This window comes from Cohnella sp. LGH (assembly GCF_017671885.1).
GTDB classification, from domain to species: Bacteria; Bacillota; Bacilli; order Paenibacillales; family Paenibacillaceae; genus Cohnella; species Cohnella phaseoli.
Window position 1 is genome coordinate 8297728 of record NZ_CP072117.1, and the last position, 57517, is coordinate 8355244.

General features: G+C 54.9%; 55 protein-coding genes (2 of these 55 running past the window's edge). 17 read left to right on the forward strand and 38 right to left on the reverse strand.

Features of this window, described 5'->3' with window-relative positions; translation table 11 throughout:
* Both J4772_RS34195 and J4772_RS34200 read left to right on the forward strand, forming a co-directional pair.
* Positions 1-259, forward strand: the 3' end of a protein-coding gene (locus J4772_RS34195) for an HAD-IIA family hydrolase (protein WP_116064843.1). The gene continues 551 nt to the left of window position 1, outside the view; the window shows 259 of its 810 coding nt (coding positions 552-810); the start codon falls outside the window, past its left edge; the stop codon is at positions 257-259.
* Complete coding sequence (locus J4772_RS34200) at positions 256-1350, forward strand: sn-glycerol-1-phosphate dehydrogenase (protein WP_209073280.1); 1095 nt, start codon at positions 256-258, stop codon at positions 1348-1350. The genes J4772_RS34195 and J4772_RS34200 overlap by 4 nt, the downstream gene beginning before the upstream one ends.
* A 65-nt stretch (positions 1351-1415) precedes the next feature.
* On the opposite strand, the gene htpX is transcribed toward J4772_RS34200, so the two are convergent.
* The 12 genes from htpX to J4772_RS34260 form a co-directional block, all read right to left on the reverse strand.
* On the reverse strand, positions 1416-2294 hold the full coding sequence (gene htpX / locus J4772_RS34205) for a protease HtpX (RefSeq protein ID WP_209073281.1): 879 nt from the start codon (positions 2292-2294) through the stop codon (positions 1416-1418).
* 160 nt (positions 2295-2454) lie between these two features.
* Positions 2455-3051 carry a Uma2 family endonuclease gene (locus J4772_RS34210; RefSeq protein WP_209073282.1) on the reverse strand — a complete coding sequence of 199 codons (597 nt, stop codon included), beginning with the start codon at positions 3049-3051 and terminating at the stop codon, positions 2455-2457.
* A gap of 63 nt (positions 3052-3114) precedes the next feature.
* Positions 3115-3711, reverse strand: a complete 597-nt coding sequence (locus J4772_RS34215) for a Uma2 family endonuclease (RefSeq protein WP_209073283.1) — start codon at positions 3709-3711, stop codon at positions 3115-3117.
* A gap of 125 nt (positions 3712-3836) precedes the next feature.
* Positions 3837-4334, reverse strand: a complete 498-nt coding sequence (locus tag J4772_RS34220; protein WP_209073284.1) for a hypothetical protein — start codon at positions 4332-4334, stop codon at positions 3837-3839.
* Between the two features lie 42 nt (positions 4335-4376).
* The gene (locus J4772_RS34225) at positions 4377-5021 is read right to left on the reverse strand and encodes a TVP38/TMEM64 family protein (protein WP_209073285.1); all 645 of its coding nucleotides are present in this window, start codon (positions 5019-5021) and stop codon (positions 4377-4379) included.
* A 141-nt stretch (positions 5022-5162) separates the two neighbouring features.
* Entirely contained in the window at positions 5163-7028 is a 1866-nt protein-coding gene (locus J4772_RS34230; protein ID WP_209073286.1) for an LTA synthase family protein, read from the reverse strand.
* A 585-nt stretch (positions 7029-7613) separates the two neighbouring features.
* Positions 7614-7895, reverse strand: coding sequence for an alpha/beta-type small acid-soluble spore protein (locus J4772_RS34235; protein ID WP_209073287.1), 282 nt, complete (start codon positions 7893-7895; stop codon positions 7614-7616).
* A gap of 74 nt (positions 7896-7969) precedes the next feature.
* On the reverse strand, positions 7970-9910 hold the full coding sequence (abc-f, locus tag J4772_RS34240; RefSeq protein WP_209073288.1) for a ribosomal protection-like ABC-F family protein: 1941 nt from the start codon (positions 9908-9910) through the stop codon (positions 7970-7972).
* A 100-nt stretch (positions 9911-10010) separates the two neighbouring features.
* Positions 10011-10154: a hypothetical protein gene (locus tag J4772_RS34245; RefSeq protein WP_209073289.1), complete on the reverse strand. Its 144-nt coding sequence runs from the start codon at positions 10152-10154 to the stop codon at positions 10011-10013.
* Positions 10155-10300: 146 nt separating this feature from the next.
* Complete coding sequence (locus J4772_RS34250; RefSeq protein WP_209073290.1) at positions 10301-11074, reverse strand: ABC transporter permease; 774 nt, start codon at positions 11072-11074, stop codon at positions 10301-10303.
* Between the two features lie 28 nt (positions 11075-11102).
* A complete protein-coding gene (locus J4772_RS34255) occupies positions 11103-11873 on the reverse strand; it encodes an ABC transporter ATP-binding protein (RefSeq protein WP_209073291.1) in 771 nt (256 codons plus the stop codon).
* Positions 11874-11997: 124 nt separating this feature from the next.
* Positions 11998-12903 (reverse strand): LysR family transcriptional regulator, encoded by a 906-nt coding sequence (locus J4772_RS34260; protein WP_116064831.1) that lies wholly within the window; start codon positions 12901-12903, stop codon positions 11998-12000.
* A gap of 124 nt (positions 12904-13027) precedes the next feature.
* On the opposite strand from J4772_RS34260, the gene J4772_RS34265 reads away from it, so the two are divergent.
* From J4772_RS34265 to J4772_RS34275, 3 genes are read left to right on the forward strand one after another with little or no spacing between them, the layout of a single operon-like run.
* Positions 13028-14041 (forward strand): aliphatic sulfonate ABC transporter substrate-binding protein, encoded by a 1014-nt coding sequence (locus J4772_RS34265; protein ID WP_209073292.1) that lies wholly within the window; start codon positions 13028-13030, stop codon positions 14039-14041.
* Between the two features lie 37 nt (positions 14042-14078).
* The gene (locus tag J4772_RS34270) at positions 14079-14555 is read left to right on the forward strand and encodes a DinB family protein (protein WP_116064829.1); all 477 of its coding nucleotides are present in this window, start codon (positions 14079-14081) and stop codon (positions 14553-14555) included.
* A 12-nt stretch (positions 14556-14567) separates the two neighbouring features.
* A complete protein-coding gene (locus tag J4772_RS34275; RefSeq protein WP_209073293.1) occupies positions 14568-15740 on the forward strand; it encodes an amidohydrolase in 1173 nt (390 codons plus the stop codon).
* A gap of 55 nt (positions 15741-15795) precedes the next feature.
* Here J4772_RS34275 and J4772_RS34280 read toward each other — a convergent pair whose 3' ends face one another.
* The 8 genes from J4772_RS34280 to J4772_RS34315 form a co-directional block, all read right to left on the reverse strand.
* Entirely contained in the window at positions 15796-16146 is a 351-nt protein-coding gene (locus tag J4772_RS34280; protein WP_209073294.1) for an ArsR/SmtB family transcription factor, read from the reverse strand.
* Positions 16133-16561, reverse strand: coding sequence for an SRPBCC family protein (locus J4772_RS34285; protein WP_209073295.1), 429 nt, complete (start codon positions 16559-16561; stop codon positions 16133-16135). Before J4772_RS34285 ends, J4772_RS34280 begins: the two co-directional genes overlap by 14 nt.
* A gap of 72 nt (positions 16562-16633) precedes the next feature.
* Positions 16634-17869: an MFS transporter gene (locus tag J4772_RS34290; RefSeq protein ID WP_209073296.1), complete on the reverse strand. Its 1236-nt coding sequence runs from the start codon at positions 17867-17869 to the stop codon at positions 16634-16636.
* Between the two features lie 130 nt (positions 17870-17999).
* Positions 18000-18611 carry a flavin reductase family protein gene (locus J4772_RS34295; RefSeq protein WP_209073297.1) on the reverse strand — a complete coding sequence of 204 codons (612 nt, stop codon included), beginning with the start codon at positions 18609-18611 and terminating at the stop codon, positions 18000-18002.
* Complete coding sequence (locus tag J4772_RS34300) at positions 18608-19234, reverse strand: alpha/beta hydrolase (RefSeq protein ID WP_209073298.1); 627 nt, start codon at positions 19232-19234, stop codon at positions 18608-18610. Before J4772_RS34300 ends, J4772_RS34295 begins: the two co-directional genes overlap by 4 nt.
* Positions 19231-20181: a ring-cleaving dioxygenase gene (locus J4772_RS34305; protein ID WP_209073299.1), complete on the reverse strand. Its 951-nt coding sequence runs from the start codon at positions 20179-20181 to the stop codon at positions 19231-19233. The genes J4772_RS34300 and J4772_RS34305 overlap by 4 nt, the downstream gene beginning before the upstream one ends.
* A 31-nt stretch (positions 20182-20212) precedes the next feature.
* The gene (locus J4772_RS34310) at positions 20213-20839 is read right to left on the reverse strand and encodes a nitroreductase family protein (protein WP_116064821.1); all 627 of its coding nucleotides are present in this window, start codon (positions 20837-20839) and stop codon (positions 20213-20215) included.
* Positions 20840-20974: 135 nt separating this feature from the next.
* A complete protein-coding gene (locus tag J4772_RS34315; protein WP_116064820.1) occupies positions 20975-21421 on the reverse strand; it encodes a MarR family winged helix-turn-helix transcriptional regulator in 447 nt (148 codons plus the stop codon).
* Between the two features lie 272 nt (positions 21422-21693).
* Between J4772_RS34315 and J4772_RS34320 the strand changes: the two genes are divergently transcribed.
* Positions 21694-21942: a hypothetical protein gene (locus J4772_RS34320; protein WP_209073300.1), complete on the forward strand. Its 249-nt coding sequence runs from the start codon at positions 21694-21696 to the stop codon at positions 21940-21942.
* A 52-nt stretch (positions 21943-21994) separates the two neighbouring features.
* Complete coding sequence (locus J4772_RS34325; RefSeq protein WP_209073301.1) at positions 21995-22435, forward strand: hypothetical protein; 441 nt, start codon at positions 21995-21997, stop codon at positions 22433-22435.
* Positions 22436-23177: 742 nt separating this feature from the next.
* On the opposite strand, the gene J4772_RS34330 is transcribed toward J4772_RS34325, so the two are convergent.
* The 3 genes from J4772_RS34330 to J4772_RS34340 form a co-directional block, all read right to left on the reverse strand.
* Entirely contained in the window at positions 23178-23615 is a 438-nt protein-coding gene (locus tag J4772_RS34330; RefSeq protein ID WP_209073302.1) for an RrF2 family transcriptional regulator, read from the reverse strand.
* A 64-nt stretch (positions 23616-23679) separates the two neighbouring features.
* Positions 23680-24138 carry a Dps family protein gene (locus J4772_RS34335; RefSeq protein WP_209073303.1) on the reverse strand — a complete coding sequence of 153 codons (459 nt, stop codon included), beginning with the start codon at positions 24136-24138 and terminating at the stop codon, positions 23680-23682.
* A 133-nt stretch (positions 24139-24271) separates the two neighbouring features.
* Positions 24272-25660, reverse strand: coding sequence for an MATE family efflux transporter (locus J4772_RS34340; RefSeq protein WP_209073304.1), 1389 nt, complete (start codon positions 25658-25660; stop codon positions 24272-24274).
* Positions 25661-25814: 154 nt separating this feature from the next.
* On the opposite strand from J4772_RS34340, the gene J4772_RS34345 reads away from it, so the two are divergent.
* Positions 25815-26690, forward strand: a complete 876-nt coding sequence (locus tag J4772_RS34345) for a helix-turn-helix transcriptional regulator (RefSeq protein ID WP_116064817.1) — start codon at positions 25815-25817, stop codon at positions 26688-26690.
* A gap of 21 nt (positions 26691-26711) precedes the next feature.
* Here the strand turns inward: J4772_RS34345 and J4772_RS34350 are convergent, their stop codons facing one another.
* The 8 genes from J4772_RS34350 to J4772_RS34385 all read right to left on the reverse strand — a co-directional run bounded on the left by J4772_RS34350 (position 26712) and on the right by J4772_RS34385 (position 36022).
* Entirely contained in the window at positions 26712-27884 is a 1173-nt protein-coding gene (locus tag J4772_RS34350) for a M24 family metallopeptidase (protein ID WP_209073305.1), read from the reverse strand.
* A gap of 15 nt (positions 27885-27899) precedes the next feature.
* The gene (locus tag J4772_RS34355; RefSeq protein ID WP_181918179.1) at positions 27900-28874 is read right to left on the reverse strand and encodes an ABC transporter permease; all 975 of its coding nucleotides are present in this window, start codon (positions 28872-28874) and stop codon (positions 27900-27902) included.
* A 2-nt stretch (positions 28875-28876) separates the two neighbouring features.
* Positions 28877-30376, reverse strand: a complete 1500-nt coding sequence (locus J4772_RS34360) for a sugar ABC transporter ATP-binding protein (protein WP_209073306.1) — start codon at positions 30374-30376, stop codon at positions 28877-28879.
* Positions 30376-31287: a polysaccharide deacetylase family protein gene (locus tag J4772_RS34365; RefSeq protein ID WP_116065729.1), complete on the reverse strand. Its 912-nt coding sequence runs from the start codon at positions 31285-31287 to the stop codon at positions 30376-30378. Before J4772_RS34365 ends, J4772_RS34360 begins: the two co-directional genes overlap by 1 nt.
* Positions 31288-31303: 16 nt before the next feature.
* Positions 31304-33415 carry a glycoside hydrolase family 20 zincin-like fold domain-containing protein gene (locus J4772_RS34370; protein WP_209073307.1) on the reverse strand — a complete coding sequence of 704 codons (2112 nt, stop codon included), beginning with the start codon at positions 33413-33415 and terminating at the stop codon, positions 31304-31306.
* Positions 33416-33491: 76 nt separating this feature from the next.
* Positions 33492-34538: a sugar ABC transporter substrate-binding protein gene (locus J4772_RS34375; protein ID WP_209073308.1), complete on the reverse strand. Its 1047-nt coding sequence runs from the start codon at positions 34536-34538 to the stop codon at positions 33492-33494.
* Positions 34539-34635: 97 nt separating this feature from the next.
* Entirely contained in the window at positions 34636-35007 is a 372-nt protein-coding gene (locus J4772_RS34380) for a sensory rhodopsin transducer (RefSeq protein ID WP_209073309.1), read from the reverse strand.
* Positions 35008-35011: 4 nt separating this feature from the next.
* Positions 35012-36022 (reverse strand): LacI family DNA-binding transcriptional regulator, encoded by a 1011-nt coding sequence (locus tag J4772_RS34385; protein WP_247741255.1) that lies wholly within the window; start codon positions 36020-36022, stop codon positions 35012-35014.
* 607 nt (positions 36023-36629) lie between these two features.
* On the opposite strand from J4772_RS34385, the gene J4772_RS34390 reads away from it, so the two are divergent.
* The 9 genes from J4772_RS34390 (at position 36630) to pepT (ending at position 49639) form a co-directional block, all read left to right on the forward strand.
* Positions 36630-38936: a helix-turn-helix domain-containing protein gene (locus tag J4772_RS34390; protein WP_209073311.1), complete on the forward strand. Its 2307-nt coding sequence runs from the start codon at positions 36630-36632 to the stop codon at positions 38934-38936.
* A 203-nt stretch (positions 38937-39139) separates the two neighbouring features.
* Positions 39140-40012 carry an ABC transporter permease gene (locus tag J4772_RS34395; RefSeq protein WP_116065753.1) on the forward strand — a complete coding sequence of 291 codons (873 nt, stop codon included), beginning with the start codon at positions 39140-39142 and terminating at the stop codon, positions 40010-40012.
* Entirely contained in the window at positions 40006-40923 is a 918-nt protein-coding gene (locus tag J4772_RS34400) for a carbohydrate ABC transporter permease (protein ID WP_116065739.1), read from the forward strand. Before J4772_RS34395 ends, J4772_RS34400 begins: the two co-directional genes overlap by 7 nt.
* Positions 40924-40959: 36 nt before the next feature.
* A complete protein-coding gene (locus J4772_RS34405; RefSeq protein ID WP_371822803.1) occupies positions 40960-42651 on the forward strand; it encodes an ABC transporter substrate-binding protein in 1692 nt (563 codons plus the stop codon).
* 280 nt (positions 42652-42931) lie between these two features.
* The gene (locus tag J4772_RS34410; protein ID WP_209073312.1) at positions 42932-44209 is read left to right on the forward strand and encodes an alpha-L-fucosidase; all 1278 of its coding nucleotides are present in this window, start codon (positions 42932-42934) and stop codon (positions 44207-44209) included.
* 15 nt (positions 44210-44224) lie between these two features.
* Positions 44225-45280 (forward strand): asparaginase, encoded by a 1056-nt coding sequence (locus tag J4772_RS34415; protein WP_209073313.1) that lies wholly within the window; start codon positions 44225-44227, stop codon positions 45278-45280.
* A complete protein-coding gene (gene pepV, locus J4772_RS34420; protein ID WP_209073314.1) occupies positions 45277-46761 on the forward strand; it encodes a dipeptidase PepV in 1485 nt (494 codons plus the stop codon). The genes J4772_RS34415 and pepV overlap by 4 nt, the downstream gene beginning before the upstream one ends.
* A 3-nt stretch (positions 46762-46764) precedes the next feature.
* Positions 46765-48288, forward strand: coding sequence for a leucyl aminopeptidase family protein (locus tag J4772_RS34425; protein ID WP_209073315.1), 1524 nt, complete (start codon positions 46765-46767; stop codon positions 48286-48288).
* 112 nt (positions 48289-48400) lie between these two features.
* The gene (pepT, locus tag J4772_RS34430; protein WP_209073316.1) at positions 48401-49639 is read left to right on the forward strand and encodes a peptidase T; all 1239 of its coding nucleotides are present in this window, start codon (positions 48401-48403) and stop codon (positions 49637-49639) included.
* A gap of 445 nt (positions 49640-50084) precedes the next feature.
* On the opposite strand, the gene J4772_RS34435 is transcribed toward pepT, so the two are convergent.
* The 7 genes from J4772_RS34435 to J4772_RS34465 all read right to left on the reverse strand — a co-directional run.
* The gene (locus J4772_RS34435; protein WP_209073317.1) at positions 50085-50420 is read right to left on the reverse strand and encodes an MGMT family protein; all 336 of its coding nucleotides are present in this window, start codon (positions 50418-50420) and stop codon (positions 50085-50087) included.
* 87 nt (positions 50421-50507) lie between these two features.
* Positions 50508-51614 (reverse strand): MBL fold metallo-hydrolase, encoded by a 1107-nt coding sequence (locus J4772_RS34440; protein ID WP_209073318.1) that lies wholly within the window; start codon positions 51612-51614, stop codon positions 50508-50510.
* Between the two features lie 211 nt (positions 51615-51825).
* A complete protein-coding gene (locus tag J4772_RS34445) occupies positions 51826-53064 on the reverse strand; it encodes a hypothetical protein (RefSeq protein ID WP_209073319.1) in 1239 nt (412 codons plus the stop codon).
* Between the two features lie 153 nt (positions 53065-53217).
* Positions 53218-54135, reverse strand: a complete 918-nt coding sequence (locus J4772_RS34450) for a polysaccharide deacetylase family protein (protein ID WP_209073320.1) — start codon at positions 54133-54135, stop codon at positions 53218-53220.
* Positions 54125-55411 (reverse strand): MFS transporter, encoded by a 1287-nt coding sequence (locus tag J4772_RS34455; protein ID WP_209073321.1) that lies wholly within the window; start codon positions 55409-55411, stop codon positions 54125-54127. The genes J4772_RS34450 and J4772_RS34455 overlap by 11 nt, the downstream gene beginning before the upstream one ends.
* A 162-nt stretch (positions 55412-55573) precedes the next feature.
* The gene (locus J4772_RS34460; protein WP_209073322.1) at positions 55574-56686 is read right to left on the reverse strand and encodes a Ger(x)C family spore germination protein; all 1113 of its coding nucleotides are present in this window, start codon (positions 56684-56686) and stop codon (positions 55574-55576) included.
* On the reverse strand, positions 56683-57517 hold the 3' portion of the coding sequence (locus tag J4772_RS34465) for a GerAB/ArcD/ProY family transporter (RefSeq protein WP_209073323.1). 269 nt of this gene lie beyond the right edge of the window; the window shows 835 of its 1104 coding nt (coding positions 270-1104); the start codon falls outside the window, past its right edge; the stop codon is at positions 56683-56685. Before J4772_RS34465 ends, J4772_RS34460 begins: the two co-directional genes overlap by 4 nt.

Below are 57517 nucleotides of genomic sequence, written 5' to 3' on the forward strand. Positions count from 1 at the left end.
CGGCAAGCCTTCGGCCTATATGGCCAATGCGGCTCTTCGTGCTTTGGATCTGCCGCCCGAACGCTGTCTCGTCATCGGGGATAGCCTCCATTCCGATATCGCCCTGGGCAAGCGCGCCGGTATCCGCACGGCGCTCGTGCTCAGCGGATCGACAACGCGTGAACGGGGCGAAGCCGCCGAGGAGCGCCCCGATTTTATCTGGGATTCCATCTCGGACATTCGCACGCTGCTGCAGTCCGACAAGGAGGAGCGTCAATGACCTTTCCCGTAAAAATCGAAGCCGGCGCGCTTAACGCGGTTGCCCCGTACTTGAAAGAGCAAGGATATCGCCAAGTCGCCATCGCGGTCGACGAAATGACGTATAAAGTGGCGGGGGAGAGACTGGAACGGGAGATTGAGCGTGCAGGAATTCAAGTTGGAACAACGCGGATTGAGCCTGATCGCCAAGGCGATGTGATCGCGGACGAGGCTTCCATAGTCCAACTGATTCTGGCGCTGCGCCAGGAGGCCGCGGAAGTTGCGATCGCCGTCGGCTCGGGGACGCTGCACGACATCTCGCGCTTTGCGGCATACGCTGTCGGTATCCCCTTCGTATCGGTGCCTACAGCGCCTTCTGTCGACGGCTTTAATTCCGTCGGGGCGCCGCTCATTCTGCGCGGCGAGAAAAAAACGATCGGAGCCATCGGACCTTCCGCTATTTTCGCGGATCTGGACATTCTGACGCAGGCTCCGGACGCGATGGTTGCCGCAGGCTTCGGCGATATGCTGGGCAAATATACTTCTCTATTCGACTGGACGTTCGGCCATCTAGCAGGGGCGGAGCCGTTCTCGCGCGAGGTGTACGAGCGAACGGAGCGAGCGCTGCTGGCGTGCGTGGAACATAGCGAGGAGATCGGACGCCGCACGCCGCATGGTATCGAGACGCTGACTCGGGCGCTTATCGAGTCCGGCTTCGCGATGCTGCAATTCGGCCAGTCTCACTCGGCCTCCGGCGCCGAGCATCATCTCTCCCACTACTGGGAGATGGAGCTGCTTCGACTCGGTCGTAAGCAGGTACTGCATGGCGCGAAGGTCGGGATCGCCTGCGCGATCATTTCGGACCTGTACCGCGAGTTGGCTTCGGAGCGCCCGGAGCTGTTTCCTGCGGAGTATCGCGAGGCGCTGACCGAGGCGATCGCCCGCATTCCAAGCGGCGAGGAAATCCGCCGACTGCTTGCGCTGGCAGGAGGGCCGACCGCCCCCGAAGCGCTCGGCATCGGCCAAGAGCTGCTCGAGCGAAGCTTGCGCGAGGCGCACCGTATTCGCCCCAACCGCTACTCCCTGCTTAGAACGTACAACGAATCGAATTAAGCGACGATGAAGGCCGCCCCACAGCAGCAGCTGACGGGACGGCCTTGATTTTTCCCCGAAGGGGATTAACCGGCTTGCAAACGACGGATTCTCTCTTCGAGGTCCGGGTGCGTCGAGAACAAAGCGCTTCTCTTCTTGCCGCTGATTTGCAGAGTGGAGATCGCGGTTTGCTGACTGTCCTGCATACGATCCTGATAGGCTTTGAGCCCGCGCAGCGCGTGAATCATTTTGTCGCGGCCCGCCAGATGGGCGCCGCCGGCATCGGCATGGAACTCGCGATGTCTGGAATAAGCCAGAACGACAAGGCTGCCCAGAATGGAGAAGGCGATCTGGAAGACGATAACGGCGATAAAGTGAACAAGCCCGGCCAATTCTTCCTTCACGAGCCGCGATACGGCCCAAGCGGCGATACGCGACAGGAAGACGACAAACGTGTTGACGACTCCCTGCAGCAGCGTCATCGTGACCATGTCTCCGTTAGCAACGTGGGCGACTTCGTGGGCGATGATGGCTTCCACTGCATTTTCGTCAAGCTCGTGCAGGAGTCCGCTCGATACGGCGACGAGGGAGCGCTTCTTCGAAGGGCCGGTGGCGAACGCATTCACCTCATTCGATTCGTAGATGCCGACCTCGGGCATATGCGTGAGCCCCGCGGCGCGGGACAGACGGTGAACCATATCGACGACTTGACGCTCGCCGTAGCTCAAATTGTCCTCCGGCTTGAGGACCTGGACTTTCATCATCATTTTGGCCATCCAGCGGGACATCGCCAGAGAGATAAACGCTCCGGTAAAGCCGACGATGGCGCTGAATACGAGCAACGAGCCAAAATCGATTCCGCCCGATTCATTCAAATACGAGCTAACTCCGAACACGGACAAGATGATGCCGATCGTGATCATGACGAGCAAGTTGGTTAGAATAAATAGCAAAATTCGCTTCATGAGTTCCTCCTGATTTCCTGCTATATGTGTTGAACCGAAGCATGGGAAGATCCTTATATTCCAAAAAGGATGACTTGCCGGCTTCAGATAAGCTCGACACATATAGGATAAGATTTTCTTAATCTTTATGTACGGATGAACCCCCTAATGCGTTTCAGTATCAGTCAAGCAAATCCGGATGAACAGGCAAACTCCGCACAATCTCGTTCATGCTGAACGAGGCGCATAAAGCTGCCTTGGAGCTGATCTTATCGTCTTCAGCATATACGTCGATCAGTTCGTAACGATCACCATCCAGCACATATTGTTCCAACGTTAAGTTGGAGAGGTCGACGATCCAATATTCCGGAACGCCGTATTTGGCATATACGATGCGTTTCTGCACCTTGTCCCGTCTGCGCGAATGCTCGGAGGAGATCTCGACGACCAAGTCGGGGGCGCCGTTGATGCCTCTCTTTTCAATAATATCCATTCTAATGCGATGGATCATGATGAGGTCCGGCTGCCGGACTTCCGTATCGGACAAAATAACGTCTATTGGCGACGAGTAGATGATGTATTCGTTGCGGCAGCTCTCATTAAGCTTATACTGCAACTCATAAACAAACGACTGATGTGTTGTCGTCGGAGCAGGACTCATTAGCTCCAGCACGCCGTCGGAAATTTCATAGCGTCTGCCGTCGTCTTCCATATCTGCGTACATGTCGTAAGTAACCGGCGTCTCTTTGATCAGCTCTTCGTATGTTTTCTTTTTCATGCCTATGGCGCCCCTTTCCTTGTTATAATGACTCACACACACAGCGCAGGAAAACTAATTTAACTAATTTATCTTATCCGGCTGTATGGGCAAATTCCGCACAATCTCGCCCATGCTGAACGACGCGCACGAGGCTGCCTTGGAGCTGATCTTATCGTCTTCGGCGTATACGTCGATCAGTTCGTAACGTTCACCATCCAGCACATACTGTTCCAACGTAAAGTTGGAGAGATCGACGATCCAATATTCCGGCACGTCGTATTTGGCGTAGACGATGCGTTTCTGCACCTTGTCCCGTCTGCGCGAATGCTTGGAGGAGATTTCAACGACTAAATCCGGCGCACCATTGATGCCCTTGCCGCCAATAATCTCCATTCTGCTGCGATGGATCATGATCAGGTCCGGCTGGCGGACTTCCGTAGCGGACAAAATGACGTCGATTGGCGATGAGTAGATAATGTAATCGTTGCGGCAGCTGACATTAAACTTGTACTGCAGCTCGTTCACCACCGACTGATGCGTAGGCGTCGGTGCAGGACTCATCAGCTCCAATACGCCGTCGGAAATTTCATAGCGTCTGCCGTCGTCTTCCATATTCGCATACATGTCGTAAGTAACCGGCGACTCCTTGATCAGCTCTTCGTACGTTTTCTTTTTCATGTTCCTTCCTGCTCCCTCCGCATCAACAAAAATAGCACCCCAGCAAAGAAACACATCTGTGTTTATCTTTGTGAGGTGCTTCCTCGACATTATTTCCTTCATTATGCCGCTATTCCCGCAAGCTGTCAATTTCCTGCAATAACGAACCCTTCGTCGGCCAAGTACTCCTCGGCTTCTTCGCGCGTTTCGAACGCCATTTCGAGATTCAGTCCCGCAAACAGATACCACATATCGTCCTCAAACTGCAAAGACAGCTCGTCGCCGTCTTCGTTGCGCCATTTCTCGCTTTCGGCTTCCGCGTCCAACGTTCCTGCCGTTCCAGAATCCGACTTCCCGGATGACGCGCTTCCTCCTAACAGCCGGATCGACCGGGCAACCAGCTCTCTTAGCTGCGGTTCATCGTAATCGCGAACGTTGGCAAAGCCTTTCCCGTCCGTCTCAACGCCGTCCAACCCGACTGCATACACGTAGCCGTTGCCGTTCGGATGAAAATGATAGCCCACGTTTTTCTTATCCGTCAGACTGGCGTCATAATGAAAGTTCACTCTTCCCAGGGAAACGTCTTTGCGCTGCAATTCAGGAAACGACTGCATAATCGCCAGCTTCTCTTCAAAACTCAACATATTGATTCACCCTCCCTTTCCAAATACATTATTACACACCCATTACGACCCTACGCGCTCCGGGGAGCCCTCCGGGTCTCCTCCATTCTCGTCATCCCTCGTAAACCGCCGCTCGATCCTTTTGCTGATCCACAGCGACAGACCCACGAACAGCACGACGTAGACGAGTTCAAACGGCCGCTCGACGAACCGCATCAGATCGTGGCCGATGATCGATACCGACATGACCATGATCGCCTTGCCGAACAGAATCGCGATGAGGAACGAGCGAATCCGCATCTGCGCGATAGCCGCGGCGATATTGATAACGACAAACGGCCCGACCGGGAAAATGCTAAGCAGAAACACATAACTGAACGCGTTGCGGCGCACCCACTTCAAGCTCTTCTGGACCTTGGGCTTTTGCGCCATTCGAACGAAATAAGGATGTCCGGCAATTTTGCGCACTACGAGAAATGTCGTCAGACAGCCCGCAACGATTCCGATCCAGGAGTAGAGAAAACCAAGCCACAAGCCATAGACGGCCGCATTCACTCCGACGATCAGAATCGTCGGCAGAGGCGGGATAAACGATTTCATGAACGTAAGCGCTATACCCGGCAAAGGCCCGAAATTGCGATATTGTTCCAATATATGGGTCAAATTCTCTTTGGTAATGTTGGAGAGAATGTCCGACACGAGACTCATCCGGGGCCAACACCTTTTCCGCTACGCAGTAATGTGCCTATTATACCACTTGTCCGTTCCCGATACTTCAACGCATTTCCGACAATCCTCGGAACTTCGCCGAGGCAACGGTCAGTCGTTTTGCCCGGAGAGGAGCTTTTTCTATGGCTGAGGACTTCTGTCCGGCAATTGCTCTACGAAGCTGTCGGACAGATTAAGCAGCTCCAGCGCTCGCTCGTATTCGGACCGCGAAGCGCCGCTGCCTTCAGACAGCTCTTCACCGTCGAAAGGATAGTTCGCGCCGTCCTCGTAGTCGTTGCCGGTAATGAACACTCCGGTATCCGACACGATGGAGCCGGTCGGCAGGAAGTGCCGCATCGGGAGCACATTGGAGTCCGAGTTCAATAGATCCTGCCCGAAATAAAGCTGATTCCCGAGAGAAGCCCCTACCAGATTAGCTACGGTCGGCAACAGATCGATTTGTCCCCCCGTACGCTCAATGACCGCAGGATAGGTCGCATCCGGAACGTGCATAATGAGCGGTACGTTGAACATTTCCGCATAACCGTACTCATGGCCGACCAATTCCTTCATGAGCTCGCGCTCTTCGTCATTCATCGAGTATACGGGCAAGCCTTGATGGTCGCCGTAGAAAAGCACAACGCTATCTTCCCACAGCCCGCTGCTTTTCAGATCGTCGATGAAGGCGCCTATCGCATAGTCGGCGTAATTTTGCGCCTGAATGTACCGCCCGATCATCGAATCCTCCATCTCCTCGGGAAGGGCCAAACGGCGCTTCGATTCCGGCAGATTGTAAGGGTGATGAGCGCTCATGCTCAGCACCTGCGCGTAGAAGGGACGATCGCTTTCGTTCATTTTCTTCAACTCTTCGATCGTCTTCTCGTACAGAACTTCGTCGGACGAGCCGAACGCGATATGATCCGTATCCCCGAAAAAGCTTTTGTCGTAATACCGGTCGAACCCAAGTGCCGGATATAGCTCGGTCCGGTTCCAGAACTGAACGTCGTTCGTGTGGAACGTAGCCGTATCGTAGCCGTAGCTCTTCAGCAGTTTAGGCAGGCTCGGCAGCTCCTTTTTCGCGTTGTTTTTCGTCGCCGGCTCGTGCTTAGGTACATATAAAGACGTATTCACCACGTATTCGGCATCCGCCGTCGTCCCCTGCCCAACCATCGCATAGAAACGATCGAAATGGAAATTCTCCCGGGCGAGCTTAGATAAATTCGGCATCGCCTCCCGGCCGTTCACCCGAAGGCCGATCAGGAAGTTCTGCATCGATTCCATCTGAACGATAATGACGTTTTTTCCCTCTGCTGCACCGTAATAGAGCGGTTGCTCCCGGGACGTCTTTCCTTTCAGCTCGTCGATTCGGGCTTGGGTAATTTCCTTCATGTCTACCCTTTCCTCATCGACCTTGTCATCCGCGAATATCGTGTAAAACTCGTAATTCAGAATGCCCATTTCCTCCGCTTGCATATTCTCGTTCATGCTGGCGCGGTTAGGCCAGATGCTGATAAAGCAAAGCATGACGGACACGACAAGCAGAACGGACAGCGCCTTGCGGCTAATCGGCCTCAATTGCAGCTGGAATCCCTTCGTTCGGCTCCTCAGCCACAGAGGGATGGCTACCAGAACGAGGATATCGACGAACACTAGCAAATAGTACGGGTCCATCAGCGAGTAGGTGCTGTCTCCGACCTGAGCGACTTTATTGGCTTGATTGAGCGCATGATAGGTTACGATAACGCCGTAATATTTGTAATACATCAGCACCGTAAAATAAAGCAGCGTAAACAGCAGGTTGGCGATCGTGTAATAAAGCAGCTTGCGCTTAGTCGCGAACCATTCGATCAGGCAGAAAACGACCCAGAAAAACGGAATTTCCGTCAGCATCGTCGTCACCGAAGGACCGTCTTCGAACACCACGAACCAGGCGAGACAGCACTTCAGCAGCAATATCAAAGTAAAAAGCACGAATCTCCGGTTGCCCAGCTTGATCAACAGATTCATGTCCATATCCTCTCCCTTGCGAATCGCGGAGAACCTTTTTTCTATTATTCTACCGTATACCCCAGCCTGAGGTTTCTTAAAGTTTCCTTAGATTCACGACCCCTTAACGATAACCTTGAAAAACAGCTCAAAAAACCCGCCGTCTTACACGCAGGTCGGTTAGTTGGGGTAGGAGCGACGATTGTTAGCCTTAAGCGGAAATCCCGCCTTAAATGTGCATCCTCACCCTTTCGGGGTCGCATAAAGCGGATAATCCGCTTTAATTTTGCAAATTCGGCCATTTCGGAAAAATAAAGAGAGTTTTCCACTTTAAATCGTCCATTTTCACCTATTACGGGAAAATAACGCGGATTTTCCGTTTTAACGTTTCCTCCAAGTTGAAAATAGAGGAGGGGTCCCACAAAATCAGAGTCCCTGAGATAAATAGAATATGTAAGGGAGGGGTAAGCACCCCGCCCCCTCCCTGAGGAGCCTCGCACGCCCCTGAAATGACCTCTTAACGGGTTTACCCTTTCCATTTCAGGAGCATCTTCCGAGGCATAAGCCAGCAATCGAACTTGGCTATGGGATAGCCCCTTCTTGCTCTTACCTTTTATGCCTCAATTGCTCCTGAGCCATCCGGATCATCTCCCGCACCATTGCGCCGCCGATTCTTCCTCCAACCTGCCCGGCTTCCTCCGTCGTCAGTTTCCCGTTGTCGCCCGGCTCCAGCGGCACGCCGATTTCCTTGGCAACCTCGTACTTCACCGCGTCCGGCCGCTGCGGATCGACCGAGTAGCCCTCCTTGCGCATCACGTCCGCTTTGAGGACGCTAACGCCCTCTTCCGCTCCGGGCACCGCCAGCCTCCGTCTTCTACTTCTGCCCATCTGTTCGATCGCCTCCGTTCAGTTCGGGAACGCCAAGTCTAATGTCGATGCTAGCCTTCCCGGACAAAAACGAATTATTCGTCAGCCGCTTCCATCCATTGCTCGTACAGACGATCCAGACGTCCCCGCACATCCTCTCTTGCCTCCCAATCCTTCTCCAATTCGGGGGGACTGATCGGCGTTCCGTCGTGCGTCCGGGCATCCAGCTCGGCCAGTCGCCGCTCTAGCTCGGCGATCTCCGTTTCCAGGCGCTCGCGAATAAGATCGGGCTGCCCAACGGAGCCCTGCCGCTTGATCGCCCCCGGACGCTCGAAGGCCGCTCTCGGCCGAACGCCGCGCGATGGCAAGGATTCAGCTTCTTCGGAAAACTCTAAGGCAGCCGCTCTGCGCCTGCTCTCCGCCTTGTAATCGTCGAAATCCCCCAAATAAACCGCCAGGCGTCCCTCATCCAGCTCCCAAACCTTTTGCGCCAGCCGATTGATCAAATAACGATCGTGAGTCACCGCCAGAATGGTCCCCGGATACTCGATCAGCGCTTCCTCGAGCGCCTCCCTCGACGCGATATCCATATGGTTCGTCGGTTCGTCCAGTACGAGCAGATTGGGCTTGCGCAGCACAAGCAGCGCCAACCTCAGCCTCGTCCATTCCCCGCCGGACAGCAGACCAACCGGCTTAAACACGTCGGCTCCGTAGAACAGATAGGCCGCCAGACGCGATCTGGCTTCCCCTTCTTCCATGCCGGCCTCACGGCGAAAATAATCCAACACCGACTCCTTCGGTTCTTCCGGCTGCTGCTGTTGGGCCAAATACCCGATCTCTACGCGCGAACCGAGCTTAAGCTCGCCTCCGTCCGCTTGCTCCTCGCCGAGGATCAGCCGGAGCAGCGTCGACTTGCCCGCGCCGTTGCGGCCGATGAGCGTCACCTTTTCTCCGTATTCCAGCTGCGCCGAAGCGCTCCTCAGAATGTCCTTATTCCCGTATCGCTTAGCCACGCTGTCCAGCGCGATCACCTGCTTGCCGGAACGATCGGTCGGCCGAAGCTCGAACTCCGCCTCCTTGCGATCAAGCGCCGGACGCTTCACCTTCTCCATTCGATCCAACGCCTTCTGCATGGAAGCGGCCCTGCGGAAAAACTTGCCGTTGTCGCCGATTCTGCCCCATTCCATCAGCTGTTTGATCGTTTCGCGCATCTTTTTGATTTTTTTCTGCTGCTCCTGGTAATCGGCGAACTGCTGAAGCAGAAGCTCTTCCTTCTCCTTCATATATTTCGTGTAATTGGCATGGAAAACGAGCGATTCCCCATCCTCCAGCTCAACGATCTTCGTTACGACCCGGTCCAGAAAATAACGGTCGTGCGAGACGATCAAGCACGCGCCTTCATACTTCAGCAGAAACTCCTCCAGCCACTCAACGCCTTTCATGTCCAGATGGTTCGTCGGTTCGTCGAGCAGCAGCAGATCCGGCTTGCGGATCAATTGCGAGGCCAGCCCTACCTTCGTCCTCTCTCCTCCTGACAACGAGCCGTAGTCCCGCTCGTACCACGTCTTATCGATCCGCAACCCCCCAGCGATCTGATCGATACGCGCGTCCATCTCATAGCCGTCCTCCCGCTCGAACCGTTCCTGAAGCAAGGCATAGCGCTGCAGCAGCTCCTCCAGGCGGACCGGATCGTCCGCGGCTGCCGGTTCCGACATCCGCTTCTCCAAATCGGCCATCTGAGCCCGGCACTCCAACAGTCCGCTATATCCGAGAGCTAGCACATCGTATACAGAACGATGCGCCATATTGGCGGGAATTTGCTCCAAGTAACCGATTCCGGCGTCTTTGCGCACGGTAAGCAGCCCCTCGTCGGGCGTATCCAGCTTGGCGATCAGACGCATCAGCGTCGTTTTGCCGCTGCCGTTGCGGCCCACGAGACCGGCCTTCTCTCCGTGATGAAGCTCAAAGGTCACATTGTCCAGCACTAGCTGCGCTGCATTATATTTACGTACGTTTTGGCAATTTATCGTTAACATGTCGGTTCCTCCTGAAATATCGGAGGCTCCTGCCCGGCAAATACAAAAAGGGCGCAGGGAAAATTCCCTACGCCCGTTCGGATACGTTAATCCGCTTCGGTCAAGGCAGGAACCTTCTCGAGAGTTGTGAAATCGTATGGCCGAAAATGGACGCATTTCTCCCGTATTCGCGCGCGCCATGAACGATGCCAGCCATCGCAATCGGCAATCGGCTGACTTGGTTGTTCACAAACTCTCGATTCATCCTGCCTTCACCTCCCGTCAAAAATCGTTATTCCGAGAATACCATGGACTCCGCCGACAGCGCAAGCATTCTCCATCCAACGCTGCCCAAATATGCACTAATCATTATATAATTATTTTATGATACATTATACTATTAATAACTGCTCAACCCCGATAGCTGTCCTGCCACTTGAGCAGGCGGGCCTCCAAAATCCGGACCAGAGAATCGGTCAGCTTGCCGACGATGGCAAAGATGAAGATGCCCACAAAGACGACGCCGGTACGCAGATAAGCTCGCGCGTCTTGGATCAGATAGCCGACGCCCTCATCCGCCCCCATCAGTTCCGCGACGACGAGGCAAAGCCAGGATACGCTGAGAGAAAGTCGAATGCCCAGCAGAATGTTGGGCATCGCGCCGGGAAGAATGACTTTGACGATCTGCTGGTATCTGCTGAACTCCAGCACGCGGGCGACGTCGAACAGCTTGGCGTCGACGTTGCGCACGCCGAGGAACGAATTGACGTACACGGGGAAAAACGCGCCCATCGAGATGAGCAATATTTTCGACAGCTCGCCGAATCCGAACCACAGAATAAACAGCGGAGTAACGGCCAACAACGGCACCGTCCGCAGCATCTGAATCGTCGGATCAAGCGTGTGCTCCGCCCTCCGAAACAGACCTACGGAAATGCCGATAACGAGCCCCGCGACCGCTCCAATCAGAAATCCGCTCATCGCTCGAACGACGCTGACTCCGAGATGATGAACCAGTTCCCCGGACAAAATCATGTCGTAAAAATCGCCGAAGATGGAGATCGGACCCGGAAACAGCATCGGATTCAACAGCCCAAGCTCGACCGCAATCTGCCAGACGACAAGCACGGCAACGGGAATGGAGCTGCCCAGCGCAATGCGGATGACCCTTTCTTTTCTGAACATGGATTTAGACAACCTTTCGTTAAAGTCGTTAGATATGCCAGCTGACGGTGTCTTCCTCGACATGGTTCAGCGCCGACAGCACTTCCGTCCGCAGCGCCTGAAAAGCGGAGCTTACCCGGTTTCGCGGATAGGGCAGATCAACGGGAACGACCGCTTTGATTTTGCCGGGACGGGCATCCATCACGACGACTCGATTGGACAGGAAAATCGCTTCGTCGATATCGTGCGTAACCAACAGCATAGACGTGCGGTTCTCCCGCCAAATGTCCAACAGAGACTCCTGCATATGATTCCGCGTGAAAGCGTCCAATGCTCCGAATGGCTCGTCCAGCAGCAGCACCTTAGGGTTCCGAAGCAGCGCCCTGGCGATCGCCACCCGTTGGGACATCCCGCCCGACAGCTGCTTCGGATAAGCTTTCTCAAAGCCCTGCAGCCGTACCAGTCCGATCATCTCATCCACCCGACGCCGTACGTCGGGGTCCTTCAAGGACAAATCCGCAGCAATATTTCTTTCCACAGTCAACCACGGAAACAAACGATGCTCCTGAAAAATAAACCCTTTCTCCTTGCTCGGCCCCGTTACATCGGCGTCATCCAGACGAACCGTTCCCTCGTAATCGACGTCCAACCCGGCGACGATTTTGAGCAGTGTACTTTTACCGCATCCGCTCGGGCCGATCACCGAGACGAACTCCTCTCGCCCCAGCGTAAAGTCGATCCGGTCCAGCGCATGGGTTATGGCGTCACCGGACCGGAACGTTTTGTTCAAGTTGCGTATTTCCAAAGCTGCCGTAGTCATTGCGAAGCCTCCCGCGCGTGATCATGCTGACCTTCATGAATTTACGGAGAATCTTATCAGACGCCGAAAATCATTGTCAATACGCCTTCTTCGTCATTCCCTTCACATACTGACGATCGATTTCTTATTTAAAATTGTCGTACTCCCGAATCAAATATTTCAGAAATTCCCTCTGCGCGATCGAAAAATGTTTATTCGTCAGTCTGGCCCATCCAAGCGGCACCGTATTAGGTTCGTGATCGACAAGCGGGATTCCGACGATGTCTCCTCCGGTCACCAGAGGGTCGTTCTTCATGCTCAGCTCGATGAAAATACCGATGGCGACATTCTCGGCAATCGTTCTTTTCAGAATATCCACGTTGTTGGAGGTGAAAATAATATTGACCGATCCGTATTTGCCTATAAAATCCTGCATAAACCAGTTCGAGTAATTGTTGTCCGCGTTCACGAACGTCTGATCGAGCAGATCGCCAGGCGTTACGCTCACCCTCCCCGCTAGAGGCGAACGCTTGCCGACGTATACGATGATGCGGGAATCCAGCATTTTGTGCAGCGTTAAATCCTTAAGATCCTCTTGTCTGTGGCGATCGAAGTAGATCAGACCCAGATCAGTGCGGTCCTCCCTCAAATCCTGAACGATCGCCTCGGAATTCTTGCCCGTAATCGCCAGTCGCACGTTAGGGTGATCCCTCTTGAACGAGATGATCGATTGAGAGAGGATCGCCACGATGTTCGGCCCGATCGAGAATCGGACTTCGCCTTCGATCAGCGCGCTTTGGATTTGCGATTCTTCCTTGATCTCCTCGATCAGCGTCAGAATCTCGTCGATCTTGCGGAGGATGATTTTGCCCCGGTCGGTCGGCTCGGTGCCCAGCCGCGAACGCTTGAAGAGCTTAATGCCCAGCTCCTCCTCGAATTTCGCTAACGATTTGCTGATCCCCGCCTGACTGACATGCAACTGCTCGGCCGCAATCGAGATAGAGCCGGTCTTGGCAATCGCGGCCGCATGTTCGAATTGCTCGATGTTCATACAAAGGACCCCTTTACATAACTTCTGGTTATATAAATATAAAGCATAGTTATTTTACTAGATTACTCGGAAATAATACAATGCAAATATCGAAATTGATTTCACATCCGAAGGAGAATGCAACATGACTGCTTCCTCATTACGAATCCGCGCACTCAGAAAAACGGGCCTGTGGCTGCTATCCGCATCGTTAGCCCTCTTTGCCTTGACCGCTTGCGGCAAAAGCGAGAGCGCAGAGTCCTCGAAAGATACAACAACCGTCAACATCGCGATCAACGGCGGCTTGAACCTGCTGACCATCGCCAAGAAAAAAGGCTGGTTCGAGGAAGCCTTCGAGAAAGCAAACGCCAAGGTCCAGTGGAACGAGTTCCAGAGCAGCGTTCCCTTGCTGGAAGGACTCGTCTCCGATCGCGTAGATTTCTCGTTCATCGGGGACGGCACGGTCGTTACCGGCAAAGCCGCGAACAGCCCGTTTACCGTCATCTCCGTTACTGGCGTTCAAGGCAATCAGAACAGCGTCATCGTCAAGCCGGACAGCCCGATTCAATCGATCGCCGACTTGAAAGGCAAACAGATCGCAGTTGCGAAAGGCTCCTCCGGCCATATCTTCCTGATCAAGGCGCTGCAGAAGAACGGGTTGAGCGAATCCGACGTGAAAATCGTGCAGCTTCAGCCGGACGAAGCGAACCCGGCTTTCCAGGCCGGCCAGGTCGACGCCTGGGGAATCTGGGACCCGTTCGTAACGACGGAAGTGGCCGCAGGCCGGGCCCGTATCGTAGAGAGCGTGCAGACGATGGGCTTCGTCGCTCCGGCCGTTATGATCGGCCGCGATAAATTCCTGAAGGAGCATCCCGATCTGACCGCTCTGTACTTGAAAGTATATCAGCAAGCGGTGGATTGGGTCGCTCAGAATCCGGACGAAGCGGCCGACATTCTCGCAACCGAGAAGAAGATGGACAAGGCGCTCGTCAAGACGCTGATCGAAAATACGCAATACATCAACGATCCGATTACCGCCGAGACGGCGGAAGCCATCCAGTCGACGGCCGACATCCTGCTGGAGTCCGGCACAATCAAAGAAAAGCTGGATGTAAGCAAAGTATACGACAATTCCTATTTCGAAGCATCTAAGAAATAACGGCGCATAGCCGGATAATCATCGGGAGGATTACGCCATGACCGCAGTACGGGAAGCATCGATCGCCAACTATGAGTTGACCGCGGACAAAATCCGGGCCAGCGTGGAACATTTGCCCAAGGAGCTGCTGCTATGGCAGCCCGGCCTGGGCAAGTGGAGCATCAACGAAATTGTAGGCCATCTGGTCGATTCCAATATCGTCAACTCGTACCGCATTCGCAAAATCGTCTCCGAGCCGGTCGAAGCTCTGGCGAGCTTCGCTCACGAAGAATGGGTTGACCGGCAACGGTTTAACGAGACGGATTTATCCGAACTGCTCGCCGTTTACGACGCAATCACTCGCTACAACGCCATTCTGCTTCGCAAGCTGAGCGAAGAGCAATGGGCGTTGATCGGGAAGAAGCTGGACGAGCCTATCCCCGTCTCTCATATTATCGACCGGTTCATTTGCAATCATGTGGATAAGCATCTGGGACAGATCGAACGCAACAAAGCGGCCTACGAGGCGCGCTAGAAGGAGTCCGATATGAATCTTGACCGATTGCTGGAGAGAGCCGAAGCTCTCTATCCCCAAGTCGTGGAATGGCGGCGTTATCTGCACCGCCATCCGGAGCTTTCCTTCGCGGAGACGAAAACGGCGCAGTACATCGAGGACATATTAAACGGCTTTGGCGGACTTATCGTTACGAGGCCCACCGCCTCCAGCGTCATGGCCCGGCTGGTCGGAGCCCGCCCGGGACGTACGCTGGCCATCCGCGCCGATATCGACGCCTTGCCGATCCAGGAGGACACCGGCTTGCCGTTCGCTTCGCAAGAGCAGGGCGTCATGCACGCTTGCGGCCACGACGGGCATACGGCTACCGTGCTAGGCGTGGCCCGGGTATTATCAGAGCATGCGGAGGAGCTGGAAGGCGAGATACGTTTTCTATTCCAGCATGCGGAGGAGCTGCCGCCCGGCGGCGCGGACGAAATGATCGCAGCCGGAGTTATGGACGGCGTGAACCATGTCATCGGCGCGCATCTCCAATCGCCCGTCGAGGTCGGACGGGTTGGCGTAGTCGCCGGACCGATGCTCGCTTCTCCGGATACGTTTACGATTACGATTACCGGCAAGGGGGGCCACGCCGCCGAACCGCACAAGACGGTCGACGCCATCGCCATCGGCGCCCAGGTCGTGACGAACCTGCAGCATATCGCCTCCAGGACGACCGATCCGATGAAGCCACTAGTCGTCTCCGTAACGCAGTTTATTGGCGGTCATGCTCATAATGTCATTCCGGGAAGCGTGCAGCTCTGCGGCACGGTCCGCTGCATGGACACGGAGCTGCGTGCCGACGTCCCCCGTCGCATGGAGCGAATCCTCGCGGGAATTACACAGGCTCACGAAGCGGAGTACGAGCTCCAATATCATTACGGCTATCGCCCGCTGGTTAACGATCCGGAAGTGACTCGCGTCGTAGCCGATGCCGTAGCGGAGCTGTTCGGCCGCGACGCGCTGTACGAAATCCAACCGAGCATGTCGGCGGACGATTTCTCCGCTTACTTGAACCAGGCTCCCGGAACGTACTTCAACGTCGGCGCGGGCAACAAGGAGCGAGGCATCGTGCATCCGCATCATCATCCGAAGTTCGACATCGACGAGGAGTCGCTTATAGTCGGGATGAAGGTGTTCTTGGCTTCGGCATTAAAGCTTCTTTAATAAAAAAAAGAGGTCGAGCTCCCGGGCGAATTTCGTCCGGACTCGGCCTCTTCTTCTATTCATTATCCCCTTCGTCCGCCTCAACGTAACGCCTAAGCGCATCAAGCTTGTTCTCCCAAAAACGCTCATAGAAGGCCAGCCAGCTCTTGATCTCGCGCAACGGATCAGCGTCGAGACGATAGCGCGTCTCTCGGCCAACCTTGCGCTCCTTTACCAGCCCGGCTTCGGCCAAAATACGCAAATGCTTGGAGACCGCGGTGCGAGTCATCGGAAAATGACTGCTGATCGCGTTCACCGGCAGCTCCCGCTCGCCGAGCAAGCGGAGGACTCCCCTGCGGGTCGGGTCGGCGATCGCCTGGAAGACGTCGTATTTCGGCTCCTCCGAAGCTCGGTTAAGAGCGGACATATTCGCCCAGCTTCGCCACGATGCCGACCCAGCCGCCGTTCATCCGGTCGCGCACGACTTCATGGGGCTCGCCGAACTCGGTCGCCCCCTCTGTGGACCAACCGCCGTGAATAAGCGTAAATTCGGTCTGTCCTTCCTTGGCCACCAGCTCGAATATCACGAACCAATCCTTGCCCCAGTTAAACGAAAGTCGGTTCGGCGGATCGATCTCCGTTACTTTGCACGGGGATTTGCCGAAAGGCCCGGCATCGAGATGGAACTCATGGCCGACATTCGGCTGAAAATCGTTCGGCATAAACCAAGCCGCGATCCCTTCGGCGGTCGCAACGGCCGTCCAAACCTTCTCAATTGGCGCATTAAACAGTTGAGTCTGACGAATATCGGGCAGTTTGTTCTCATTAGGTGATGCGGTCATGTGTCACTTCGCCTCCGTATAGGAAACCTTTTGGTTTCATTTCACGTCTTCATTATAGGAAACCAAAAGGTTTCATGTCAACCCCTTTCGTTTTTCTCCGGCCAGCAGCGCTTTGCGCATGAACAGCCAGCTCAGCAGCGGAGAGCTTCCTATCGCGAGCAGCAGCCACATCATCGCCGGCGGCGTTTGGCTGACATAGATGACCCCCATGAACACAGCCATTCCGACGATACGGCCAACGTTAAGCGCCAGCTCCCGGGCTACGACGTATTCCACTCTTTTCTCCGCACTCTCTTCGTCTTTTCCGATCAAATCGAAGACAACCGTAGTCATCGGCAGAATGTACAACGGGAAGAACAAAGAGGCGCCAAGACCGAAAGCAAGCAGCGTCGCATAGCTGAAGCCGGCGAACATCGGGAGAATAACCGCGATAAGCGCCACGGCTCCCGCCAGCATTCCTCCGTACCTCCACTTGGGTTTGAGCCATTTTCCCACGCATAGAAAGCTCGCAAAGCCCACCGCGGAAGTCAGCAGCATATAGTTGCCCAGCTTCATCTCGCTCCCGGTCTGCACGTAGATTAACACTCCGATCAGGACGCCAAACACGCTCTCGCGGACACCTTGAGCAGCCAATGCGCCCATGACCTTCGGCCATGAAGAATCGCGCTGTTTCAGCAGATGGTATGGCCATTGCCAATGATAGTTCCCCGACGTTTTGCGATTGCGAATGAAAAAGCTGGTGGCAATCGCGGCCAAGAACACCCCCGCCGAAGCAATGAAGATCGCCCGATAGCCGCCTTCGCCGCCTAAACGGGAGATGAGCCATCCGGAACTCCAAGGTACGACAATGCCGATTAGCGAAGCGATCGTCCCTGCCCAGCCGTTGAACTTATCCCGATTGTCCGGCTCCGTCGCTTCGAAATAGACGACATTATAAGCCAGCCAAAACAGCCCCGTCGCCGCCCCCTGGACGATGCCCAGCAACCAAATATAGTGCATGGCGCTCCCTTTCAGAAGAAGCACAAGGGCGTAGAACCCGGCGGAAATCGCGATGCCCAGCCTTAGCAGAATCATCTTGTTGCCTTCTTTGGCCGCATTGCCGGCAATCCAGAACGTCAGCCCCATGCAGAGATGAGTGATCAGCGTAAACCATCCCAGCTTGAAATAATCGTTGCTGGCTTTCCAGATATAGATTCCGAAATAAGTGCCGGACAAGGCGGTAGCCATCACAAACAGTCCGTTAACCGCGAGCAGGAGGAGCGTCTGATCGTCCAATTTTCCGTCGCGGCGCTGTCGGCGAGTATGCATGAATCTCTCCTTCGTGTTCCGATAAATCGATGCGTCCTATTAGATAACCTTCCCCAATGCAACGTTCAGGAACCGGATTTCATCCGCAAAAAAACAGACAGCGTACGGCCGCTGCCTGTTGCTCGTTGTCTTATAGAGGTCTCTCGATGGAAAAGAGATCGCCTAGCTTCGCATAGGAGCTGCCCGCCAGCCGGCTTACCGCCTTGAGCTGAGCGGGATCGACATATCCGTCCTTGTACACCGACTCGTCAAGATGGAAGTACACGACTTTCCCGATCAGCAGATCGCATGCGCGCGCCATCGCGCTGCCGCCTAGCGGAATCGCCTGCTCCAACACGCATTCGAGCCTGATTTTCGCCTCGGCGACGCCCGGCACAACGATTTTCGAGCTCGGAACCGGGGTAAGTCCGGCAAGCTCCACCTCGCTCTGATCGGACGGAACGCTAGCGGCGGTATCGTTGATCTTCGCAATGTTCGATTCGTCGGAAATATGGACAACGAACTGCCCGATCTCGATCGCGTTTCTGGCCGTATCCTTGCGCTCGCCGTTTCTCCGTTGCGCGGAAATCGAGATCATCGGCGGGTTGGCCGTTACGATATTGAAATAGCTGTACGGAGCGGCGTTCAGGACCCCCGATTTGGAGAGCGTCGTGACGAATGCGATCGGCCGAGGAATGATGCCGCCAATCAGCAGTTTGTAACTGTCCTTATCGCTAATATCCGCCGGATCGAGTCCGATCATATTCGCTCTCCGCCTCCTTCGAATGTTCGAGAAAACCATTGAGCCGCCGCGTCCGCCTCGGTCGCCGTCAATCGATGACCGAACTGTTCCCAGTGCAGCGTGACCTCGGCTCCCGCTCCCGTCAGCAGCGCTTGAAGTTCTCCGGTTTCCTGCGGCGTGCAGATGGGGTCGTTCTCTCCCGCGCCAATGAATACCGGTACTCCGGCAAGATCGGGAAGCTGCAAATCCCTTCTCGGAACCATCGGATGGTGCAAAATCGCCCCGCGCAAAGAGTTGGCGTAGTAAAACAACATGCTGCCTGCAATATTCGCGCCGTTGGAATAGCCGACCGCTACCACATTGTCGCGGGCAAAGCCGTACTCGCCGGCCGCCTGGTCCAAGAAAGCGTGCAGCTCCTTCGTCCGGAATTCGAGGTCCTCCATATCGAAAACCCCTTCGGCCAGCCTGCGGAAAAACCGCGGCATGCCATTTTCCAGTACGTTGCCCCTCACGCTTAGAATAGAGGAGCCCTGCGAGATCCTCTCGGCCAGCGGTAGCAAATCTTGCTCCGTACCGCCCGTTCCGTGCAGAAGCAAAAGCGTAGGAGCGCTCGTATCGGAGCCTTGTCGATAAATGTGCTTCACTGGCGATCCTCCTCCAATACGCGAACTTCGATCGGCGTTAGCCCCTGCTCGATCTGTGCCCGATGCGGCTCGAACCAATCCGGCAGCATCAGCTTCTCGCCCATCGTCTCCGCAGGCTCATCCCGTGCGAAGCCCGGAGGATCGGTCGCGATCTCGAACAGTATTCCGCCTTCCTCGCGGAAATAAATCGCATTAAAATATTGCCGGTCGACAAACGGGGTCGGATGGAAGCCGTTCTCCTCGACAAGGCTCCTCCAGCGAGCATGATCCTCGTCGTCTGTCGCTCTCCAAGCGATATGATGCACCGTTCCCGCTCCGCCAATGCCGGGAGCCATCGGCGCAACGTTAACGTCAATGATATTGCCCAAATCTCCGGTAGCCTGGAATCGAACGTAGCCGTCTTCCTCGGATACTTTGCTCAAGCCCATCACTCGCTCAAGCGCAAACGCCGTTCGTTCCGGCGCCGTACTGAACAGCAGCGCCCCGCCAAAGCCTTTAATCGCCTTATTCTCCGGAACTCCTCCGAACGCCCACCGGCTTGACGTGCCAGCATCCCGCTCCACCAACTCGACCCTTAGACCGTCCGGATCTTCCAGCTGCAGCAGTCGCTCCCCGAAACGGCTCGTCTGTGTCGTCGAAATGCGGAACTTCTCAAAGCGCTCCCGCCAGAAGTCCAGCGCTCCCATCGGCACGACATAAGAGGTGACTCCGACCTGTCCTCCCCCGATCCGCCCTTTGCGCGACGTCGCCCACGGGAAGAACGTGATTATCGTTCCCGGACTGCCCGCTTCGTTGCCGAAGTAAAGGTGGTACACCTCCGGCGCATCGAAATTGATCGTTTTTTTCACCAGTCTCAGTCCAAGCACTCCCGAGTAAAAATCCACGGTAGCCTGTGCGTCTCTAACGAAAGCCGTAACGTGATGAATGCCTGTTGTACGCTGTGTCATTGTTATTCTCTCCTTTTATCGAAATGTCCGTTTAGAAACCGTTATAGCTCACGAACTCGCCTACAGGCTTGCGGTAGCCGCGAGGCCGCTGTGTCGACGTGTCCTCATGGCCGATCGTAATCATCATTGCCGGCACGTGCGTATCGGGGATATTCAAGATTTGACCGACTGCAACCGGATCGAAGCCGATCATCGGACAAGTATCCCAGCCTCTGTCCTTGGCAATCAGCATGAACAGCATCGCCGATAAGCTTGCGCTGCGGATCGCCTCGTCGCGTTTGAACGACTCTCCCCGTTCTCCGTAGAAAGACAGTACCGAATCGACGGTCATATCATACTCCTGCTTGCTCATAACGCCCAGATTCAGTAAGCCTTCATGAATGGGGCCAACGTCTTGGTAGGCGTTAGTATTGCCCAACACAAGAATAACGGCGGAGGAGCTTAGCACTTTGTACTGCTTGTTAGCCGCTCCGTAAAGCTTGTTTTTGATCTCCGGGTCCTTCACGACGATATAGTGCGTATGTTGAAGATTAAACGCCGAGGGAGCGAACTTCGTTAAGCTAAACATCTCGTTCAGCTCGCGTTCCGATATATCCACGTTAGGTATGAACTTCATCGCCGATCTGCGATCTTTCACCAATGTCTCGAAGCTGCTCATTCGTCATTCCGCCTTTGATATGATAATTTTAAGAATCTTTATTTTAAGATATATGGCAAAAATAGAAGCGACTTGTGCAAACCAGATGCCCATTGTCTTATTCTTGACTTCCGGCAGCCCCGTGACTGCGCGCTTCTATTTAAATCCCTCTTCCGCCGCTTTTCCAAGCTTTTTGAGCAACGCACTGACCGCCATCTTTTCTCCCTCGTCCAATCCGTCTACCGCCTGTCGAATAACTTCCGTATGCTCGGGAAAAACCTCTTCAATCATCTGACGACCCGCATCCGTAATATCCGCGTACACGAGGCGTCTATCCTCCGTGCAGGCTCTCCGCCGAACGAGTCCCTTTTGCTCCAGCTTATCCACTACGTAAGTGATGTTGCCGCTGCTCATAAGCACTTTTCCGCCGATCTGCTGCAGCGGCTGCGACCCTTTATGATATAGCAGCTCAAGCACTCCGAATTCGGTCCGGTTTAGACCGGAGCGCTTAATGTCCCGATCGACATGCGCATTCACCCACTGGCTCGCCCGAGTCAGAGCGATATACAGATCAAGCGATGTATCCCGTTTATTCTCCGTCATCGGCCTCACCTTCCTTCCGTTCATTTCTCAGCGTATTTCTCAGCGTAAATGTTCTTTTGAAATTTATCTTAAATTTAAGATAATACAATTGTATAGGTTTGTCAAGCTCTTATTAACGGAAATCGAAGCTGTTACATAGCCGGCAAGCCGCCGCCTAAATATAGGTCATTTCTTCCAACATCTATGTTACGATAAAATCAATTCACTTCAAATCCCCATAAAGGAGCTACCGGACTAATCAATTCGAGCATGCCAATTCGCTGAAATACAATATGGGCGATTTCGATTTTCAATTTTGGCAGGAGCATATGGGCGGTCACGGCAAAGTAATCGAGCAATTTGAAAAGATCGCAGAACGCTCCTACGATGTCGAACAATCTTCCTCAGACGATGATGTCGGGAAAATTACGATAGCGATTGAAGCGGGAATTGTACGCGCGGGATATCAAGTGTTGGCGTTAAAAGCGATGCAGAGATTAATTGCCGAGGATGCGTTTGCGGCGCTAAACAAAGACGGATGATTTTATCGCATTCGCTGCCACCGATAACGGCTATGTCGACTACAGCCTGACAATGCGCAAGACGATCGATCTTCAGTTATTTTACAAGGTGTTTCCGGATATTCAAGTAAAAGACCGGCAATTCGAGGCCGAGTTGAATCAAATCAAGGACTTGCCTGTCGCCGCCGCTCTGGATTATTGGACCGACGCCGTAAACAGTGGATACATCGATGTAACGCCGTTTGTCTACACTAAATGCGAATACGATATCTTCCTTCACCTCCAGCATTACGGGAACGAGCTTGCAGCGGAATGTCTGAAGCGGCTGGAAAGCTTCAACTATGATTCGGAAATTGACAACAAGGAGTACGGCTTTATCGCATACTACCTGGAGGCGCTGCATTTTGCAGGAACTCTCACTGAAAGCCAGAAGCTTACCTGTCGGAAGCTCGCCGAGCGCATGCAATCGCAACTTGAAGATGAAGCCCACAATCTCTTGGCACTTGCTAAGTAATTCGTAAGATTTAAAAGATATAAAAGAAGCCATCCCGCAAAAAAGTCTAGACGACTTGCGGAATGGCGGGATTAACACAAGACGGGACTGTCCAATAAGTAAAGTTGCTCGAGATGATCGATAGACAAGGTAAGGGATATATATACCTTCTGTAGACCTAATCATGACCCACAACACTTCCAGATAATTTCCAGAAGGTATTCGTATATTCATCGAAGACGTTTTAGCGACATATAACCCTTGATTTTGGTCGTTTTGTACGATTCTTCCTACAAACGTCCATCGTTTGAGCCTGATCCGAGTTGCTCTGTACGATTTTTACTACAAAAGTCCATCGTTTGAGCCTGATCTGAGTTGCTTTGTACGATTTTTACTACAAACGTCCGTCGTTTGAGTCTGATCTGAGTTGCTTTGTATGTTTTTTCGACTAACTTCCCTCGCAGAGGTCTCTTCGTAGGGTGTTAACTCATGTGTAAAAATAGGGCCGTCGTAAAAAGTTCATTTCCAATTCAATTTGGAAACGTTATGGGTCATGATTAGCCTGGAGACTGCCTCATACGCTCCTGAAATCACATTATAACAGGTTACCCATTCAGATTTCAGGAGCGTATAGCATCGGAAGAAGGTATATACCCCTGTCACGTTCACCGTCGATCATCTTTCAGAGCAACTTAATGCGCTTATAGGATAGCCCCATCCCAGTTTTCCTATAGTAACGACCTTTAAGAAAGCCGATCCCGATTCAGACCAGACTCGCAATTGTGTGCCGACGCAAATAATCCAGCATCTGACGATCCATCGCGTTCATGATGCCGATCAACTCCACGTCAAGCCGTTCGTTCCAATCGACCTCGCCGTATAGCGACTCCTCCGCCTTACTGCCGCTTTCGCTTCCCGACTCCTCCGCGCCGTCCCATCGGATCGCCGCAAAGACGTCTGCGAGCGTAATCTGCTCCGCCGGCAGCTTCAGCCGATATCCTCCGTCTCGGCCTTCGCGCGCCTCGACAAGCCCGGCATGGGCTAGTCGCGCTAAAATTCTGCGCATGAAGGTCGCGTGGGAATGAATTTGATCCGCGATCGTTGTACTCGACAGATTGCAGCCGCTTCGCGCCAGTCCGACCAAAATATGAACGGCAACGGCAAAGCGCGGGGGACCGATCGGACGAATAGAAGCTCCCATCTTACTCGCCTCCTATCCGTCTATTGTAATTCGGCCCTCCGCGCTTCGCAACTCGCTTCCGGAATCAGCGCCCGACGAAGGCGTTAAGCATCCAGGCATGCTTCTCCAAGCCCGTTTTCATGCCTAACAGCAGGTCGGCCGTATCCTCGTCATCGAACGATTCGGCGACTTTAATGCCCTGCTTCAATTCGCCGGCCAGTTGAGCGAAGTCTTCCGCAACGAACGACGCCATTTGCTCTGCCGACTCATCCCCGCTCGCTTCACGGACGCTCGACAGGCGCAGGCTTTCGGTCAAGGTCGCTACAGGCTTTCCGCCGATCGCCAGCAGTCTCTCCGCCAGAACGTCAACATGGGTGGCAGCTTCGGTGTACAGCTCCTCGAATTTGGCATGCAGCGTGAAAAATTGCGGCCCGTTCACGTACCAATGGAAATTGTGAAGCTTCATATAAAGAACGGTCCAGTTGGCGATTTGTTGATTCAGTACGGTGCTCACGGTCATGGTGTTGGAAGTTGTTGTGGTCATATAGAATCCCTCCGTTTTAATTTATACTTGATCTAAATATAATATTAGCACGGATAAAAGAATCCAACATGAACATCGGATGAAGGTTCTATGAAGATTAAATGAAGACACCTTAAGGGCGCCCCAATCACAATCACACTGACATCCCCGTCTCCGCAGCGATTGCACGGGATTCCAATGGGCGCGAAGCCGCCTCCGCTCTCCGTAAATACTTCTGCCCTTTCCATCGTCGGAGCACGAGAAGACCTCGTACCCATTCGTCGGCGATCATGCAGCAATAAATGCCGGCCAGCCCCCAGCCTGCATGAATACCCAGCCAATAAGAGCCTCCCGTCGCGACAAGAGACATGGAGCAAAGAGCGGTCATCATCGTATAGCGGGTATCCCCGACCGCGTTAAGCGCATTGTTCAGCGACATGTTGAGCACCTTGCCCGGCTGCAGCAGCAGATTCAGCGCGAGCAGCGACGTTCCAAGCGCCAGAATCGCTTCATTTTGCGAAAACAGGCCGAGCAGATGACGTCCCATGAACAGCAGCAACAGCGCATTGATCATCGCCAAGCCGATCCCGATCGCAAGCGCGCGATAAGCTCCGACATACGCTTCCCTTGTCTTCCCCGCTCCGAACAGGTGCGCGACCTGAATCTGAATAGCCAGAGAGATTGCGTAGCCCAGCATAAAGCAGAACGATTCCAACGTACTCATATACGTTTTCGTCGCCAGCTCCGCCGCACCCAGCATCGCAATAAAGGTATAGATCGCCAGCTGAGAGAATACCCAGCCCGACATGTTCACGCCAAGCGGCCAGCCGATATGAACGATTTCCTTAAACAGTCTCGGCTTGAACGTAAACAGATCCTTGAAGCCGATTCGGCGATCGAACGCTTGAATGAACACGTAGAACAGCAGCAGGACGGCGATCAGCCGGCTGACGTTGCCCGATACGGTTACGCCGAACAACCCCCATTCCGGAAATCCGAACATTCCGAATATGAGCACGTAGTTCATCGCAATATGAATGACGTTCATCGCGATCCCGATATACATCGGAGCTCTCGTATTGCCCGTGTTGCGAATCGCCGTGCTCAACGCGGCAATTAGAGCGGTAAGCATCATTCCGCCGCCGAAGTAGGAGACATAGACGTCCCAGAGAGGCAACAGTTCCGCAGAGACGTTCAGCAGATTAGCCAGCGCCTTCGCCTGTGTGAGCAACAGCAGGCTGATCGTCAGGCCGATGCCGCCGCATACGGTCAGCCCCATAATCGCAATCGTCCTCGCGTCCTCGCCGCGTTTCGCACCCAGCTTCTGGGCGATCAGTATGCCCGCGCCTCCCGAGATGGTCATGAATAGCGTCGTAAGCGCCGCAAACAGCTGCCCGGACAAACCGACGACCGCCACCGCATCGTCCGAGATTCGGCTGACCATGACCGTATCTACGGTCCCGAGCAGCGTCTGCAGCAGTACTTCAATAAAGATGGGCCAGGCCAGCGCCCATAGCCCATAGGGATTACGATTGGATTTCACGTTTACAACTCCTGTCAAGCCATTATGCTTTGTATAATCTGCACAGGTTAGACTTTGTGCGCAAAACAAATTATAGTGGCATTAACAAGTTCGATGGTTCAGTTTTCAAACTCTTTCTTTCAATTTACAAACCTCATTCGGGAGGACTATGCGCATGGAGCTTCTGGAGTTCACCCTGCCGCCGCTGCCGCATTTCATCGCAAGCGGCTTTACGAAGTTTACGATCGGGGAGAAGCATATGAGCAGAAGAAACATAGGCGTATTCGATATGCTTGCGGTCATGAAGGGATGCCTCTATATCGGGGAGGGAGATCGTCGCTACGAGGTTTCGGAAGGAACCGCTCTGCTCCTTCGTCCGGATGCCTATCATTATGCGACGGAAGGCTGCCGCGAGAAAACCGATTACTACTGGCTGCATTTTCAGACGGCGGGAAGCTGGCGCGCGACGGATACCGTCCCGCCTCGCAGAACGCCGGAGCTTCGCGACGAACGAGACGAATCATACAAATTCGATACCAGCTCGTTTCCGCTCGTGCTCCCCCAGTTCGCCAGGCTGCCCCAGCCCGGCAAATTCGGAGAGCTGATGGAGCAAATCATCGCCCTCGCTCCCGAAGCGCATTTGAACGCCTCGCGGTTCAAGCAGCAGGTGCTGTTCCAGGAAGCGCTGCGGCAGCTCACCGCCAGCATCGAATCCCAGCTTGCGTCGCCTGCCGCCGCATGTGCAGAGCAGGCCGCCGCCTATCTCCGCAATCACTACCGCGAGGAGATTACCGCTCGCTCCCTAGGCGAAGCCTTAAGCTTCCATCCGGTCTACGTCGCCCGCTGCATGCAGAAAGAATACGGTCTGTCTCCGATGGCCTATCTGCTCCGCTACCGGATCGAGCAGAGCAAGCTGCTGCTCATGCAGACCGATTTTCCGATCGCGCGCATTGCCGAGGAGGTTGGCTTTAACCAGGCGCCTTATTTCAGCTCCTGTTTTCTGAAAACAGAAGGCCTCTCCCCTAGAGAATACCGTCAGCGGTTCTCTTAGGGAAAGGCCCTCTCCTCTTACTTAAAACTCCAATTCGTGAATCGTGCCGATCGGACTGCACAGCAGCTCGCAGCCGTCCTCGCGGATGACCGCGCCCTTCTCCCAGCGGATGCCGAACGTGTCCGTGGTGACGAACGTATCGATCTGGAACGTCATGTTCGGCTGCAGCAGATAGCTAGACGACGTCTCCATCCACGGCGCTTCCACCTCGATCATTCCCGTGCCGTGGCACGGGCCGTACAGATAGTTTTTCTCGTACCCGTTATCTTTGAAAAATTGCAGGAAGCCTTTCGCTACGTCGCTTGCCAGTACGCCCGCCTTCAAGTTCGCCTGCGTCCACTCGTGCGCCTTCAGCCCGAATTCGATGACCGCACGGCGCTCCGGAGTCAGCTTGCCGAGGCTGATCGGCATGCCGATGCTCGGCGAGTAGCCGTCTACCTTGGCCGAAAGGTTGAGCTGCACGATGTCGCCTTTGTTGATGACCCGGTGGGACGACCGGGAGATCGCATGACGGGTCGATTTTTCGCTGAAGATGTACATCGGCAAGCCCTCGTACTCCGCCCCGTTTTCATAGATGACTCGTTGCGCGACGCCGACCATTTGACACTCCGTCATGCCCGGACGAATCGTGCGAATGACCTCCTGCGTCGCCAGCTCGGTAATGCGGAAGCCTTCGCGCATACACGCGATCTCGTTCTCCGACTTGATGCTGCGCAGCGCGACCATGATTTCGTCCGCACCGACGATTTCCGCCTCCGGGAAGTTGCTCTTCAGCCCTTCCATCATGACAACGCTCGTGTCGAGCAGACTGGCAACGCCGATTTTCAGCTTCGAGCCGGTAACGCCCAGCGCCTTGAACACCTCGCGATAGGTGTTCGGCTTCAACTCCGGGTAGCTCGGGTTGGCGGATTCGCGGTATTCCATCAGTGTGAACTGCTTGTCGATTTTGCCGAAGTCGCGAGCATACACCGAGCTCTCCGGGCCGACCATCAGCGCTGCATCGCCTGCAGGCGTAATCGCCACGCCCGCCCGTTCGAACAGAGGCCAGAAGCCGCTAAAGTAGCGTGCGTTCGCATAGTCCGCTTCGTTGGAATTAACGATCAGGATGTCCAGCCCTTTGTCTGCCGCAAGCTTTGCCGCTTTCTGAATTCTTTCCTTGTACTCGTGGTCCGGTATATATACTCTTGCTGTCATGGCGCATAATCTCCCTTAGTCTTTTTTAGTTTTGGCGTCTATCAGAACGACGGCCGCAAGAATAAGCCCTTTAATGATCCATTGCCAGTAAGATCCGATGCCCAGAAGCACCATCGCGTTATCGATAATTCCGAGGATCAGCGCCGCAATGACGACTCCGACCACTTTGCCCCGGCCGCCCGACAGAGACGTTCCGCCAAGCACGACGACCGTAATGACGTCGAACAGCATATTTTCCCCGATCGTAGGCTGGCCGGCCATCGTTCTTGACGTAATTAGAATCGCGCCGATCGCCGTCAGGAAGCTGCCCAGAATGAAGGCGATCATCTTGATTTTGTTCGTGTTGATGCCCGACAGACGGCTGGCTTCCTCGTTGCCCCCGACGGCATAGATGCTTCTGCCCGTTGCGGTATGCATCGTGAAGACGTAGCAGGCGATCGCGATGACCGCCAGAATGACGATCGGCGTCGGAATCGGCCCGATATGGCCGGCTCCGAGATTTTTGAATCCTGCCGGAAGACCGGAGATCGGAATGCTGTTGCTGTACAAGTAGTTCACGCCCTTGAGCACGATCATCGTGACCAGAGTGGCGATAAAGGCCGGAATTTTCCCGTATACCGCCATCAGGCCGTTCACGAACCCGACAGCGATGGAAGCCAGCAGAACGAGGACGATGGCGAGCGCGATCGGCACGTTCTCCCAATGCACAAGTCCGGCCAGCAGAACGCTCGTAAAGCCGATCGACGAGGAAGCCGACATATCGATGCCGCCGATCAAGATGACGAAAAATTGTCCCAGGGCGATAATGGCGAGAAACGAGATTTGACGGACGATGTTCAAAATGTTGTTGCCGTCGAAAAATCCGTCCACGAAAATGGCGCAGGCCGCGAACAGCCCTACGAAGATAAACAGAATGGCCCACTCTTTAAAGAAGGAGGAGAACGCCGCGCCCGGCACGAGACTCCTCCGTTGATTGCTTGTCGCTTCCACGGTCACACCCCCAGCAGCTTGCTAATGATATGGCTTTGCGTTTTCTGCTCGCCGGATACGCAGGTCTGGAACTCGCCCTCGAACATAACGTAGATGCGATGGCACGTTCCAATCAGCTCCTCCAGCTCCGGCGACACGATAATAACGGACTTGCCCTTCGCGGTCAGCTCGCCGACCAGCTTGTAGATTTCCGCCTTCGCCCCTACGTCGATGCCTCGGGTCGGCTCGTCGAAGAGGAACAGCTCCGAATCCGCCAGCACCCATTTGGAGATGACGATCTTCTGCTGGTTGCCCCCGCTGAGCTTAACGACCGACTGCTGGGGCGTCGCCTTGACGCGCATCAGCTGCGCGACCTGATTCGCCTGCTCCCGCTCCTGCTTGTGCTGCATCGTCCCTTTCTTAAAGCGCTTGAGAGAGGGCAGCGTAATATTGTGCACGACGTTGAAATTCATCACGAGCCCGAGCTGCTTGCGCTCGTCGGGCACAAGGCCGATTCCCTTGCGGATGGCGGCGGACGGCTTGCGGAAATTCACCTTCTCGCCCTTCCAATACATTTCTCCGCCCGTCGTCCTGTAATTGCCGAAAATCGCGTTCAGCAGCTCCGTCTTGCCCGCGCCGACCAGTCCGGCGATGCCGACGACCTCGCCGGCCCGCACCGTCAAGTCGATGTTACGGAAAGCCTTGCCCGCGCTAAATCCTTTCAGCTCCAGCACCGGCGCTCCGAACTTATCGTTAAGAGGCGGAAATATCTGCGTCATCTCCCGGCCGATAATCATCTCGATCAGCCGGTCCTTATCCACGTCCGCCACCTCGCCGGAATGAATCATCCGACCGTCGCACAGCACCGTATAGGTGTCGCACACCTCGAAAATCTCATCCAGCCGATGCGAGATATAGATGATGCCCATGCCCCGCTGCTTCAGCACGCGGATGATGCGGTAAATATTTTCGATCTCCTTCTCCTGCAGCACGGCCGTCAACTCGTCCATAATGATCATTTTCGCCTGCATGGATACCGCCTTGGCGAGCTGAATGATCTGCTTCTCCGCCATGCGCAGCTCCTTGATCGGCACCGTCAGATCAACGCTCGACCCGAGAAAATCCATAATCTCGGCGGCTTTGCGCATCATCGCCTTACGGTCGACCAGCCCGAACCTCTTCGCGTAGCTGCCGATAAACAAATTTTCCAGGCCGTTCATCTCGGGAATGAGCTGCAGCTCCTGATGGACGACGGCGATTCCCATCGCCTGAGAGCTGCGGACGTTGTAGCCGCCCTTCTCGGTGACGTTCGTCCCGCCCACATATACAGCCCCTTCGGAGGGCGTGTAATGGCCGATGATGATTTTCGCCAGAGTCGACTTGCCCGCGCCGTTCTCCCCGACAAGCGCGCGGCATTCGCCGGGACGCAGGCTGAACGAGACGTGATCCAGAGCGCGAACGCCGGGAAACGACTTGGAGACGTCGCGCAGCTCAATAATCGGTTGTTCCGCCGGTCCGCCCATTAAACCCCCGCCTTCCCGGCACGGCTCCACAGGGCGGCGAAATCGTCCGCGCGATGGAACGTCGAGCCCATATCCTTTAATCTATCGATCAAAATCGAGAACTCGCTCATTGCCTTCTCGCCGCAGCCAAGCGTCAGGAACCGGTCCGGCGTCACCGTCGCTTCGCCATAGTGGTAACTCTCCTGGATCGGAATGAACTCCCACGGATGAAAGTAGAAACAGAGGACGACGGGCAGGTTGCGCTCCCGCAGAAACTTCACGAATCCGTCGATGCGCTTCATCAACTCGTCCGCGCTCTGCGTCCGGAACAGCGGCCACTGGTCGCGGTCCCGCTCCAACCCCGGATCGTTGCTCTTCATCACCATGTCGGCGAAATTCGGAATCTCGACGATGTTCATATCGCCTTCCTTCGTCCAGTCGCTCCTGCTCGGATGGTACGGCACAAAACGCTCCCGGTAGAAATACATCGGATAGGACGCGTCCGACACGTAGTTCAGCCGTTCCAGCGAGTTCAGCAGCGCCGTCGAACCCCATAAACGAGGCGCGCGGAACGAAACCGGCTGATGCCCAAGCACTTGCTGCACCCATTCCGTCGCTTTCTCGATGCGCAGCGGCACCTCCTCCGGCAGCAGCGGCACGACGCCCGGGATCGGGAACAGCTCGTCGCCGACCGTCTCGTGGAACAACGAGTGGCAGCCGACCTCGTTGCCGCTCAGCTTGACGAGTTCTACGCTTTGGGGATTGCGGCGCGCCGCATCCCCCGTATAATAGAAGGTTCCTTTAATACCTTTCTTGTCGAACAGCTCGACGAGCGGTCCGGTTGCGTTCTTCACCCCGTCGTAATAAGGCGTGAAGCTGCCGACGTCCGTCTCCATATCGAAGCCGAAAACTACGTGAATGCCGTCTTTCATACGTTTGCTCCCCTTCCTATAGCCACAGCCAGCCAAACGCCTCGACGCCCAGGAAAATTTGTCTGTCGTTCCGGTTGTCCGGGTCCAGCTCGTTATGGATGACTCTCTTCAGCTCATGGTACGGGTACATGCACGAAGGCATCCCCGTCTCGTCGACCGGATTGACGTCGAAGTACATTCTTTTCACCAGATCGAAATCCAGCTCGTTCAGCCGATCCATCTCCCGTAGGAAGGTCCGCTTATCCTCGGGGGTTACCGCAAGATCGTAGGAAATCGAAGCCAGCGCCAGATCGTAGATGATGCGATTGCGTTCGTGCGAATTTTCGATCTTGTCGAAGTGCTTGACGTACACCTTAAGCCGCTCGTCGCCGCGAATCGCTTCCTTGATCCGCCGGATTCTCGCCCCGAGTTCCGGCCACTCTTTAATCGCTTCCTGAATGACCGGGATATCCTCAGCCTTCACCTTGTTGCGCAGGAAAGGGAACTCCGTCGGGAAAATATTGAACTGGCTCTCGTGAATCGTCAGCATTCTGCGCAGTACGTACAAAATATCGTTGGCCAGCTCTGCGCCGAACACCGCCTCCACGGAATAGCGGTAGAACGTTTCGTGATCCTTTGTCGAGCCCCATCCGTAATAGGCATGAGAATACAGGTTCAGGAAGTAGCCGTACCATTCGAACATGTAGCCGTTAATGCCCTTGACGCCGTGTTTGACGGAATCGATATGCATATCGATGTCTTTCTCGATATACTGGTGATTCGTCTCCTCGTCGGCGCGGATCACGTTCGTCTTGAAAATGCGCATCAGCCGTCCCATCGTCGATGCGACCGCGTTCGCCTCCGTATCCCGGGCCCAGATCCGTTCCTTGCCGAATACGTCGACCCATTTCGGGAACTCGTCGTCCGAGACGTACAGCCCCGGAGCCCAGAACAGAACGATGTCCTCCGGGATGCTGCGCTTGCAGTCCTCCAAATACGCCAGATCCTTCTCAAGCGGTGGCTCGCGCCAAGCGCGAACGCCGACGACGCAGTCCGGATTCTCGTCCTTGATCTCCGTGTAGAGCGTGTTCAGCAGCCAGAAGTTGGCCTTATGCTTCGCCTCCGCAGGAGTCCGGTTCTTCATAAACGTCTCCGCGCAGGCATCGCAATTGCAGAACCAGTAGGACTCTTCGCTCTCCTCGAAGTCGATGCCGTCGAAGCCAAGCTGGACGACGCGCCGGACGGCCGCTTTCAGATAAGCGATATTTTCCGGCCTGCTCAGACACAATGTATCGAAATCGTTTACGAATTTTCCGTCTTTGGGCAATACCATGCGCTTGTCTTTGTAGATGCTCGGATACCCGCCGTTGTAGCTGTTCAGGCCGATATAAGCGAAGAAATCGATGCCGAGCTTGTGGCCGTAAGCGAACAGACGCGATAGAAACTCGTCGGAAATGTTCGGGTGCGTATAAGCGATCTCGATCCAATTGCGGCTTTCTTCGTTCCATACTTTCATTTTGTAGCCTTGGAGCATCGTTTCCGGATATTCGTCGAACTGGAAAGGCCAGTAGCCGTACATGCACATATTAAATTGATTGATTTTGAGGTCGGAGCAAATGTTCAAGTACTCGATCCATTCGTCGTAGCCCCATAGCTGCATATCGAAGCCGATTCGGCCGTAGCCGGCATACCAGGCAAACGTGTTGGAAACGGACCGCCTCTCGATGGACGGCCAGTCGAGAATGTCGGCCTCCCGCAGCGTGTAGCCTCCCTCGTCGTGCTTGGCCAACAGCTGCTTCAGCGTGGACAACGCGTTCACATAGCCGTCCCGATGGGCAAAAGCGATCTCGACGCCGCTTGATCCGACACGCAGGCTAAAGCCTTGCTTTTCGTACAGCTCCGGCCGATCGATCTGCCCGTCGGCTGCGGGAAGCGCGTCGCTCAGCTTGATATCGATGTGAAGCGAATCGGCTTCATCGGCCCGTACCGCAAGGTCTCGATAATTCCACAGCTTCATCTCCGCGATTTCCTTCGCATCGAATCCAGGCGACGCGATTTCCGATGTGATGAGATTCAAGCCGACGAACCGGCCTGTCGTTCCTTCTCCGAAAACCGCCTTTTTCGGTTCCGGCAGCAGCATTGCGCACATCGCATGTTCCTCCTCTACATCTCGTTGTTTCCGGTCAGGGGAAGGAACCACATGCGCCGTTCCCTCCCGTGTTTGTTTAATTCCCCAGCCAGGACCAATTCTTCCAATCGTAGTTGTTGATGTTCTCCGGAGTAATCGTCTCGGGCTTCGGCAGCGGCGTCGTCTCGCCAAGATCCTTGCCGTCGAGCGAGGCTAGCAGCGCTTCAAGCGCAACCTCTCCCAATACGACCGGATCCTGAAGCACTTCGCCGATCCACGCCGGATTGCCGTCCTGGATGTACTGCAGCACCTCCTTGTCGCCGGCCAAACCGATAAACTTCACTTCCTTGTCGCGGTTCGTGCTGACGGCCGCATTGTAAGCGCCGAGAACGAGCGCATCGTTGTGACCGCTGACAACGTCGACCGATTTATTCCGTTGAAGCACGTTCTCGAACAGCGTCTGCGCCGAGTTGCGATCTCCTTTAGGGTCTCCCTCTTCAATGACTTTTGCATTTGGGAACGCCTCCTTGATGACGCTGGAAAATCCTTCGAAGCGATCGACGGACGCTTGGCCGGAGGCCGGAACGGACAAATAGACGACGGTCGGATCTTCTTTATTCAGAGTTTTCAAATAATTAATCGCAACCTCGCCCGCGGCTTTGCCCATCTCCTTGAAGTCGTGTCCGACGAACGTTTCCCATACTGCATCTTCCGGGTTATCCGGCGATTGCGGGTAGTCGCCTACGACGATTTTCACGCCCTGCTCATGCAGCTTGACCATCGTCGGAATGATCGCTTTGCCGTCGACCGGGAATACGACGATGCCTTTGGCCCCTAGCTGCGCCATATTTTCCAATTGAGTGATCTGCGTATTGATGTCGAACTTGCCGTCTTCGAATTGCAGCTTTAAGTTTTTGCCCGACTTCGCGGCATAATTGTTCATTCCGTCGATCGCGCCCTGATACCAAGGCCAGCCGAGATTCATGATCGCGCCGCCGATAACCGTCTGATCGCCCGCTGCCGAAGGACTGCCGCTCGCCGCTCCTCCCGTCTCATTGTTGTTCTTGCCGGAATTCGAACAGCCAACCAACACAAGCGTAAGCACCAATACTGCGGAGAATGACTTAACCCAACCCTTTGTCATACTTATTGCCTCCTTATATATGTTGTTGCAGACCGCGGATAAACCCGCAGGCCCCTAATGCCGATTCGAAAGCAAAAACATAGCGGGCGTTCGCAGATCAGACGCTTAGCCCCATCGTAGTGTAAAATGCCATATTCGTCTGACGGGTATCCAATCTTCCGTACTGGACTACGACCGGGACGTCGCTGACCAGCTTGACGGCATACTGTGTCTCCTTCGGCACGACGTACCCGCCAAGGTCCTCCGGATGATCCAGCCGGAAGCAGCGCACCCGCTGCCCTTCAACCTCTGCGGCAAGGCCTTCCACCGGCTCTTGGTCTGGGAAGTACAAGGTAAACCGCAGGATCGCCTTGTCGTCGTTCATGTTCAGCACGATGATCGATTCGTGGCCTTCCAGCGGATGCTCGCCGGGCGGCGGCAGCTCGCAATCGGGAAATACCCATAGCCTTTTCCCCTTGTTGTCGTTCATGTCGTCATCCCCCGATACGTTTTTGGCTTGACTCATTGATGATCAGCTTGGGCTCGAGCACGATTTTCTCGAACACCGGCATATTTTTGTTTTTCTCTTTCCTCATAATGATCTCTCCCGCAATCGAGCCGATCATATCCGCCGGCTGAACGACCGAAGTGATCTGCGGCCGGATCAAGCCCGTCTCGTCGTTGGCGTCGAAGCATACGGCTGCAATATCGTGAGGAACGCTCAGCCCCTTCTCCAAAATCGCTTTGATCGCGCCGTAGAGCAGAAAATCGTTCGCGGCGAAAATCGCCGTCGGCAGTTCATCCTGCTTCAACCATTCGCTCATGATTTTGTAGCCGCTCTCTTTGCGGAATTCCCCTACGCCGATCCATTCGTCCCGAACGGACAGCCCGTTCTCCTCCAAGCATCTCCGAAATCCCTGCAGACGCTCGGCCGCCGACGATTGGTGCTGCGGGCCGGTCAGAATCGCCAGCTTCTCGTGCCCCTGCTCGACAAGATGCCTCGCCAGCTCGTAGCCGGCCTTCAAGTTGTCAATCGTCACGACGTCGAAATTCTCCTGCGTATTCGGCAGGTTGTCGAAGAAAACAAACGGAATGCCGGATCGCTTGTATTGCTCGAACAGCTGCGGATCTCCCCCTACAGTAGCAAGGACGAGTCCCGTCACCTGCTTCTGCAGCAGGAGTTGAACGTACTCTTCCTCCTTCTGGATATCCTCGTCGCTGTTGCAGACGATGACCGAGTGCTCGTTCTCTCTCGCCACTTTCTCCACGCCTTTGATGACGCTCGCATAGAAGCTGTTGGAGATATCGGGCACGATAACTCCGATCGTATTGGCGCTCTTCCGCTTCAAGCTGCGCGCGACCTCATTCGGCTGGTAGCCCATTTCCTTTATCGTCTTGAGAATCAGCTCCTTGGTGTCCTTATTAACTCTGCCCGTGCCGTTAATGACTCTGGATACGGTCGAGATCGAAATGTTTAGTCGCTTGGCAATGTCCTTCAATTGCACGGCCAATTTTATTCATCCCCCAGCATTTGCGAGAACGTTCTCGCAACTTTGTCAAAAAAATATCGGAATTTCCGACTCTTTTTTTGACCTTTTTCATTTTCCGCAACCATGATTGCGTTTTCATTCGACATATTACCCTAAATAAATCCCCTTTTCAACCCCAAATTGAAAAATAATTTTCATCCAATCGCATTCCCCTCTCCTCTTCCAGGTTTTCTCAAGATAATAATGAGCAAACGTTATCTCAAGTAAAGAATATAACTTTCGCACGTTTATGTCAATAAAAATAACATGATTCTTCGTTTATTTAGATTATTGCTGAATTTAACATTTTGAATGTAATATATTATAACATGATACAGAAGTTTTATGATCAAAGACGTCCCACTTTCTAAAATCGCCTGACGATCTGGTCGTCGATAACCTGCTTTGTCCGACAAACTAGAGAGAAACGAGATAGAGCAGCTTCACTTTCCTCAGCTGAGCTTGGCAAGAAAATACAGCCGCTCGCGAATACCGCTGACGCATGTTATTTGTTATCATTTAGAAAGCCCTTTCACCCAAAGACAGATCAGAGAGAGACGCAAATATCAGGGGGAGTTCATTGATGAATACAGAGAAACAGCGCGGTAGCATGAAGGTGTGGATTCATTTCTTCGCTCCTTACGGCATTCTGCTGGTCGGATTTCTGGCCGTTGCCCTATACGCCTACGACAGAACGTCAACTTTAGTGGAAAATAACTCCAAAGAAACGGCTTATACGGTCATGCAGCAGACAAAGGAAATTATGGATCGCCGGTTCGAGGAGCTGGAGACGATCGCCGAGCAGGTGTCCAGCTCCCCCAAGGTGCTGAGCTTTCTCTACGTCGACAAGCCGTTCTACGGCACGAATCCGGTTCGCATCCTGGAGCTCCGTACCGCTCTGTTCGACTATCCCTTGTTTAATCATTTCATTTTGGATTACTACGTCGCGTATCCACGCAGCGGAGCCGTCGTCTCTCCGGACAGCTCCCATTCGCTGCGGCAATTTTACGATCTGGAATTCCGATACGCCGAGCAAACCTATGAGGAATGGGCGGACGGACTCACGGAATCCGCGGGCCGCAAAACGTTCCTGCCCGGCCAGCCCGCCGTTTATCGGGGCAAGCTCCATTCCGTCGTCTCCTATATGCAGTCGTTCGGAACCCGGGACCGACCCGGCGTCGTTCTGATGCTGATCGACGACAATCAAATCCGCAGCCTGCTCCACAAGCTGGATTCGAGCAACGGAGGCTTCGCCTTTATCGCCGACGCCAAAGGGGACATTATCAGTCGCATCGGCTCGGACGCCGACATCGGCGGGGTGAAGGATCTGCCAGACGGCTTCTCCCAGTTGAATATCGAGGGCAGCAGCATGCTGGTCACGAAGACGACGTCCCGCTACAACGGCTGGACGTACGTATCGGCGCAGCCCGAATCCTATGTGCTTCAGCAGGTGCACTATTTTAAAGAATTGATCCTGACGATTATTCTGCTCGGTCTCGGCTTCGGCCTGCTGGCCGCCCTGCTGTTCTCTTACCGCAACAGTCGACCGCTCTGGATGCTGCTGCGCGTTCTGCCCAGCCAGCGCTTCGGCGGCGGAGAAGCTGCCTCTCAGCGCAACGCCTGGGATCAGATCCGTACCTCCGTCGTCAGCCTGGTCCACAGCAACGATTTTCTGTCCGAGAAGATGGAACAGCAGGTTCCGCTCATTCGCAGCGGCTTTTACGATCGGCTGCTTCGGGGCCACTACTTGTCCAACAAAGACATCGCCGTCGCCATGGAGCATTCCAGGCAAGCCTGGGAGGGCGGCCGCTTCTCCGTCGGCATTCTCGTCATCTCCGGCTATGACGGCACGTATAACGAAGCGATGCTCACCGAGCTGGACTTTCGCAAGATCGCCATTCGGGATATTATCGTCAAAAGCTTCGGCCGAACGATCTCGACTCACGATCTCGGCGAAAACCAGATCGGCCTGTTGTTCAACGACGACTCGGATTCCCCTGAAGCTTTTCTCGATGAAATCCGGCGCATGCTCAAGGAACTCCAAAACCGCATAGCCGCCGCTTTAAACGTGCAAACCTACGCGGCAGTCGGCGGTTGTTACCTGGAGATGACCGAGATCAGCCGCTCATACGAGGAAGCCCGTCTGTTGATGCAGCGAGCCAGCTGGTCCGAGGAACGCACGATCGTCGCGCAGGACGACGAGATCAGTCCGACTACGCTGCCGGCCTACTATTACCCGCCGGACGTGGAGCAACGGCTCATTAATCTCGTCAAATCGGGCAGCGTATCGGAAACCGAGGCGCTGCTCGGTCAAATTCGCGAGAATAATCTCGATCAGCCGAATTTGCCGGCCGCCATCGGCAAAATTCTCGTGAATGAAATGACCGGCACGCTCCTGAAGTGCCTCGAGCAGGCCGGAACGGAGGCGGATCGACAGCACGAGATGATTCATACGGCGCTGCTCGCCCCGGAAGCCGGACGTGCGGCTAAGCTGGCGTTCGGCCAGTTGTCGGACGCCTTCCTGCATCTCTGCCGCGGCCAGCACGACCGGAAGAAAAGCCATAACAATCAGCTTAAAGACGACTTGATCCGCTATCTCGACGAACACTATATGCAGACCGACTTGAGCCTGACTACCTTGGCCGATCGCTTCAACACATCGGAAGCGTACATTTCTTATTTTTTCAAAGAACAGACCGGCGTGAATTTCTCCGACTACTTGGAGAACGTGCGCATGGGCCATGCCAAGCGAATGCTGGTCGAGAGCGACATGCCCGTCAGCGAAATCTCCGCCTGGGTCGGTTACTACTCCCTCAACTCGTTCAGCCGCGCCTTCAAAAGGTCCAACGGCCTTAGCGCCACGGAGTTCCGCCGTAATTCCCGCGGCTGATTCTAAACAATTGAATAGTCTATGAATACGGAATAAAAGCGCTTACAAGCCAATCTAAATTCGTGCATAATCCTTGATTTTGTCAGCTTTACGGTTAGCCCCTCCCCCCTCTATACTTCGAATCACCGGCCGGCAACACCAAGTCTTAAGCCGAGGGGGGATGGCAACTGAAAACATTGACCGATGTAAGGAAAGGCTGGCAACTGTATGCGTTGTTCGCTCTACCGCTTCTTTACATCATCGTATTCAAATACGTACCGATGTTTGGAAACGTTATCGCGTTTAAGCAATTCACTGTCACCAAAGGCATGTTCGGAAGTCCATGGGTCGGCTTCGACCATTTCGAGCGTTTCTTTAATTCCTACGAATTTTGGAGATTGCTCAGAAATACGCTGTCCATCAGCGTCTACACTCTCATTGCCAGCTTTCCTTTTCCGATTCTGTTGGCGTTGGGATTGAATTACGTCAAAAACGAGCGGTTCAAAAAAACCGTACAAATGGTTACCTACGCGCCTTATTTCATCTCATTGGTTGTCGTGGTCGGTTTGCTATTCCAGTTTCTCGACCCTCGGACCGGCATTGTCAACTCGCTCCTGGGCTGGTTCGGCGTTGATCCGATCAATTTCATGGGGCAAGCGGGCATGTTTCAATCGATCTATGTTTGGTCCCACGTCTGGCAGAACGTCGGCTTCGCCTGCATTATCTATTTGGCGGCATTGGCCGGAATCGATCCTTCGCTTCACGAGGCGGCCGTCATGGACGGCGCGAGCAAAATCCAGCGCATGCGCCATATCGACCTGCCGGGCATTATGCCGATTGCCGTCATTCTGCTTATCTTGAACACGGGTCAGATTATGGAGACCGGCTTCGAGAAAATTTTGCTGATGCAAAACGCGTTGAATTTGCGGGCCTCAGAGGTTATCGATACGTACGTGTACAAAATCGGCCTCGTTTCGCAAGCGCTTAACTTCTCGTATGCCACCGCTATCGGCCTGTTCAAAGCCGTGATCGGCTTCGTGCTGCTCATCGTCGTGAATCAAACGGCCAAGAAAGTGGGGCAGGAAAGCCTATGGTAAGAGGAATGAAAGCCTCCGATCGAGCCGCGATCCGGGAATCGGGCGGAGACCGTGCCTTTAATGTCGCGAACTACATTCTGCTGACGATCGTGCTTATCGTTGTGCTGTACCCTTTGGTCTACGTCGTAAGCGCTTCCTTCAGCTCCAGCTACGCCGTCCTGTCGGGCAAAGTATGGTTATGGCCGGTGGAACCGTCTCTTGAAGGCTATAAAGCCGTGTTCAAAAACAAAAATATTCTGACCGGCTTCCAGAACACGTTCTTCTATACGCTCGCGGGAACATTCGTTAACGTCGTTATGACGGTGCTCGCCGCCTACCCGCTGTCCCGTAAGGACTTCCGGGGACGGAACAAGTTCATGCTGCTGTTCGTGTTCACGATGATGTTTAACGGCGGGCTGATTCCGACCTACTTCGTCGTTAAAGATCTGAGCATGATCGATACCGTCTGGGCGATGCTCATTCCGACCGCTCTGTCCGTATGGAACGTCATCATTATGAGAACCTACTTCCAGACAACGATTCCGGGCGAGCTGCTTGAAGCGTCCCAGATCGACGGCTGCAACGATTTCCGTTTCCTGCTGAAGATCGTCGTCCCGCTGTCGGGACCGATTATCGCCGTCATCGCGCTATTCTACGCTGTCGGCCATTGGAATCAATATTTTAACGCCATGATCTACTTGAAAAACCCGCAATTGTATCCGCTTCAACTCATTCTTAGAGATATTCTCGTACAAAACGAAGTCCGGATCGACATGCTGGGAGACGTGAAATCGGCGGCGGCCCGCCAAGGCTTGCGCGAGCTGCTCAAATACTCGCTTATCGTCATCTCGTCCGTCCCGCTCATGCTCGTCTATCCGTTTGTTCAGAAGTTTTTTGTAAAAGGCGTCATGATCGGTTCGATAAAGGGCTAAATTAAATCGCAATCACTCGGGAGGGTCTATCCTATTATGATGAAGAAATCCTTGTTTAGCATGATCGCGACTGTACTGCTATTGTCTACGGTGCTGGCCGCTTGCTCCAGCTCCAAAAACGAAGGAGGCCAGGCCTCCTCTTCTTCCTCTGCACCGGCAGGGAGCGCAAGCGCGGAAGGCAGCTTGCTGACCGAGCCCGGCACTTATCCGATCACCAAGGAAAAAGTGACGCTTAAGGTCATGGTGCGCGGCAACCCGCTCGTCGAGGATTTCTCCACCAACGAGTTCACCAAATGGTACGAAGAGAAAACGAACGTTCATATCGAATGGGAAGTCGTTCCGGAGCAAAGCATGCAGGAGAAGCTGAACCTCGTGCTCGCCAGCGAAGACTATCCGGACGTCATCTTCGGCATGAACGTCTCCCCGGCGCAGGAAATGATCTACGGCACGCAGGGCGTGTTCCTGCCTCTGAACGACCTGATCGAGAGCCAAGGCACGCAGACGAAGAAGCTGTTCGCCGACCGTCCCGACATTAAGGAAGCGATTACCGCTCCGGGCGGCAATATCTACTCTCTGCCGGAAATCAACGAATGCTACCACTGCTCGATGAGCCAGAAAATGTGGATTTATCAGCCTTGGCTCGACAAGCTCGGCTTGGAAATGCCTAAGACGACCGAAGAGCTGTACAACGTGCTTAAAGCGTTCAAAACGCAGGACCCTAACGGCAACGGCAAGGCGGACGAAGTCGCGCTGTCCATCTCTCCGAAATCGTGGAGATCGTCCATCGACGCGTTCCTGATGAACTCATTCGTCTATAACCCGGTATACGGCACGACGAAGCGGTTGTTCGTTCAAGACGGCAAGCTCGACGTCTCGTACACGAAGCCGGAATGGAAGGAAGGCTTGAAGTACCTGAACAAGCTGTATTCCGAAGGGCTGATTACGCCGGAATCGTTCACTCAGGACGACAACCAGTTGATCCAGGTCGGAGAAAATCCGGACGTTCCGCTGCTCGGCGCTTCTACTGGCGGACACCAAGGCGTATTCACGCAGCTTCTCGGCGAGAGCGGACGTTGGAACGAGTACAAGACGGTTCCCGTGCTGAAAGGTCCGAACGGCGCGCAATATGCTCCTACGGACGCAACGAGCTTGACGACCGGCTCCTTCCTGATCACGAACAAGGCGAAAAATCCGGAAGTCGCGCTTCGCTGGGCCGACGGTCTGTACGAATACGAGCACACGCTGCGCAGCAACTACGGACGTCCGGATCAGGAATGGCGCAACGCGACGGATGGCGAGATCGGCATTAACGGCGAGCCGGCCAAATGGTCCGAGCTGAAATCGTTCGGCGAAGTTCAGAACGTCAACTGGGCGCAGACCGGCCCGGCTCTTCGCTCCAACGAATTCCGTCTGAGCGCGGTCAGCAAGGGCAACGACGATCTCGAAGTCATTCTCTACAACGAGACGAAAAACAATTATGAGCCTTACAAATCGAGCACTTACGCAACCGTTCCTCCTCTGTTCATGACGAACGAGCAAGCGACCGAAATCGCCGATCTCTCGAAAACCGTCAACGACTACGTAGAGGAAATGCTCGCTCGCTTCGTCACCGGCGATGCAGACGTCGAGAAGGAATGGGACACTTATCTCAAGACGCTCGACAGCATGAACCTGAAGCGACTGATCGCAATCTATCAAGAAGCGTACGACGCTCAGATTAAGAAATAAGCCGGTTGGGAGGGTGCTGTCCCCTAAGCCAATCAAGTTGTTGTGAAAGATAATCGATGTTAAAGGCGCAATGGGTATGTATCTCCCTCCGATGCTATACACTCCTGAAATTTGAACAGGTAAACCCGTGATAAGGTCATTTCAGGAGCGTATGAGGCAGTCTCCGGGAGACACATACCCCTTGCTTTATTTATCGATTATCTCTGGCAACTTTGCTTATGGGATAGCTCCTCTCCTTATCTTGCCAGGGAATATGGAGAATGTAGGAGGTTGTCCGCTAATGAGCACAAGAGAAGAAAGAACGAGAGAATTTCTGCGCAGTCGGTTCGGCATGTTTATCCACTGGGGGCTGTACTCGATTCCGGCGCGGGGAGAATGGGTTCGGGGCAACGAGAAAATGAGCTTCGAGCAGTACAAGGTCTTCTTCGACGAATTCGATGCGACCCGGTACGATCCTCGGGCTTGGGCGCGCGCCGCCAAGGCGGCAGGACAGAAATATGCGGTGTTAACGACAAAGCACCACGACGGCTTCTGTCTGTTCGACAGCAAGCTTACCGATTTCAAAGCGACGAATACGCCGGCCGGGCGCGATCTGATTCGCGAATACGTCGACGCCTTCCGCGCCGAAGGGCTATCCGTTGGTCTCTACTACTCGATCATCGACTGGCATCACCCCGATTATCCGGGCTACGGCGACCGCATTCATCCGGATCGGGACAACGAAGCCGCCAAGGACAAGCCGATCGACTTCGATCGTTACTTGGACTATATGCACGGCCAAGTGCGCGAGCTGCTGACGAACTACGGCAAGATCGACATTATGTGGTTCGACTTCTCCTACGACGATATGACCGGGGAAAAATGGCGAGCGACCGAGCTCATCCGCATGATCCGCTCGATCCAGCCGGACATCATCATCGACAACCGTCTCGGCGGGGACATTCGCGCGGCGGAACCCGAGGAATACGCCGGCGATTTCTATTCTCCCGAACAGATAATCCCTCCGGGCGGCATCGTCGATGTCAACGGCGCCTCGATTCCGTGGGAGGCCTGCATTACGCTGAACGACAACTGGGGCTATCATTCCGGGGATAGGGAATACAAGTCCGCCGCTCAGGTCATTCGTACGTTGGTCGAATGCGTCAGCAAGAACGGCAATCTGCTGCTCAACGTCGGACCGGACGCCAAGGGCGAGGTCACCCGCGAATCTCTCGACGTACTCGGCGAAGTCGGAGAATGGCTGCGCTTAAACGGCGACAGCATCTACGGATGCGGAGCTTCGGAGCTAGCCAAGCCGGAGTGGGGCCGTTATACTCAAAATGGGAACAAGCTGTACGCGCATGTCTTCGATCGCGGCATCGGACCGGTCTATTTTGCCGGCCTGAAGGGCAGGATCAAGCGGGCGCGATTGCTTCGCGACGGAACTGAATTAAAGGTAGAACTCCCCTGGATGGCGGAGCAATATTCCGACATCGACAGCGGCGCGTTTATTACGCTGAAGGGCGCGCGCCTGCCCGACGAGAAGGATACGGTCATCGAGCTGGAGCTTCTTCCATAAGGGAGGAACAAAAGGATGAGCGAGTTGGCAACAGGACTGGAGGAAAGCTTGGCGAACGGAGCCGAGCCTCTTGTGCTGGAATATCGCGGAGGTTTTCTGGAAAACGTCCATTACGGACATGTATGCGCAGTGAACGAAAAAGGTGACGTTGTCGGGCAATACGGCGATCCGAACGCAATCACGTTCATGCGCTCGGCGGCGAAGCCGATTCAGGCTCTGCCCTTTTTCCTGGAAGGCTTCGACAAGCGGTTCGGGTTCACCCCGGAGGAACAGGCGATCATGATGGCTTCGCACCGGGCTCTCCCCTACCATGTAGAGGCGTTGGAGGGAATGCTCCGCAAGCTGGGGCTGGATGAACAGACGCTCGTCTGCAAACCGACCTATCCCTTGGACGCAGACGCCCGGGATGCGCTCGTCGCCGAGCGGCAGCCGCAGCGTCGCATCTATCACAACTGCTCCGGCAAGCACCTCGGCGTGCTCGCCTCCTGCGTCGGTATGGGCTATTCGCTGGACAACTACTATTCGCCCGATCATCCGGTTCAGCGGCGCATCGTTTCGCTGGCCGCCGAACTGGCGGAGATTCCGCAGGAGGACATCCGCATCGGCACCGACGGCTGCGGCTTCCCGGTATTCGGCATGCCGCTGCGGCACATGGCGACCGCCTTCCTGAAGCTGGCCTGCCCGGATCTGATCGCCGACCCGGCGCTGCGCGAGGCGGTGCGCAAGGTAACGGGACTGATGAACGCTTATCCTCGCATGATTTCAGCTGAATACTTAATCTGCCCGAACCTGCTTATGGACGACAACATTGTCGCCAAGGGCGGAGCCAAAGGCATCTATTGCTTCGGTCTGAAGAAGGAGAGGCTCGGCTTCGCGCTGAAGGTCGTCGACGGTTCGGAGGATGAATGGCCAATCGCGGTCGCTTCTATACTGGAGCAGATCGGTTACGACAACCGGGAAACGATCGACCGCCTCTACCGGATCGGTCCGCCGGAAATCCGCAACGACAACGGACTGGTCATCGGCGAGAATCGCAGCGTCATTCAGCTTCGCCGGGGGGAAAAGCTATGACGCGCATCGATTGGATCGAGCAAGCACGGAGACGGCAAGACGCGCTGCTGCGCGACTTGTCGTCTCTCCTTGCGATTCCGAGCGTGAAGGACGAGGCCACCGCGGGGCCGGACGCCCCTCTTGGCCGAGAATCCGCCCGGGCTTTGGCTTGGACGCTGGAACTGGCCGGGAAGCACGGACTATCGACGGCGGAGATTGAAGGCATCGTCGGCTACGCGGATTATGACGGTCCGGAAAGTCTCGCAGATAGCAAAGACAGTAAGGACAACTACATCGCGGTACTGAGCCATGTCGACGTCGTGCCCGCCAGCGGCGAATGGACTTCCCCTCCCTTCGTGCCCACGATTCGAAACGGCCGTTTATATGCGCGGGGAGCGCTGGACGACAAGGGACCGGCTCTGGCCGCGTTTTACGGCATGCTGATCGTTAAGGAGCTCGGTCTGCCATTGCGCCATCGGGTTCGGCTGATCTTCGGAACCGATGAGGAGACCGGCATGAGCTGCATGGACGCTTATAATCGCCATGAACGTCCTCCGCTCGCCGGATTTACCCCCGACGCCGACTTCCCGATCGTCCATGCGGAGAAAGGGCAGATCAACACGGCCATGACGCTGCGCTTATCGGGCAGCGATGAGGGCGAAGCGGAGCTGAGGCTGTGCGGCTTCCGTTCCGGCTTCGCCGCGAATATGGTGCCCGACGCTGCGGAAGCGATCGTTCACGGCTCTCCGGAAAGGCTGGCGGCCGTCGTATCGGAGTTCTGGTCGTTCTGCTCCGCGAACGGACTGCACGGCACGACCTCGACCGACCTGCAATTGTCGGAATGCTCGACCGTGCTGCGCATGGCCGGCAAGTCCGCACACGGCATGATGCCGGAAATCGGCGTCAACGCCGGGCTGCGGCTGCTTGAGTTTCTGGGCAGCCAGCCGCTGGGCGGGGACGACGAGCGGTTCGTCCGCGGCGCGGTCGAGCTGCTCGTTCCCGACACTTCCGGCGAGGCGCTCGGCATCTCCTGCCGGGATGAAGCGACAGGAGCGCTCACCGTTAACGTCGGTTTGCTTCGCTACGCACCAACCGCGGAAGATGCGTTCTTCCAGCTCAACATCCGGTTTCCGGCTTGCGCGAACGGAGAGCAGCTTGTCGGCAAGCTGGAAGAACGGCTGCGGCCGTACGGCTTCCAGCTCACGCCGCCGACTCTTAAGACGCCTCATGAAGTGCCTGCCGAACATCCGATGATCCGGGCGCTGCAGCGCATCTACACGGAGCAGACCGGGCATACTGCGACGCTGCTCTCGACGGGAGGCGGCACTTACGCCTGCAAGCTGCCCGGTTGCGTCGCCTTCGGCCCGCTTTTCCCGGGCGAGGAGGATACGGCGCACCAGCCGGACGAGTCGATCTCCATCGACAGCCTGCTGCGGGCGACCGCCCTATATGCCGAGGCGATCTACGAGCTTGCGAACATCGACTACGGAAAGGAGCCTTAACGCATGAGGATCGACATTGTGGAAAGGCTGGATGAGCTTTCGGCGGAAGGGCCGGGGGCAGGCTCAGAGTCCGATTCGCGTCCCGGAACGGGTTCGAGTTCAAGCCCGGCCTTGTCGTCGGAGGTCATTCTCCATCTCGCCTTCGAAGGCGGCCAAGAGAGGATCCCCGGACTTAACGTCGAGCCGACTCCTTCCGCAGCCGCTTTGGGGCGAACAAGTCTGCTGTACGGAGCTCCCGGACAACGTCACGCGGCGATCGTCGGGCTAGGCTCTGCGCACGCCCTCAATGCCGAGCGGCTGCGGCGGGCGGCCGGAAGCGCCGCTCGGGCCGTCGGCCGCGAAGGCTACAAGACCTCGGCGGTCGATCTCGGTCCGGCGATGGACGGTCTGGGCGCGGAAGTCGGCGTACAGGCGTGGTTGGAAGGCTGGATGCTGGGCAGCTATAGGTTCGATGCCTATAAGAAGGAGACCGGGAGAAAAAGCGCGGCCTCTTCGCTGCGGCTTCTGGTTGACCCGTCGACTCGCGATGCTGCGATCGAGTGGGTCAAAAAGGCGCAGCATCGCGCAGAAAGCACAATGCTTGCCCGAGATTGGTGCAACGAGCCTGCCAATGTGATGACTCCAGAGCGGCTTGTGGACGAAATTCAACAGCGTTTTGCGGATCTGCCGGACGTTCATGTGCGAGTCTATCGCGGGAATGATTTGGCTGCGCATGGCATGAACGGACTTCTGGCCGTCAGCCAGGGCAGCCGCCATGCCCCCGCTCTCGTCGAACTGATCTACGCCTCCGATCCGTCCCAACCCCTGGTCGCGCTGGTCGGCAAAGGGATGACATTCGATATGGGCGGCATGAACGTAAAAACGGGGCGCGATCTGAGCGAAGCCCGCTTCGACATGGGCGGAGCCTGCGCCGTCGCCGGAGCGCTCGATCTGCTGGCGCGCAGCGGAGCGGCGGTCAACGTCGCCGCGCTAATCGCCGTCGCGGACAACGTGCCGGGGTCGGGCGCTCTGCTCCCCTCCTCCATCGTTCGCTATCCGAACGACCTGACCGTTCAGGTCGGCAACACGGACGCCGAGGGGCGGCTGATTCTGGCCGACGCTTTGCTGCACGCACAGCGGCTTGGCGCAGCCGAGATCATGGATATCGCAACGCTGACGGGCAGCGTCGGCCACGCGCTCGGGCTGCGAGTCTCCGGCGTATGGGGCGATCCCTCTATAACGGAAGCGCTGCGCGACTGCGGCGAAACGTGCGGAGACCGGGTATGGCCGATGCCGCTGATCGACGATGACGAGGAGCTGCTGCGCAGCGACTACGCCGATCTGAACAACATCAGCTCCAGCTCCTACGGCGGAGCTGGAGCGGCGGCTCTGTTCCTGCGGCGGTTCATCGGGGAAGGCGTTAGATGGGCTCATATCGATATGGCCAATACCGTCCAAGCCCCGTCCGATCGCGGCTATGAGACCGTCGGTGCGACTGGCTTCGGCGTTCGTCTTCTTGCAGATTATTTGCAAAGAATCAGAGCTTAGTCCATATCCTGCAAGGCGGCAAAGCCTGGACAGCCTGCGCACCGCGGTCCCAGGCTTGTTTCGCAGTTGGGCGGAACTTTGGTACAATAACTGCAAGGAGTTGAGATCAAACGTGAAAAATGAAATCATTACCCGCTTCAAAACCTACGCCCAGGTAGATACGCAATCGGATGAAAACAGGACAACCTGCCCGACGACCGATGGCCAGCTGACGCTGGGACGAATGCTGGCAGAGGAACTTAAGGAGATCGGCATGCAGGACGTGACGATCGACGACAACGGCTACGTCATGGCCACTCTTCCCTCCAATACGGATAAGGATGTGCCGACGATCGGTTTTCTGGCGCACCTCGATACAGCGACCGATTTTACGGGCAAGAACGTTAAACCGCAGCTTGTCGAAAACTACGACGGCGGGGATATCATCCTGAACGCGGAGCAGAACATCGTTCTCTCCCCTCGCGATTTCCCTGAGTTGACGGAATACAAGGGACAGACGTTGATTACGACTGACGGCACGACGCTGCTTGGCGCCGACGACAAGGCGGGCATAACCGAAATCATGACCGCGATGGCTTATTTGATCAAGCATCCGGAGATCAAGCACGGCCGTATTCGGGTCGTATTTACCCCCGACGAGGAGATCGGCCGCGGCCCTCACCGTTTCGACGTTGCGGCCTTCGATGCGCAATTCGCCTATACGATGGATGGAGGCCCGCTTGGAGAGCTGCAATATGAGAGCTTTAACGCCGCGAGCGCCCGCATTACGTGCACAGGCACCATCGTTCACCCCGGAACGGCCAAAGGCAAAATGGTCAACTCCGCCAAAATCGCGATGGAGATCCACAGCCGTCTGCCCGTCCAAGAGGCGCCTGAGCACACGGAGGACTATGAGGGCTTCTTCCATCTGATCTCCATTAACGGGGACGTGGAAGAGACGAAGCTGAATTATTTGATCCGGGACTTCGATCGCGCCCGATTTGAAGGACGGAAAGAACTGCTCGCAGCTATCGCGGAGGAAATGAGGAAGAAGTACGGAGCGGAGCGAGTATCGCTTGAAATCAAGGATCAGTACTTCAACATGCGCGAGAAAATCGAGCCGGTTCGCGAGATCGTCGACATTGCCCATCAAGCGATGGTCAACCTTGGCATTGAGCCGCTCGTCCAGCCAATCCGCGGAGGAACGGACGGTTCTCAGCTCAGCTATATGGGACTGCCCACTCCGAACATCTTTACTGGCGGCGAAAACTATCACGGACGCTTCGAATACGTCTCCGTCGATACGATGATCAAGGCCGTAAACGTCATTGTCGAGATCGCCAAGCTGTTCGAGCAGCGTTCCGAGCGTTAATCGCACAGCAAAAAAGGGGCTGCCCCCATTAGCGCTTCAAAGTGATAGGAGGATGCGCCTCCTTCCGTTGCTATACGCCCCTGAAATCCGAATGGGGAAACCCGTGACAAGGTAATTTCAGGAGCGTATGAGGCAGCCTCCACGCTATAATCAGCCCACAACGTTTCCATTTTTATGGGAATTAAACTTTACTGGGGATCTATTTGTACACAAAAGTTTACGCGGAGGGAAGTTAGTCGAAATATCGTACAACGCAGCTCAAATCAGGCTTAAACAGAGAACATTTGATCGAAAAATCGCACAAAGCTGCTCTGCTCAGGTTCAAATGACGAACGTTTGTGGGAAAAACCGTATAAATCATCCAAGACCAAAGATTGTATGATATCGATCATCTCAAGCAACTTTACTTATGGGACAGCCTATCTCTCTTTGTACCAACGTCTCCTTACTCCGACTCTCCTGCCTTCTCGTCCGCCTCCGGAACATGCCGATACTGCTCCAGATCGATCAAGCCGTTCAAGCCGATCTCGACCCCTTCGTTTTCCAAGTAGAGCTGCTGCATATATCGCCCATCGCCCTCCTGGATCGCAATCTCTCCTTTGGAGTTCAAGACCCTATGCCACGGAAGCCTGTGCTTCTCGCTCAAGGAATGAAGAATGCGCACAACCTGCCTTGCCGCTCTTCGGCTCCCGGCGCATTCCGCCACCTGCCCGTAAGTCATAACGCGCCCTTCGGGAATGCTGCGAATAATATCGACGACACGCTTCGTAAATGGCTGCATCCGAACCTCTCCCCGTTCGCAATCGAATACTCGTCCCCATTGTATCACGTATGTTCTTGCCGCGAAGGCGTACAAATCGAAACCTCGTTACACCGTTTCCGGCCTCCACCAGACTGCCGCAGGGAATTCCTTCGCGCCGATGCGCATGACTTGACCAATCTTCGGAGTGGCGACGGCTGCACCGCGTTCTCTGGCCGCCTTCGCCGCTCGCTCGACAGGATCGGTCCAGGCATGCAAAGCCAAGGTAAACGCACCCCAGTGGATTGGAATCATCGTTTGGCCGCGGACGTCGAGATGAGCTTGAACCGTCTCCTCAGGCAGCATGTGAATGTTAGCCCACCGCAGATCGTATTGGCCGCATTCCATTAGCGTCAAATCGAACGGACCGAAACGCTCTCCGATTTCTTTGAAATGAGGCCCATATCCGCTATCCCCGCTAAAATACACCTTTGCCTGCTTCCCCGCGATGACCCAGGAGCACCATAGCGTAGAATTACGGTTGCCCACGTTCCTCCCGGAAAAATGCCGTGCGGGAGCGCATATGAGCTTCAGCCCTTCGTACTCCAGCTCGTTCCACCAGTCGTGCTCCGTAATTGTCGACGCATCGACGCCCCATCGCTCCAGATGGGCGGCTACGCCAAGCGGCACGATAAAACGACGAACCTTGCCGTGCAGCTTTCTAATCGTGCCGTAGTCCAAATGATCGTAATGGTCATGCGAGATGATTACCGCATCTATCGACGGAAGCTGGTCGATCTCGATAGGCAGACGTTTGCTGTAGCGTTTGCCGCCGATCATCGGAACCGGTGAAGGGGCGCGTCCCAGCATCGGATCCAGAAAAATCGTTTTGCCGTCGAGCCGCAGCAGCACGGCGGAATGCCCGAACCAAGTTACCGTCGCTCCCTCGTCGGACCGCAGACGTTCCGGCGACAGCTTCTCCGTCTCCAGTGAGCCTTGCGGCCGGCTTTGCGGGTTTCCTCTCACCATGTCGACAAGCACCTTCACAGTGCCTCGAAAGTCCATATTCATCGACGTCGGGATTTGGTTTACAAACTTGCCTGCCTTGCTTTGCGGCGAAGTATCGATCCGCTGTCGGCTACTTGAAGAGGCTTTTCCGCCTAGCGGGGGATAAGAGCGAACAAGAATATATCCCGCGATCGCAACGATCGCCAGAACGATGATAGTAGTAATCATAAAGATCTCCCTCGACTCTCGTAGTATGCGGACAACCGTCCGCATACAGGCTGAATGAATCTATCGTATACTTATTGCATTCAAAAATCCAATCCATTGCCCTCATCTGCGCCAAGTCACAAAAAAAAGAGCGGGCTATCTTCACAGATAACCCTTGCTCTTTTTCTTGATGCCTAAACTAAATGACCTCGCCTCGCAAGGCCCACATTCGTCAGCCGTGTAAGGCCAACACTTCGTCCCAATTCCAATATCCGTAGTAATCTGTCCCCAAGTCCAGGTTTTTGATCCAGACGGAGGACGGCTTCCCGGTTTTCCCCGCAGTCAGGACATCCGCCTGCTTCCCATTGGTCCGCACCCAGACCAGGCTCTGTTCACGCGGGAAAAATTGCGGAGAGAAATCCCCAAAGCCTTGCGGAGGCTCCGTCATTCCAACAGACTTGTTGCTTTGCAGCCGTACTTCGACCAGTCTGGGCAACGGCCGATCCGTACCTTCACCACTGTACTCCTTGGCTCTGGATACCGCAAGACGTCCGTCCTCCTCCCAGGCGAAGCCCCGATCGGCGTATCCCTTCGGCGTATGCGTCTTCGGCTTGCCGTTCGCAGGAATGCGCAGGGTCCGCAGAACCTTGTTGCTGTAAGCTTCCCGGCCGACCCCGGAAATAAAGGCTAACGTGTCGCTACGATCGGCCCACCGAAACCAATCCGCATGGTTCAGCATCTCATCGATCTGATAGAAGCTGGCGCCGTCGGCGGACAACAGGCATAGATAATTGCCGTCTGCCGACAGGGAAGCGGTCGGCTTGGCCAGGAACGCAATCCATTTGCCGGATGGCGAATATTTGAATCCGCTTGTCCCGACCGCGAAAAACTGATCGGACATCTCCGGCAGCGTGTACAGAGTTTGGACTTGTCCCGCCAGCGGAATGTTCAGAATACGCACGCGCTCCCATTTTTCATTCACCATGCGAGCCGCTGTAGAAGCAATGAAGCCCTTGCCGTCGGGCAGCCAGGAAAAGCTGCCGATGCCTGCTGCCGTTTCCCTCGGCGCGTCCGGCTTGTCCGCCCGAATCGTATACAGCTTCTCGTCCAGACGATAAGCCAGTTCATTGCGTACGGGGGACCAACTGAAATCTTCTCCTGCTCCCGCCGCCACGAGGCGGTGCTGGCCTGTAGACACATGCAGCAATCTCAGCTCCGGCTTTTCCCCTCCCTGCAGATAAGCGATCCATTCCCCATCGAACGACCACTTCGGATAACGAATCTCCGGTCCTTGAAGGAGCCGCCGTTCCCCGTTTTCGCCGCTCTTGAGCCATAAGCTTCCTTCTCGTACGAACGCCGCTTTTAACGCATTTTTCGGACTGGCCGCCGCAAGTGCCGGTTGCAGCGACAAGAGCAGCAGCACCACAAGCGCCACTAATCTTCCTTTTTGTCTCCATGTCCGTGTGAACATCGCATTTCATCTCCTTAGAATTCCCCTGTGAACGGTCGAATGGCTTCAACCCTCCTACAGTGTCCTTCCCTTGGAAAACTTATGCGTTCCCGCTCGCTTTCAGCTTTTCCCGCCGGGCTGCCCAGCGAAGATTCCGTCCTCTTGCGGCAAACCCTACTTCCTCAACAACTCCCGAGCGAGCGCGAACGCCGAACCGATTCTCGAAGCTCGGCCGTGCTTGCGAATATACGAGTAGTCGGTGAGCGTCACCCCCGCGTCGCGAAGCGCATAAGCGAAATCATCGTCCAGCATAAGCCGGTATTCCCATACCCTTTTCTCCCAATTCGGCACGTTCTTCTGCATGTATTCATCCTCCGCCGCGGGATGAATATACGTTTCGCTGATTCCTTCAGGCAAGTCGTAGAGCTTGCCGATCAGTTCCTCCTTGAACCGCTCGTAGGTTTCCCCCTCCCGCAAATGGAACGGATGCGACAGCAAATAATCGGGAATCGCTACGCCGAGCACCCCGGCCAAAGCCGAAGCTTGAGCAACCGCCCGCTCGACTCCCGGAATTCCAGACAGCAGCGGGTCGCCCGGATAGACTTTGCGGAAGAGACGGAAGGGCAGCTTCCACTTGGCGCACAGCTTAAGCGCATGCGGAATGTGGCTTCTTCCGGTTCCGATGCCGTATAGGCTGCCCATGTGATTGTCCGCATGGCTGAGCACGATGCCGTGACTGATCGCTTTCTCGTACTGGGCGTTCAGTTCCTTCAGCACGGCTTCCGTGTCGGCATGGCGCTCGAACTCTTCGATCGTCTTGTGCATATGGCCGCTTTCGTCATGAAGCGAAGCGTATCCGGTCAGACTGGGCCATCTGACGGCATCGAATTCGCTAGTCAGCGTCAAATGCAGCCCGACGTTGGTCTGCCCTCTGCGCCTACACCACTCCGCCGCCTCGACGAAGCCGGGAGCCGGCGTCATGATCGTCGCCGAGGACACTCGACGCTCCTCAAGCAAGTGCATGATAGCTGCATTCATCGGCTTGCTTTGCCCAAAATCGTCGCAGTTAACGATGAGATACTTAGGACGCATTCTCTGTTTTCCTCTCTATTTTCACGAAGTACGAAATGATAATTGATACCGTAAGCAGAATTAGCGGAACGACGCTAATCAGATAGCGGAAGGTTTTCTCCGGATTTGGCCCGGGATTGTCCCCGCTCTCGTAGCCGAAAATAACGCCGACGATCAAGAAGGCCAGTGCCGAAATCAAGCCGCTCGAACGAATAATAAAGCCGCTGACCGCCGTATAGATGCCTTCCCGCCTGCTGCCCGTTTTTTCCGCGTCCATGTCGATAATGTTGCTGTTGACCATCGGGGGCGAGACCAGGAAGCCGGCCAACCCGAAGCCGACGATCACTCCTGCGATCACGCCGTTGATCAAGCCCGTTCCGAACCAGAGCGGAATGACGGACAGCGCATAGGCGATAAACGACAGCCTCCAGCCTTTGACCGGGTCCATCCGACGCAAGAGCCAGTACCAGACGCCGACGAGAGGAATGACGGACACGAAGACGGAAGCCAGCAAAATCGTATTCTGTTCTTCGGGAATTTTCAATACGTACTTGGCGTAAAAAGGAATCGTAGCGCTAAGCAGGCCGTTGACGGTCTGTGCGAACGAGTTGGCCAGGTTGATCAGCCAAAACGGCTTGTTGCTGAGCGTTTCCTTAAATGCCTCCTTCAGCTTGGGCTGCGGCGCAGCGCTTGCTTCCGGATCCTCCTTAACGAATCGCAAACAGATGAGCATAAACACCGCAAACGCCACCGCATACACAATCGCCATATTGCTGAAACCCATCGCATTAAACAGAAAAGGCGTCAGGGCCGTACCGATGAGCAGCGCAACGATCTGGAACCCTTGTTGAACGGCGGACGCCTTGGCGCGAACTCGGTCGCCTCGGAACAATTCCGCAAACAACGCGCCGTAGTTCACCCAGATTACGGTCGCCACCGCCTCGTAAAATATGAGCGCGATCAGAAACCACGTAAACAACCCCATCTCGGACATGTTTTCCGGAGGAGAAAACACCATGATAAACGACAGCATGAATAACGGAATCGCTACAAAAATCCACGGCCGCCGGCGACCATACTTGGATTTCGTCCGGTCGGACCAGTAACCAAAGAGAGGCTGGTTAACCGCATCCCAGATCAGATAAATCGTACGGGCCAGCGTTGCCAGACCCAGGCCGAGGCCAAGCGTATCCACATAATAATAGCTGTAAAACGTACTGAACGCCTGGCTCGGTATCATCATCGCCAGCATTCCGAAAGCATACATTATCGGGGTATTCACAAATCTTTGCCGCATAGGCAACAACAACCTCCGCTATTCTCGATTTGTAAACGCATACACGTTTGGGGGAAAGGCTGCGCCGAATCCGCAACTATGAATAGTTCTTCTTCGGTCGTTTCCTTTCCTTCCTATATATTCGAGAAACTGCGATTTATCCCGATTTTTTTCGGCGTTCTGTTAGCGTATAATGCCGGTATTGATTACGTCCAGCGATACGCTGACATCAAACGGAATACTGGGATAAACCTCCTTCCAATCTAGCTTCCGCCATAGATTCGGATAAAAGGACATAATCCTCCGGGCGATGCCAAACCCGTCGTGCCGAGCCTCCTGCATTGTCGCGACAACCGAATCGGCTTCCTTCGTCAACCGTTCGATCAACGTCTTCTCCAAATTGTGCAACACCTCTTTTTTATATAAGTGATTGCTCGGGTCTTCTATGACGCTCACTCTAAGCTTAACATTTAACGCGACTCTGGGACGCCCTCCTTTGTCGACATGGATTTTCAGTTTTCTTCTCGCTTTCAAGATATCAATGGTCGTGTAGTTGTATCCTTCGTCCTTGTCGTCGTCTTGTATCTTCAGCGTTAGACGCAGGTTCTTACTCTTCTCTCCGGCGAGAAGCATATAAACCTTTGAACGATCCAAATTAAGCTTACCCGTCATGTGCACACCATTGAACAGGGCAATTCCTTCAACCTTGGGAACCCCTTCCTTCAATTTCAAATAAGGCAAGGAAAAATCGAAGCCCCTGTCGAGCGGATGAAGCGTCTGAATCGTAACGCGAGGAACTTGTGATTGAAGCTCCAAACTTTTCAACAGATCGTCGACATGAAGACCGATCGTTTTCGGTCCGATCATTTTGACCTGGATAAAGTCCTGCGCTTTGCCTTGAGCGACCGCAACGCGTGCATTTAATGGACTTCTTGGATCGCGGTAATATACGTCCAAATACGGCATAATATCGCGAGTCCGAACCATCCCCTCGCCAAGCAGCAACACGCGCATTTTTGCCGAAGAATATTGGCCCGATACCTCTTCATCCAGCAGCTCACGGGCATGGTCCGTGCTTCTCGCCACCACGGAATGAACCTCGCTCGTATCTTTGCTTCCCGATTCGGAGACGAGAATGTCCCTGATCGATACCGTTGCCCTAATCAATCCTTTCGAAGCAGTATCGATGCCTCCGATGCTAATATTCCGCTCGTCCTTCAACAGCTGCTGGTCCCAGCAGCCGCTCGCCGCAAGGGCTAGGAATATCAATGCGGCCGCCCTGATCGCGTGTCTCATCCCTTCTGCACTTGCTCCTTCCGCTCGATCTTTCGAATATAGGATATTCCCAGAAGCAGTGTCGGCAGCACGACCAAGGTCAGCGTGGTCAGCGCGGAGACGATCCTCTGCATCAAGTCGATCATATCCTGGTCATGCGGATAGATGGCCAGAATCCAAATCATTGCTGCCACAACGGGAACCGTCCCGGCATGCCGGGATTTTCCGAACAAGGAGGACACCGACTTGGCCGCCATATACAGGTAGGCCATCACTGTAGTTAGGACAACCACCGTCCATATAGCCAGAAAATAAAGATCTGCCCGCTCGAACACGGTAAACGAGAGCGCTTTGACCATATAAAGAATCGGTTGGGGAATCAGCTTCAGCTCTAACGGGGTAAAGACGAGCACGCAGGTAAATACCAGGAATGCATAGACAACCGTGGAAAATAAATTGGCGTACATCCCGGCCTTCAGCACCGATTTGCTGCTTCCCTGCACGAACGGAAAGGCGAACAGCAAAATCTCGAATCCATAAAAGGAGTTCATCGACAACGCCGAACCCTCCAAAATATTAAGGAAGCCCGTTTTCCCGATAGGTAATGCGTACAACCACTCCGCTTCTCTATAGGCATACAACGCAATCAAGATCAGAACGAAAATAAGAATAAACGTCAGTACCAAAAAACGGGTGATGAATCGTAAATTCTCCACTGCCATGTATACGGAAATCGCAAGAATCAAACCTAAAATCATCCAGGTGGGGGTGCTGCTAAAAATCCAGTCCCGAACGACATCGGCAAACTGAGCGAGAATCAGTCCGCATTCCGCAATAAACATGACCGAGTAA

Excerpts from the sequence above, each read along its gene's own strand:
- J4772_RS34200 (WP_209073280.1), top strand. The coding sequence starts at position 256 with ATGACCTTTCCCGTAAAAATCGAAGCCGGCGCGCTTAACGCGGTTGCC.
- htpX (WP_209073281.1), bottom strand. The coding sequence starts at position 2,294 with ATGAAGCGAATTTTGCTATTTATTCTAACCAACTTGCTCGTCATGATC.
- J4772_RS34210 (WP_209073282.1), bottom strand. The coding sequence starts at position 3,051 with ATGAAAAAGAAAACATACGAAGAGCTGATCAAAGAGACGCCGGTTACT.
- J4772_RS34215 (WP_209073283.1), bottom strand. The coding sequence starts at position 3,711 with ATGAAAAAGAAAACGTACGAAGAGCTGATCAAGGAGTCGCCGGTTACT.
- J4772_RS34220 (WP_209073284.1), bottom strand. The coding sequence starts at position 4,334 with ATGTTGAGTTTTGAAGAGAAGCTGGCGATTATGCAGTCGTTTCCTGAA.
- J4772_RS34225 (WP_209073285.1), bottom strand. The coding sequence starts at position 5,021 with ATGAGTCTCGTGTCGGACATTCTCTCCAACATTACCAAAGAGAATTTG.
- J4772_RS34230 (WP_209073286.1), bottom strand. The coding sequence starts at position 7,028 with ATGAATCTGTTGATCAAGCTGGGCAACCGGAGATTCGTGCTTTTTACT.
- J4772_RS34235 (WP_209073287.1), bottom strand. The coding sequence starts at position 7,895 with ATGGGCAGAAGTAGAAGACGGAGGCTGGCGGTGCCCGGAGCGGAAGAG.
- abc-f (WP_209073288.1), bottom strand. The coding sequence starts at position 9,910 with ATGTTAACGATAAATTGCCAAAACGTACGTAAATATAATGCAGCGCAG.
- J4772_RS34245 (WP_209073289.1), bottom strand. The coding sequence starts at position 10,154 with ATGAATCGAGAGTTTGTGAACAACCAAGTCAGCCGATTGCCGATTGCG.
- J4772_RS34250 (WP_209073290.1), bottom strand. The coding sequence starts at position 11,074 with ATGTTCAGAAAAGAAAGGGTCATCCGCATTGCGCTGGGCAGCTCCATT.
- J4772_RS34255 (WP_209073291.1), bottom strand. The coding sequence starts at position 11,873 with ATGACTACGGCAGCTTTGGAAATACGCAACTTGAACAAAACGTTCCGG.
- J4772_RS34260 (WP_116064831.1), bottom strand. The coding sequence starts at position 12,903 with ATGAACATCGAGCAATTCGAACATGCGGCCGCGATTGCCAAGACCGGC.
- J4772_RS34265 (WP_209073292.1), top strand. The coding sequence starts at position 13,028 with ATGACTGCTTCCTCATTACGAATCCGCGCACTCAGAAAAACGGGCCTG.
- J4772_RS34270 (WP_116064829.1), top strand. The coding sequence starts at position 14,079 with ATGACCGCAGTACGGGAAGCATCGATCGCCAACTATGAGTTGACCGCG.
- J4772_RS34275 (WP_209073293.1), top strand. The coding sequence starts at position 14,568 with ATGAATCTTGACCGATTGCTGGAGAGAGCCGAAGCTCTCTATCCCCAA.
- J4772_RS34280 (WP_209073294.1), bottom strand. The coding sequence starts at position 16,146 with ATGTCCGCTCTTAACCGAGCTTCGGAGGAGCCGAAATACGACGTCTTC.
- J4772_RS34285 (WP_209073295.1), bottom strand. The coding sequence starts at position 16,561 with ATGACCGCATCACCTAATGAGAACAAACTGCCCGATATTCGTCAGACT.
- J4772_RS34290 (WP_209073296.1), bottom strand. The coding sequence starts at position 17,869 with ATGCATACTCGCCGACAGCGCCGCGACGGAAAATTGGACGATCAGACG.
- J4772_RS34295 (WP_209073297.1), bottom strand. The coding sequence starts at position 18,611 with ATGATCGGACTCGATCCGGCGGATATTAGCGATAAGGACAGTTACAAA.
- J4772_RS34305 (WP_209073299.1), bottom strand. The coding sequence starts at position 20,181 with ATGACACAGCGTACAACAGGCATTCATCACGTTACGGCTTTCGTTAGA.
- J4772_RS34310 (WP_116064821.1), bottom strand. The coding sequence starts at position 20,839 with ATGAGCAGCTTCGAGACATTGGTGAAAGATCGCAGATCGGCGATGAAG.
- J4772_RS34315 (WP_116064820.1), bottom strand. The coding sequence starts at position 21,421 with ATGACGGAGAATAAACGGGATACATCGCTTGATCTGTATATCGCTCTG.
- J4772_RS34320 (WP_209073300.1), top strand. The coding sequence starts at position 21,694 with ATGGGCGATTTCGATTTTCAATTTTGGCAGGAGCATATGGGCGGTCAC.
- J4772_RS34325 (WP_209073301.1), top strand. The coding sequence starts at position 21,995 with ATGCGCAAGACGATCGATCTTCAGTTATTTTACAAGGTGTTTCCGGAT.
- J4772_RS34330 (WP_209073302.1), bottom strand. The coding sequence starts at position 23,615 with ATGGGAGCTTCTATTCGTCCGATCGGTCCCCCGCGCTTTGCCGTTGCC.
- J4772_RS34335 (WP_209073303.1), bottom strand. The coding sequence starts at position 24,138 with ATGACCACAACAACTTCCAACACCATGACCGTGAGCACCGTACTGAAT.
- J4772_RS34345 (WP_116064817.1), top strand. The coding sequence starts at position 25,815 with ATGGAGCTTCTGGAGTTCACCCTGCCGCCGCTGCCGCATTTCATCGCA.
- J4772_RS34350 (WP_209073305.1), bottom strand. The coding sequence starts at position 27,884 with ATGACAGCAAGAGTATATATACCGGACCACGAGTACAAGGAAAGAATT.
- J4772_RS34360 (WP_209073306.1), bottom strand. The coding sequence starts at position 30,376 with ATGGGCGGACCGGCGGAACAACCGATTATTGAGCTGCGCGACGTCTCC.
- J4772_RS34365 (WP_116065729.1), bottom strand. The coding sequence starts at position 31,287 with ATGAAAGACGGCATTCACGTAGTTTTCGGCTTCGATATGGAGACGGAC.
- J4772_RS34370 (WP_209073307.1), bottom strand. The coding sequence starts at position 33,415 with ATGTGCGCAATGCTGCTGCCGGAACCGAAAAAGGCGGTTTTCGGAGAA.
- J4772_RS34375 (WP_209073308.1), bottom strand. The coding sequence starts at position 34,538 with ATGACAAAGGGTTGGGTTAAGTCATTCTCCGCAGTATTGGTGCTTACG.
- J4772_RS34380 (WP_209073309.1), bottom strand. The coding sequence starts at position 35,007 with ATGAACGACAACAAGGGGAAAAGGCTATGGGTATTTCCCGATTGCGAG.
- J4772_RS34390 (WP_209073311.1), top strand. The coding sequence starts at position 36,630 with ATGAATACAGAGAAACAGCGCGGTAGCATGAAGGTGTGGATTCATTTC.
- J4772_RS34400 (WP_116065739.1), top strand. The coding sequence starts at position 40,006 with ATGGTAAGAGGAATGAAAGCCTCCGATCGAGCCGCGATCCGGGAATCG.
- J4772_RS34405 (WP_371822803.1), top strand. The coding sequence starts at position 40,960 with ATGATGAAGAAATCCTTGTTTAGCATGATCGCGACTGTACTGCTATTG.
- J4772_RS34410 (WP_209073312.1), top strand. The coding sequence starts at position 42,932 with ATGAGCACAAGAGAAGAAAGAACGAGAGAATTTCTGCGCAGTCGGTTC.
- J4772_RS34415 (WP_209073313.1), top strand. The coding sequence starts at position 44,225 with ATGAGCGAGTTGGCAACAGGACTGGAGGAAAGCTTGGCGAACGGAGCC.
- pepV (WP_209073314.1), top strand. The coding sequence starts at position 45,277 with ATGACGCGCATCGATTGGATCGAGCAAGCACGGAGACGGCAAGACGCG.
- J4772_RS34425 (WP_209073315.1), top strand. The coding sequence starts at position 46,765 with ATGAGGATCGACATTGTGGAAAGGCTGGATGAGCTTTCGGCGGAAGGG.
- J4772_RS34435 (WP_209073317.1), bottom strand. The coding sequence starts at position 50,420 with ATGCAGCCATTTACGAAGCGTGTCGTCGATATTATTCGCAGCATTCCC.
- J4772_RS34440 (WP_209073318.1), bottom strand. The coding sequence starts at position 51,614 with ATGATTACTACTATCATCGTTCTGGCGATCGTTGCGATCGCGGGATAT.
- J4772_RS34445 (WP_209073319.1), bottom strand. The coding sequence starts at position 53,064 with ATGTTCACACGGACATGGAGACAAAAAGGAAGATTAGTGGCGCTTGTG.
- J4772_RS34450 (WP_209073320.1), bottom strand. The coding sequence starts at position 54,135 with ATGCGTCCTAAGTATCTCATCGTTAACTGCGACGATTTTGGGCAAAGC.
- J4772_RS34455 (WP_209073321.1), bottom strand. The coding sequence starts at position 55,411 with ATGCGGCAAAGATTTGTGAATACCCCGATAATGTATGCTTTCGGAATG.
- J4772_RS34460 (WP_209073322.1), bottom strand. The coding sequence starts at position 56,686 with ATGAGACACGCGATCAGGGCGGCCGCATTGATATTCCTAGCCCTTGCG.